Source organism: Aeromicrobium sp. REDSEA-S38_B2 (assembly GCF_001628525.1).
Taxonomy (GTDB): domain Bacteria; phylum Actinomycetota; class Actinomycetes; order Propionibacteriales; family Nocardioidaceae; genus Aeromicrobium; species Aeromicrobium erythreum.
This window is the reverse complement of the sequence record NZ_LUNH01000038.1, coordinates 1-55,788: the sequence shown is the minus strand read 5'-3', so window position 1 is coordinate 55,788 and position 55,788 is coordinate 1. Positions and strand designations below refer to the sequence as shown.

Sequence of the window (55,788 nt, the reverse complement as noted above, 5' to 3'; positions counted from 1 at the left end):
GCAGGTCGAGCTCGGCCCGCGGCAGGGTGCGCTCGCGGTCACGCTCGGCCGCGCCCGCGGCGATGGCGGGAAGGTGCTCGACGACCGACCCGACGAGCTCGGACGGCAGGGTGGCGCTCACGCGGCGAGCGGCTTCCGGGTCCAGCTGGAGCGGAAGTCCAGTCCGCTGCGCTGGAACAGCTGCGTGACGGGGCAGCGACGCTCCAGCTCGCTCACGAAGCGGTCGAACGTGGCCTCGTCGGCGTCGGTCTCGACCGTCGCCACGACGCTGACCGCGCTGAAGTTCGCGTTGCCCTCGGCGCCGCCGACGAAGACCGACGGGTCGAGGTCGCCCTGGGCGTGGAACGTGAACGTGCCGAGCGCGATGTCGAGGTCCTTCGCGACCAGCGTGGCGGTGATCTGGTTGCACGACGTCAGGGCGCCGAGCGTGTACGCCAGCGGGCTCGGCGCGGCGTCGGCGCCGCCGAACGCCGGGTAGGTGTCGGCGTGGAAGACGTGGCCGTCCTCTCCGCCGACGGTCACCTTCTGCGCCACGCCGGTGCCGGTGCTGTCGACGACGAACGGGACGAGGGTGGTGGTGCTCATGGGAGGTCCTCTCGGTGGGTGGACCTCCACGATGCGCCGTGGAGGACCGCCGTGGGGGGCGTGTCGGTGGTCGGGCAGGTCTGCAGGGTGCCGCGAGTCGTGCTAGCCGGCTCCGGTTCCCGAGGAGGTGTGAAGAGGGCGGGCAGCCGGTGCGTGACCGGCCACCCGCCCTCGGCTCATCGGCCGCCGACGTGCTGCGTCGGGCGGTTCACGTGTACCAGCTGGGCTCGGGGATCTTGCCGAGCAGCGCGTACTCGCCGACCTCGCGACGCTTGTAGGCGACGGGGTCGTGGAGGGTGTGGGTGCGGGCGTTGCGCCAGTACAGGTCGAGCCCGACCTTGTTGCTCGACGCCCGCGCGCCCGTCAGCTCGTAGATCTTCGTGCCGACCTCGAGGGCGATGTCGGTGGCGAGCTGCTTGACGGCCGCCACCCGCACGGCGACCTTGCCGCGCGCCTCGGGCGTCAGGTCCTCGCGGGGGGCGTGGAGCAGCGCCGAGATCTCGCGGCCGACGTCGTCGGCGAGCGCCTCGGCCGCCCACAGCTGCGACTGCAGCCGTCCATACCCCTCGAGGATGTACCACTCCTCGGACGCACTGGCCTTGTCGTCGCCGCCGTAGGGCCAGGGTCGCGTGGTGGAGCGGGTGTAGGCGGTACCGGCCTTCAGACCGCCGCGGGCGATGCCGAGGTAGAAGTTGCTGAAGACGAGCTGGATCGTCGGCAGGTTGAGCGTGCCGTAGACGAGCTCCACCTGCTCCTTGTCGACGTAGCCGGCCGCGGCCGACCACGGCACGCGCACGTCGGTGATGGTGACGCCGCCGGACTCGGTGAGCCGCTGACCGAGGTTGTCCCAGTCGTCGTGGAACACGATGCCGGGCTGCTGGCTCGGGACGATGGCGAAGATGTGCTTGTCGGTGCCCTCCAGCACGCCCTCGAGGACGGTGAGGTCGCTGACCTTCGAGCCGGTGGAGAACGACTTGCGACCGGTGAAGACGATCTCGTCGCCCTCGTCGCGGATGGTGAGGTCGTTGTCGCGGGGGTTGACCGCGCCGCCGAAGAACAGGTTGCCGGTCGTGTACAGCTCCTCGACGGCGGTGATCTGCTCGGGCGTGCCGACCAGGCGCACGGCCCAGGCCCACAGGTAGTGGTAGGCGAGGAGCTGGCCGATCGAGCCGTCGCCGGACGCGACCTCGCGCACGACCTGGTAGGCCAGGTCCCAGGTCTGGCCGGCGCCGCCGTGCTCGACGGGACCGAGCAGGGTGACGAGGCCGGCGTCCTTGAGCAGCTGGACCTCGGCGGTGGGCACGGCCTGGGCGCGGTCGCGCTCGACGGCGTCGGCGGCCAGGATGCCGGCGACGTCGGAGGCGCGCTCGAGCCAGCCGGCGGGGGTGGACGGTCGGGGCTCGTCGGCCCAGGGGGACGACTGGACGGCGTCCCGGACGGTCAGGTGGTCGGTGATGGACATAGGGTTGCTCCGTTCCTTGCGCTAGTGGGGAATGCCGCCCGCCGGGGTCTCGCCACCCCGGCGGGCACTCCCGACGCGCGCCCCGGGTGGGCGCTGTCGGGGGGATCTGGTGTCAGGCGGTCGTCAGGGCGTCCTCGCCGAGCTGGCCGGACTCGACCGCCTGCGTCTCGAGCTCGCGGACGATCGGCAGCACCTTCTCGCCGAAGTACGCGATGTCCTCGAGGTAGTGCAGGAAGCCGAGCAGGAAGAGGTCGACGCCGCGCTTCTTGAACTCGACGATGCGGGTGGCCACCTGCTCGGGCGTGCCGATGAGGCCGGTGCGGAACCCGTCGTTGTACTGGACGAGGTCGCGGAAGGTCGAGTCCGCCCACATGCCCTTGCCGTCGCCGGTGCTGCTGCCGGCCTGCTGGACGGCCTGGCGGAAGCCCTCGACGGCCTCGGGGTTGGCCTTGGCGATGATCTCCTCGAGCACGTCGCGCGCCTCGGACTCGGTGTCGCGGGCGACGACGAAGCCGTTGAGGCCGAAGCGCACCTGGCCCTCGCGGCCCACGAGCGCCGCGTTCTGGTTGACCTCGAGGTACTGCTCGGTGAAGCCGTCGAGGTCCTTGCCGTTGGAGAAGTACCAGTCGGCGACGGTGCCGCCGTTGCGGCGGGCCGCGGTGGAGTTGCCGCCCTGGAAGATCTCGGGGTGCGGGCGCCCGGGCACGTCGACCGGTCCGGGCTTCAGCGTGAAGTCGTGGATGCGGTAGAAGTCGCCGCGGTGCTCGAAGCCCTCCTCGGTCCAGAGGCCGCGGAGCACGCGGATGAACTCCTCGCTGCGGCGGTAGCGCTCGTCGTGCTCGAGCCACGGCTCGCCGAGGCCCGTGAACTCGTCCTTGAACCAGCCCGACACGACGTTGACGGCGGCGCGGCCCCCGGAGATGTGGTCGGCGGTGATGATCCACTTCGCGAGCACGGCCGGGTGCCAGAGGCCGGGGTGGACGGCGGCGATGACCTTCAGCTTCTCGGTCTGGGTGAGCAGGCCGAGGCTGAAGCTCGTCGACTCGTGCTGCTGGTCGGCGCCGTAGGAGGCGGTGTAGCGGACCTGGCTGAGCGCGTACTCGAAGCCGACCTGCTCGGCGAGCTGCGCGACCTTCACGTTGAAGTCGTAGCTCCAGTCGGTGCGCTGCTCGATGGTGCTGGTGACGAGTCCGCCGGAGACGTTGGGGACCCAGTAGGCGAACTTGAGGGGATCGGTGCTGATGGGCATGACGATGCAGCCCCTTCCTGGTGTGGGAGTGACGGAGTCAGGAGGTGGACGGTGTGGGTGGAGGTGTCAGGTGGTCGTCAGGCGCGACATCGGCGGGCGACGCGTGACGTGGTCATCAGAACGCCTGGTGGGTGCCGAAGCTGCGCTGCCAGTAGACGAGCGGGCGCTGGGTGCCCGTCTCGGCGCGCACGACCGTGCCCAGCACGAGGACGTGGTCGCCGGCCGGCACGGTGCTGGTGACGTCGGCGAGGACCCACGCGTGCACGTCGTCGAGGCGAGGTGCGCCGTCGTCGCTCCAGCCGAGGTCGGCGAAGCGGTCGTGGAGCTTGGTGGAGAAGCGCAGCGCCACCTGGTCCTGGTGGGCGGCAAGCACGTTGATGCCGAACCGGCCGCCGCGCTGCAGACGGGCGAGCAGGCTCGAGGTGCGTGCCAGCGAGATGGCGACCATCGGCGGGTCCATCGAGAGCGACATGACACCGCTCAGGGTCGTGCCGTGCGGTCGGCCGCCGTCGGACGTGGTCACCACCGTCAGTCCGGTGGCGAAGTTCGCCATGGCGCCGCGCAGCGCGGCCTCGAGGGTGGTGTCGTCGACGGACACGGCCATCTGGTCCTCCCGATCGGTGGTGGTGATGAGTCCACGGTGGACCCCAGGGCGTCCTTTGCGGGGCCTGCTCACGACGTGGGACGACCAGCGCGCGGAAGTCTGCCCGTGGTAGGACGGACCACCGCTCGACGACCGGCGCCGCCTGCGGGGTCGGGCTAGCGTGACGGCATGGCTGAGCTGACGATCGACGGTCCCGACGGCCCCATCGAGGCATGGGTGGCGACGCCCCCGGACGGGGGACCCGCCCCGGGCGTCCTCCTCGTGATGGACGCGATCGGGCTGCGCCCGCAGATCCGCGCGATGGCCGACCGGTTCGCGTCGTGGGGCTACGTGGTGCTCGCGCCGAACGTCTTCCACCGCTCGGGGACCGCTGCCGAGACGTCGCCGACCACCGACCTGCGCGAGCCCGGTGCGCGGGAGGCGTTCTTCGAGTCGGTCGGTCCGCGGATGGCTGCCCTGACGGGGCGGGTTCCACGGGGGCGGCCTCGTGACCGACCAGCCCGACAGCCCGCACCTCGGCCTGACGACGGCGACCGCGCGGGTGCTGCTGCGCCACGCCGACGGCGACGCGTCGATGCCGCCGGAGCACCAGCAGGTGATCGCGGAGACGGCCGCCGAGCATGGCGTCGCGCTCGACCAGGGCGTCTACCCGGGCGCACCGCACGGCTACTCGATGGCCGACACGTCGATGTACGACGAGCAGGCCGCCGAGCGGCACGCGACCGAGCTGCGCGAGCTGCTCGACTCCACCCTCCGCTGACCCCCTTCCCGCCCACTCTTTCCGCCCACCCTCCCCGCTGAGCGTGACGTCTGCGGGCCATCCCGGCCCCGAACAGCCCGCGAACGTCACGCTCAGCGGGGGGAGGGGAGGGATGGTCGCGGACGTAACGTCCGCGACATCGGCGCGCACTAGCGTCTGCCCCGACGTCGGCGGTGCCGGCGCACCGACGGAGGAGGTTCGACGTGGCACGCCCGTTCACCGGTGGACCCCGTCGTCGCTCGGCGTTCACGGCGCGGCTCGAGAACACGTCGGTCGAGGGGGCGCAGCCGCGCGTCCTCGACGACATGCGCGCCGCGATCCTGGCCGGTGTCGAGCCGCCCGGCACGCTGATCCCGATCGACGCGGTCGCGGCGTTCTTCGGCGTCAGCCAGATCCCCGTGCGCGAGGCACTCAAGATCCTCCTGGGCGAGGGGCTCGTCGAGCACGTGCCGCACGTCGGCTACAGCGTCGCGAAGCTCAGCTACCGGGAGTTCCGCGAGCTGTACGAGGTGCGGCTCGCGCTCGAGAAGGCCGCGCTGGTCGCCGCCGTCGACCGGGCCGGACCCGACGACGTCGAGGCGGCCCGGGCAGCGCTGCTGGAGACGAGCACCGCGCTCGACGCCGGCGACGACCGCGGCTACCACGAGGCGACGCGCCGGTTCCACCTCAGCCTGATCGCGCCGTCGGGCATGCAGCGTCTGCTGCGGATGTACGAGTCGGCGTGGAACCTGACCGAGCCGGTGCGACCCATGACGCACGTCGGGCCCGCGCAGCGCTCGGCGTTCGCGCACGACCACGACGCGATGCTCGAGGCGTTCGAGTCCCGTGACGCCACCGCCCTCGTCGCGCTCTCGGTGGAGCACTACGACCACCTCCTCGACGGCATCGAGGTGCTGAGCGACGACCACGACGTCTTCCGCGAGGCCTGAGCGCCGCGTCCTATAGGACTCCCGTGACGCAAGGTTCACCCGCGGAGTCGAGGGGTCGAAACACCGCGTTCCTAACGTCGGGTGCAGTCCGAGCCCGACGAGGAGACACCCCCATGCCACAGCCCCACGGCGCCCTGCCGAACGACATCGTGGAAGCCGCCGGCTACCCACCCGGAGCCGGTCGACCGCGCCGCGCGTACGACCCTCGCCTCACGAACGAGGACCTCGCTCCGCTGGAGAAGCAGACCTGGACGTCGTACAACATCTTCGCCTTCTGGATGTCCGACGTGCACAGCGTCGGCGGCTACGTGACGGCCGGCAGCCTGTTCATGCTCGGCCTGACGACGTGGCAGGTGTTCGTGGCGCTCATCGTCGGCATCTGCATCGTGCAGGTGCTCGCGAACCTGGTCGCGAAGCCCAGCCAGATCGCCGGCGTGCCCTACCCGGTGATCAGCCGCGCCTCGTTCGGCGTGCTGGGCGCGAACATCCCCGCGATCATCCGCGGACTCATCGCGGTGGCCTGGTACGGCGTGCAGACGTTCCTGGCGGCCGGGTCGCTGTCGATCGTGCTGCTGAAGGTGTGGCCCGGGCTCGCGAACATCGCGACCGACGACACGTCGTTCCTCGGCCTGAGCTACCTCGGCTACATCTCCTTCGCGATCCTGTGGGTGGCCCAGGCCGCCGTGTTCTGGCGGGGCATGGAGTCGATCCGCAAGTTCATCGACTTCTGCGGCCCGGCCGTCTACGTCGTCATGGTCGTGCTGTGCGGCTACATGCTGTGGCGGGCCGGCTTCGACATCGACCTGAACCTCGCCGACCACGCCGTGTCCGGCTGGGCCGCCGTCGGGGCGATGTGCTCGGCGATCGCGCTCGTCGTGTCCTATTTCTCCGGACCGACGCTGAACTTCGGCGACTTCTCGCGCTACGGCAGCAGTTACGAGGCCGTGAAGCGCGGCAACTTCCTCGGCCTGCCGGTGAACTTCACGTTCTTCGCGCTGCTGGTGGTGCTGACCGCCGCCGCGACGGTGCCCGTGTTCGGCGAGCTGATCACCGACCCGGTGCACACGGTCGAGCGCATCGACACCTGGACCGCGGTGCTGCTCGGCGGGCTGACGTTCGTGATCGCGACGGTCGGCATCAACATCGTCGCGAACTTCATCTCCCCGGCGTTCGACTTCTCCAACGTCGCGCCGCAGCGGATCAGCTGGCGGATGGGCGGCATGATCGCCGCGGCCGGCTCGGTGCTGCTGACGCCGTGGAACTGGTACGACAACCCCGAGGCGATCTTCTGGACGCTGGGCATGCTGGGCGCCCTGATCGGCCCGCTCTACGGCATCCTCATCGCCGACTACTACGTGGTGCGCCAGCAGAAGATCGTGGTCGACGACCTGTTCACGATGGAGGAGGACGGCGCGTACCACTACGTCCGCGGCTACAACCCGGCCGCCGTGCAGACGGTGGTGGTGACCGGTGTCGTCGCCGTGCTGAGCGTCGTGGTCCCGAAGCTGTCGGGCGTGCTGCCCGCGCTTCCCGACTACTCGTTCTTCGTCGGCGCGATCCTTTCCGCAGCGCTCTACGTGGTGCTGGCTCGCCGGCAGGGGATCGGGCCGAGCACGAGCGCGGCGGAGTCGACGCCGATCGGTGCGGGGGCCGCCTGAGCATGCACATCCGTGTCATCAACCCGAACACCACCGCGTCGATGACCACGGCGATCGGGGCCTGCGCCAGTGCCGTCGCAGGCCCCGACGTCGTCGTGGAGGCGGTCAGCCCGGTCTTCGGCCCGGAGTCGATCGAGTCGCACGTGGACGAGGCGTTGGCCGTGCCGGGTGTGCTGGCCCGGGTGGCCGAGGGCGAGGAGGCCGGCGTCGACGGCTACGTCGTCGCCTGCTTCGGCGACCCGGGCGTGCAGGCGGCGCGCGAGCTGGCGCGAGGGCCGGTGGTCGGGATCGCCGAGGCCGGGATGCGCGCCGCGACCTACCTCGGGCGTCGGTTCAGCGTCGTGACCACGCTGCAGCGCACGGTGCCGGGCATCGAGGCGCTCACCAGGTCGTACGGCCTCGCCAACCACTGCGGCGGGGTGCACGCCACCGAGATCGGCGTGGTCGACCTCGAGCGCGACCCGCACGCCCGCGAGCGCACGCTCGAGCTCGCCCGCGTCGCCCTGACGGCCGACGGGTCGGACGTGCTGGTCCTCGGCTGTGCCGGGATGACGGACTTCGCGGCGTGGCTCGGCGACGAGCTGGGCGTCCCGGTCGTCGACGGGGTCGCCGCCGCCACGACCACCGTGGTCGGGCTGGTGGCGATGGGCCTCGGCACGAGCAAGGCGGGCGAGTTCGCAGCGCCCCGCGCGAAGCGGGTGAGCGGATCGTGGGCCGACGTCGACCTCAGGCTGCCTGCGCCCTGAGCGCGGCGACGGTGTCGTCGGTGCAGGTGTCCCAGAACCCGCCGACGGCGTCCTCGACGTGCGCGAAGGAGTCGGCGGCGAAGAGTCGGTCCTGGTAGTGGGTGATGTCGTAGTCGGTGGTGCCCATGGTGACGACGTCGAGCGGCTCGATGGTCATGGCACGGAACTCCTCGATCTCGCCGGGGCTCGACAGGATGCCCGCGCCGTAGGCCTTGAGTCCGTCGGGCTCGTGCACGACGCCGAACTCGAGGGTGAACCAGAAGACGCGGCTGACGAACTCGAGCGCCTCGGTGGTCTCGACGCGGCGCGCGGCCCTGCCGGCGGCCTCGTAGAGGCGGGTGAAGCGGCGGTCGGCGAGCGTGTTGCCGTGGCCGACGACCTCGTGGAGCACGTCGGGCTCGGGCGTGTAGAGGGGCACGGAGTGGTGGCGCACGTACTGGGTGGCCCAGAAGCCGTGGTCGGCGAGCGCGCCGTAGAACTCGCGCAGCGGGACGAGGCCGGCGGCGGGCCGGTAGCGGAACCCGGTGAGCGGCTCGAGCCGGTCCGACAGATCCTCCAGCTGCGGCACGCGGTCGAGGGGGAGGTCGAGCGCGGCCTTGCCGTCGAGGAACTCGCGGCAGGCGTACGTCTCGTGCTTGGTCTGCAGGTCCTCGCTGACGACGCGCCAGACCTCGTGCTCCGCGTCGGTGTACGGCGCCTCGGGTGCGGGCTCGCCCGGCTCCCACCGGTGCGCGAGGGTGGCGAGCAGGTCGCGTCGCGCGCGGTACTCGGGGTCGTGCAGACCGGGGTGGTCGGCGCCCAGCTCGACGGTGACGGCACCGTCGGCCGTCGTCGTGACGGGGGCGTAGGACTGGCCTTCCTCGAACACGGGTCCTCCTGTCCGCGGCCGACCGGGTGGGGTCGCCCGCCGTGGGTGGGGTCGCGCCGGGTGGGGCGCGGCGTCGACCGGGGTGTGGTGTGTTGCCGGTCACATCCATCCAACCACGCACCGAAGAGCTGCGAACGGCGTGTGTCGTGTTCCGCCCATGCCGACCCGTTGCGTGAGCTGGCAAGACTTGGGAACCACTGCGCGGCCCCCAGCCTGAGCAGACGGGTATTGACCCCGCCCCCTATGTAGACGGGCAGCTCCTGGATCTCTACGTCTTCCCACGGAGCATGGGCAAAGGCTCAGGCGTGGGACGCCTGTCCCAGCGCATGCCGCAAGCACAGTGGAACTGAGAGAGCTCAACTGGCCCGCGTGTATTTGCGAAGCGCGAGCACACCGACGATAAGCGGTACAGCAACAATCGCTCGGACCAAGTACACCCAGGCGCTGTCACTGGCCGTGGACCCGGTGCGAAGCAACGACCCAATGGGGCTCACCGCGTCCGACGACCACGCGTTCAAGAAGTTGCCGATGCCTTCGTGATCGAGCTGGAAACCTTGATTGATGCCCAGGACAGCAGTGAGAAGCAGCGACGCGGCGAGCCACGTGAGGAACGCCGGTCCGGGACGTTCGCCGTACCCGAGAAGCCTGTAACCCCAAAGCGCCGTCTGCTCCCAGAAGCCGGCGGTGACCTGGTGCCGGAGTCGCTGAGCGCACCAGCCCACTTTCGTGCTCGCGGATCCCGAAGCGCCCTTGTCGCGCACGATCTCTGCGTAGCGGCGCATGAGATCGGCGTCGTACACCAGAGCCAGCCGATCGTCTCGATTGACAGGGGGGCGTGTTCTGAGCGTCCACCGGAGTTCCCAGCCAGGAAGGTTTCTAGTATCCGGTTCGACCCGGCGTGCATGCGCTGTCGGGTTCAGACTATTGAAACCGCTAGGACCGCGTTCGAAACGGATATTCTCGAGTTGGGCTCCTAGTAAGGGTTGGTCGATCTCTCTGAGGGGCATCACGCCCGTGACGAGGAAGCCGTGGTCAGGATCCCCCAGAAGCGTGCCTCCGCTCAGATTTCCTAGTGTCACCTCGCCTTTCAGTCCTGCTACAACCGCTTTCTCGTCTGTGAGCTCGAGCCGTGCTTCATCTTCAAAGTGAAGATTCTCGCCGCGGCTGCTCACGGAGAGTGCTATCCCCTGCCCCTGAACCCGTACGAGCGATGCTGTGCCGACGACAAGATGCGCTGTTCCCTCTATCGAAAGACTGTTGCATGTCTGAATGCGAACAGACTTGAGTGTTTGAGCTTTGGCTTCCAGCGGTCTCACGACAAGGGTGCTGCTCATGTTCGTCTCGCGTGCGTGACCAACGAGAGTTTCGATGCTGGTGACGTCGCCGACCGCGAGATGCGACGCACCAGCTGCGACGGACAGTGTTCCCACGTGCGCTCCGTCTAGTTCAAGGCTCTGGCCGCTGAGTCGAACAGAGGCGAACTTCCCACTGAGGCGGCAACCTTGCTCGATGCCCGAACCGTGAATGTCAACATCAAAAACTGGGGATTCGCGCTGGGCTCGGATTCTGCTGTTCCGCAGCCCGATCTTCGCGGATTCGCTAAAACATGCAACAGTGAGCCCGTCTGTGTCCTTGATGAGGAGCGATCCTCGAACGGTGGAATCGACCACAAGCCCCCATAACGCGGTTCTCGCAGCGCGCGATGCCTTAAATTCGATCTTGGCCTCAGTGTGAAGTTCCGACATGATTACCGCTTCAATGAAACGTGCCTCGATAGCGACAGGACTCTCAGATTCCCTTGTTGGAGAGATAGCGCTGAGATTCAGAGTCATGTGACTATCGCGTCGGTGGGCCTCGGAGATGTGGATGAAGGGCGAACCGTCCTCCTCGGCGTCGAGACCGAAACGGGCCCAGCGGTTGGCGTTTCGGAGTTCGTCGAGAAGAGAGTTGAGGCGTTCTTCAGTCATCTGAACGTCCTTGCTTCGCCGATACCGAAACTGGTGGCGCCGCCGAACGCCTCGCCGAAGGCGTCCTCCAGGGCGGCGTAAGCTGCGTCTTCGCCCGTGAGGGTGGCGTCCAGTGTGCGGTTCATGGGACGCGGCTGATGTCGACGGCGGTGGAGCGGGTCCCGTCGTTCCGGAGGTCTGCTGAAATGGCGACCTCGCCGTAGACCACCATCGTGGTGCCTCTGTTGCGCCGACGTGCCTCGCGGCGTGTGCTGAGCTGAACGCGCTTGCCGGCGGCGGTGTCCGCCCACGCCTGGTAGCTGCTGGCGAGGGCGTCGGCGGCTGCGGCCCTCGTGTTCGGTCCTCCGCGGTTCGTGGAGCCGTGCATGGCGCGCACGATACCAGCGGGACTGGTGTTGTCCCGCGGCTTGCGAAGCGCAGCCCATACGGCCCGCAGGAACTCTGCGCTCGCTAGGATTTAGCCCTTCCCTATCCGTTCGAGGTGGTCGAGGACGTCCCCTACAACAGTGGCGGCCAGGGCGAGATTCGTGCCGAACGTGTGGGCGTCGGGGCGGTCGTGAAAGAGCAACTTCGTTCTCCCGTCGAGGGTGCACGGGTCGGCGCGTCGCTGAAGAGACGACCCTGTCCGCTACTCCCCGACACTCCCGTCGAGCGCCTGGCGCAGGAGGTCGGCGTGGCCGTTGTGGCGGCAGTACTCCTCGACCATGTGGACGACGATCCAGCGCAGCGAGACCGGCTCGCCGGTGCGGCGGTCGGGGCGGGCGGGGCGGGCGGCGAGGGTGTCGAGGCCGTCCGGCGCGGCGTCGAGGAGGGCGTCGGAGCGGGCGACCGCCGACTCCCACAGGTCGCGGAGGTCGGCGGGCTCGTCGTCGACGGCCGAGTGCCAGTCCCAGTCGGGGTCGTCGGCCCAGGGCGCGTCGTCCCACGGGGCGGTGGGTTCCGCGCCGGAGAGGACCACGCCGAACCACCAGTCCTCGACGTAGGCCAGGTGCTTGGTCATGCCGCCGAGCGTCATCGTCGACGGGGGGAGCGGGGTGTGCAGCTGGGCGTGGTCGAGGCCGTTCGTCTTCAGCGCGAACGTGCGCCGGTGGAAGTCGAGGAACCCGCGCAGCGTGTCGACCTCGCTGCCGGCCAACGGCGGCTCGGTGCGGCCGTGCTCGTCCGTCGTCATGCCCCACCCCAGCACGACGTCACGTGAAGGGGCAAGCCCGACCTCACCGTCGGAGAAGGCGTCGTAGCAACCCGGCGGGTCGGTCGGTCTCCGACGGGACCTCGTGGCCGGCGCACCACTGGTCGGCGGGGACCATGGCGCGCACCTGCGCCACGTGCTGGCCGCAGCCCGCCCAGGTGGTCTTCGAGCAAGTGGAGCAGGTGACAGGACGACACATCGGGGGTTCTCCTTCGGATCAGACGGCGGGGTCGGTGCTGGCGTCGTCGGGCGCGAACTCGCAGAACGCGGCATACGCGCGAGGGCCGTGGATCGTGGCGGGTCCGCCGTGCATGAGGAACGTGACGCCGATGGCCTCGGCGGCTTGCTGGCGAGTGGCGCCGGCACGTGCAGCCGCCTGGGCGTGGGAGGCGATGCAACCGTCGCAGCCCTCGACCACGCCGATCGCGAGAGCGATGAGCTCCTTGGTGCGGACGTCGAGCGCTCCCTCGGTGAACGCCGCGCGGTGCAGCTCACCGAAGCCCGCGTAGATGTCGGGAACGGCGCGCTTCAGGGCGCGGTGCAGTGGCGAGAGCTCGTCGAGCACGGTCTTTCCGTGGGACATGTCAAACCTCCTCATCTCATCCCCCCTGGGGGATACGGAAACCGTAGCATATCCCCCTGGGGGGTTATGCTGTCCACATGCATCTCAAGCCCGAGGAGACCAAGGCCGTCGCTCTGCGCATGAAGCGCGCGCACGGCCATCTGGCCAGCGTCATCCGCATGCTGGAGGAGGGCGCTGAGTGCGAGGACGTCGTCACGCAGCTGGCTGCGGTCAGCAAGGCCATCAGTCGCAGCGGGTTCGCTCTCGTGAGCACCGGCATGCAGAAGTGCGTCACCGAGGGCGAGGACGTGGACGTCGCCCGGCTCGAGAAGGTCTTCCTGTCGCTTGCCTGAGCCTCAGCCGAGCACGCGGTCGAGGTAGGGGTTGCTGAACACGCGCTGCGGGTCGAGCTCGTCGCGCACCGCCACGAAGTCGTCGAACCGGCTGTACCGCTGGCGGAGGTAGTCGGCGTCGAGCGTGTGCATCTTGCCCCAGTGCGGGCGACCCTCGTGGGCCGTGAACACGTCCTGCGCGGCGCGGAAGTACGCGGTCGGGTCGAGCCGGTGGTACTGGTGCACGGCCACGTAGCAGTTGTCGCGCTCGTGACCGGTCGACATCCACACGTCGTCGGCCGCGGTGAAGCGCACCTCGATCGGGAACGCGACCGTCTCGTGACCTGCCGCGAACCAGCGCTGCAGCCCGGCGATCACGTCGTGCAGCGCACCCCGAGGCACGGCGAACTCCGACTCGCAGAACCGCACCCGGCGCGGCGACACGAACACCTCGTGGGACTGGTCCACGTACTCGCGCGCCGAGAGCGCCGAGCCGCTCACCTGGTTCACGCGCGGCACCGCCGACCGGAAGCGAGCGCCCACCCGGTTGACGACCTCGAACAGTCCGTTGCTCAGCAGCTCGTCGTCGACGAGGTGCCGCAGCCGGCCGACCGGCGCGCGCTCCGTCCCCTCCGGCACGCGGTTGTTGCGCTTGACCAGCGCCTTCTCCGTGTGCGGGAACCAGTAGAACTCGAAGTGGTCGTTCTCCTCGACCAGCTCGGGCAGCCGCTCCAGCACCTCCGGCAGCCGTATCGGCTCCTCCCGGGCGTGCAGCAGGAAGGCCGGCACGCACTGCAGCGTCAGCTCCGTGACGACCCCGAGCGCACCGAGCCCCACCCGGGCGGCCCCGAACCAGGGGTGCGTCTCGTCGATCTCGACGACGTCGCCGTCGGCGGTCACCAGCTGCACGCCGACGACGGCCGCCGCGATGCCCTGCAGCCTCGCGCCGGTCCCGTGCGTGCCGGTGGACACCGCACCCGCGACGGACTGCGGGTCGACGTCGCCCAGGTTCGGCAGCGCCAGGCCGAGCGACTGCAGCAGCGGGTTCAGCCGGTGCAGCGACATTCCCGCCTGCACGCGCACGCGCCTCGTCGCCGCGTCGTGCCAGACGAGCGTGTCCATGCGGTCGAGGCGCAGCAGCACGCCCTCGGTGGCCGCGATCGGCGTGAACGAGTGACCGGCGCCGTAGGCCTTGACCGGCAGGCCTTCGGCCCGGGCCGCGTGCACGGCCTCGACCACCTCGGCCGTCGACGTCGGGTGCAGCACCCGCCGCGGGTGCGAGCGCACGTTGCCCGCCCAGTTGCGCCAGAGCACGCTCATCGCGTCGTCCTCGTCATCCGAAGTTCTTCCCCTCGCCTCGGTAGGTCGGCACGGTCTCGGCGCGGCCGGCGTCGTCGACGAGCGTCACGGTGTCGAACCGCTCGCACATCTCGCCGGCCTTCGCGTGCCGGAACACGACGCGCTCGCCGATGCGCAGGTGCCGGGCGGCCTTGCCGCGCACGGGCGTCTGCACCTCGCCCACGCCCTCGGTGCCGACCAGCGACAGACCCTCCGGCCAGACCGGCGTGGGCATGCGGTTGGCCTGCGCGGGCCCCGACGCGGTGTACCCGCCGGCGAAGCAGGTGGCCACGTCCTTGGCCGGTCGACGCACGACGTCGAGGACGATGTATGCGGCGGGTCGCGCCTCGAAGGCGTCGTAGCGGTCGAAGAGCGTCGGCGTGAACAGGCCCGAGCCGGCGGTCAGCTCGGTGACGGTCGGGTCGGCCCCGGTCACCTCGAGGCTGCCGGTGCCACCGGCGTTCACGAGCTGGAGGTCCGCGTGCTGCGACACCGCCTCGACCACGGCGCGACGTCGGTGGGCGAGCTCCGTCGTCGACAGTCGCTTGACGACGCGCACGGCGGCGGAGGTGTCGGGCAGGCCGGCCACCTGCGCGTCGTAGAACATGACGCCGACGAGCTGGAACCCGGGCCGTGCGGCGAGTCGTCGGGCGACGCCCGCCGCCTGGCGCGCGGTGTGCACGGGGGAGCGGCGCACACCCAGGTGCACGGGGTGGATCCCGAGGGCCCCTGGGCGCAGCGAGGCGTCGACGTCGAGGCAGATCCGCAGGGTCGGGTGCGACCCGCCGACCACGCGCTGAATCGCGTCGAGCCCCTCCTCGGAGTCGACCATGAGCGTGATGGCCGCCCGACGTCGCTCGCCGGCCTCCCCGGGCTCCGTGAGCGCGAGCAGCCCGGCGCGGTCGACGGTGGGGTACGCGAGGAGGACGTCGTCGGTGACGTCCTCGTCGACGAGCCAGCAGCTCTCCGCGAGCGAGTAGGTCATGACGCCCGCGAACCCGGGGCGGGCGAGCGTGCGCTCCAGCACCGACCGCACGCGCACCGACTTGCTCGCCACCCGCACGGGTACCCCGCCCGCCCGGCGGACGAGGTCGTCGGCGTTCGCCCAGAGCGCCGGCTCGTCGAGCACTGCGAGCGGCGCGGACCGGTCGGCGGTGGCCGACAGCAGACGCGGGAATGGTGCGCTCACGAACCCCAGCATGGCACGGAGGTGGGGGTCAGCCGCCAGGTCGAGACGCCGGGCCGAGGTCGAACCACTCGGGCGCCGCGGCGACGAACTCCGCCCGCGGCAGCGCACCCACTCCCTCGGGCACGACGGCCAGGAGCGGCACCCCCGTCACCCGGGGAAGGTCGTCACGGTTGCACGTCTCGGCGAGGCCAGGGCGCTCGGGCCACGCGCCCACGACCACGCCCAGTGGCTCCACGCCGCGTGCCCGCAGCGCCTCGACGGTGAGCGCCGTGTGGTTCAGCGTGCCGAGACCGGCCCTCGCCACGACGACCACGTCCACGGTGACGTCGGGCGGCGCGGCCTCGGCCAGCCCGACCGCGAGGTCGAGCAGCGTCCCGCCGTCGGTGTCGAGGCGGACGAGCAGCCCGCCCGCGCCCTCGACGAGCACGACGTCGTGGCCCGTCGCCAGCTCCAGCACGGCGCCCACGTGCTCCGACACCGGTGGGAGCGCGACACCCTGACGGCGGGCAGCGGTGTCGGGGGCGAGCGGGTCGTCGAGCGCCACCAGCTCACGGCACTCGACCCCGGTGAGCTGTTCGACGGTGCGCGCGTCGCGCGGCTCCGGGTCGGCGCCGCCGATGCCGGTCTGCACGGGCTTGACCACCACCACGCGACCGCGGGCGGTGGCCGCGAGGGCGGCGACGGCCACCGTCTTGCCGACCCCGGTGTCGGTACCGGTGACGACCACGACGCGGCTCATCGGAACGTCCCCATCATGCCGACCAGCACGTCCAGGGCACGCGACCAGTCGTCGTCGGCGACACCTGCGCTCGCCGTCACCCGCAGGCGCGAGACGCCGTCGGGCACCGACGGCGGACGGAAGCACCCGACCCGCACCCCGGCATCGAGCGCGGCGGCCTGGGCGGCGACCGCCGCGTGCGGCGACGGCATCGGCACCGACAGCACGGCCCCCGCAGGCGCGGCGACGTCGAGAGCGGTGGCGAGCTCGCCGACGCGACGGTGCACCGTCGCGGCCAGGTCGGGCCGGCGGCGCACCTCGTGCAGGGCGGCGAGTGCCCCGGCTGCCGACGCGGGTGCCAGGCCGGTGTCGAACACGAAGGCCCGTCCGCGGTTCACCAGGTGCTCGCGCAGAGCCGCGGGTCCGAGCACGGCGCCGCCCTGGCTGCCGAGCGCCTTCGACAGCGTGGCCGTGACCACCACGTGGTCGAGGCCGGCGAGCCCGAGCCGCGCCACCAGGCCCGGCCCGTGCACCCCGAGCCCGTGCGCCTCGTCGACGACGAGCAGCCCGCCGTGCCGCTCGCACAGCCCGGCCAGCTCGACCAGGGGCGCCGCGTCGCCGAGCACGGAGTACACCGACTCCACGAGCACCAGCGCCCGCTCCTCGGCACGCTCGGCGTCACGCAGGGCGCAGGCCACCGCGTCGACATCGCCGTGGGGGACGATCGTCAGCCGAGCGCGCGACAGGCGCACGCCGTCGACCAGCGACGCGTGCACGTGGGCGTCGGAGACCACCCGCGTGCCTCGGTCGGCGAGGGCGGCGACGACGGCCAGGTTCGCGTGGTAGCCCGTCGACGTCACGAGCGCCGCGGGCTGGCCGAGGTCGCGGGCGAGGGTCTGCTCGAGCTCCTCGTGCACGGCGAGCGTGCCCGTGACGAGCCGGGACGCCCCGGCGCCCGCGCCCCATTGCAGCGCTGCCGTGGCGGCGGCGCGCGTGACGGCAGGGTCGCGCGCGAGACCGAGGTAGTCGTTGCCCGCGAGGTCGATCGTCGGGTCGTCGACGCCGCGCGGTCGCAGCCTGCGCACCAGCCCGGCCTCCTCGCGCGAGGCGTGCTCCTGCGCCCACCAGTCCGTCCAGACGCTCATGCCGCCCGCGCCGCCTCGCCGACCCCGGCCACCAGCTGCGCCAGCGCGGCGTCGTCGCAGACGTAGGGCGGCATCGTGTAGACGAGGTCGCGGAACGGTCGCAGCCACACGCCCGCCGCGAGGGCGGCGTCGGTGGCCGCCGCGATGTCGACGGCGTGGTCGAGCTGCACCACGCCGACCGCCCCGAGCGTGCGGACGTCGACGACGCCCTCGACGGCGCGCAGTGGCGCGAGACCACGGGCCAGCGCCTCCCCGACGCGCTGCACGTCGGCCTGCCAGCCGCGCTCGAGGAGGAGGTCGATGCTGGCCGACGCGACGGCGCACGCCAGCGGGTTGCCCATGAACGTCGGGCCGTGCATGAGAGCGCCGGACTCGCTGGCCGTCACGCCCCGCGCCACCTCGTCGGTGCACAGCACCGCGGCGAGCGAGACGTAGCCCCCGGTGAGCGCCTTGCCGACGCAGAGGACGTCGGGCGCGACCAGCTCGCTGACGAAGAGGTGACCGGTGCGACCGAAGCCCGTGGCGATCTCGTCGTGCACGAGCAGCAGACCGTGCTCGTCGGCCACCTCGCGCAGCACGCGCAGGCACGCGACTGGGTACGGGTGCATGCCGCCCGCCCCCTGCAGGAGCGGCTCCACGACGACGCCCGCCAGCTCGTGGGCGTGCCGGGCGGCGAGGTCGCGCACGCCGTCGGCCCACGCCGTCACCTCGGCGTCCGACGCGTCGTGGCGCGGCGGCCGGTCGGCGAACACCTGCTGCGGGAGGAGGTCGCGCCACATGGTGTGCATGCCGCCGACCGGGTCGGTCACGCTCATGCAGTCGAACGTGTCGCCGTGGTAGCCACCGCGCACCGTGAGCATGCGGGTGCGCTCGGGGTGCCCCGTCCCGCGCTGGTGCTGCAGCACCATCTTGAGCGCCACCTCCACGGCCACCGAGCCGGAGTCGGCGAGGAACACGCGCTCCAGGGGGGCGGGCGTCAGGTCGACGAGCCGTCGCGCCAGCTCGACGGCCGGTGCGTGCGTGAGCCCGCCGAACATCACGTGGCTGAACGACGCGACCTGATCGACCACCGCACGGTCGAGGACGGGGTGGCGGTACCCGTGCACCGCGGCCCACCACGACGACATCCCGTCGACCACCCAGTCGCCGTCGACCTCCAGTCGGCACCCGTCGGCGCCTGTGACGACCCTGGTGGGCGAGGGCTGCGTCATCGACGCGTAGGGATGCCAGACGTGCGCGCGGTCGAAGTCGCGCAGGTCGGCGAGGGTCGCGGTCACGGGAGGGCGGTGGTCAGGCGTTGGCGGGGACGTCGGTGCCCGCGCCGCGCTGCCGGATCGCGAGACCGGCCGTGCCGTCGTGGGAGGCGCAGCCGCTGCAGGCGGTGCCGCACCCGGTCGACGCGGTGCCGCACGGCGAGGCCGCGGGCGCCGCTGCCGTCGGCTCGGCAGGCTCGTGCCCGTGGAGGTCGTCCGCGCCGAGGATGGTGAAGCCGTGATCGCGGATCAGCTCGACGTCGGCCTTGGCGTCCTGGCCCTCCGACGTCAGGTAGTCGCCGAGGAAGATCGAGTTGGCCACGTGCAGCGCGAGGCCCTGCAGCGAGCGCAGGTGCATCTCGCGTCCGCCGGCGATGCGCACCTCGCGGTCGGGGCAGACGAAGCGCGCCATCGCCAGGATCTTCACGCAGCGGGCCGGGGAGAGCTCCCACGTGTTCTCGAACGGCGTGCCGTCGAACGGCATGAGGAAGTTGACGGGGATCGAGTCGGAGCCGAGCTCCTTCAGCGCGAACAGCGCCTCCACGAGCTGCTCGTCGGTCTCGCCGAGCCCGGCGATGAGCCCCGAGCAGGGCGACAGGCCGGCGGTGCGCGCCTTGGAGATCGTGTCGACGCGGTCGTCGTAGGTGTGGGTGGTGACGATCTCATCGTGGTGCGACGCCGCGGTGTTGATGTTGTGGTTGTAGGCGTCGACGCCGGCCTGTTTGAGCCGCTCGGCCTGGCCGTCCTTGAGCAGCCCCAGGCAGGCGCACACCTCGACGTCGGGGTAGCTGTCCTTCAGTGCCTCGGTCATCTCGGCGACCTTCTCGACGTCGCGGTTCGAGGGGCCGCGTCCCGACGAGACCAGGCACACGCGCGACGCGCCGCCTCGTAGTCCGGCGCCCGCCTGGCGCAGCGTCTCGTCGGTGGAGAGCCACGAGTACTTCAGGATCGGCGCCTCGGACCCGACGGCCTGCGAGCAGTAGCTGCAGTTCTCGGGGCACAGCCCGGACTTCAGGTTCACGAGGTAGTTGACCTTGACCGTGGCGCCGAAGTGCGCGCGGCGCAGACGTCCGGCGGCCGCGACGACGTCGAGCAGGGCGGCGTCGTCGGCGCGCAGCACCGCGAGCGCGTCCGCCTCGGTGGCGCTGCCCCCGTCGAGGATGCGGGTGGCGAGCTGGTCGAACGATGCGGTCATGACGGTCCTCGACTTCGGTGGCGGCCCCTGAACACCGTTCAGGTGAACGGTGTTCAGGCGACGATAGCCGATCCGCGCGGGCGCGTCACGGGGTCGTCGAGGCGGCCCGCCTCACCGTCCTCACCGTCGCCGTCCGCGCCCTCGCGGGCGTCGTAGGCGTCAGCGGCCCATGATCGGATCGAGCAGTCCGTCGAGCATCCCGGGGGAGGGGCTCGAGGACGGCGACGGCGACGGGCTGGGTTGCTGGGTCGGGGACGTCGGCCGCGGGCTGGGCGTCGTCGGCCCGGTGGGGGTGGCCCCGGGCGTGGTGGGCCGGGGCGTCGTCGGCGTGGTGGCACCTCGGTCGGGGGTGCGTCCGCTCGACGCGGCGGCGTCGCGGTCGGAGTCGCCGTCGGAGTCGGAGTCGGGGTCGGGCTCGCGCTCGTCGCGGGAGTCGTCGTCCTTCGCGTCGCGCTCGCTGCCAGGGTCGGTGCTGCGCGGGGTGGGGGTCGGGCTGCTGGTCGAGGGCCGGGGCTCGGCGGCCGCCGACGGGTCGCCTCCGTCGCCGAGGGAGGTGAGCGCGACCGCGCCGACGGCGAGCATGAGCACGACGGCGCAGGCGGCGGCCGTGCTGAGGGTGCGGATGCGCACGGGACCTCCCGGGTGGACGACCTTCCACGGTAGACAACGACGCAACCGCCCGCCGGTGACGTCCGCGGCCCTACGATGGGTCCGCACGCCTCCGTAGCTCAGTCGGTAGAGCGCCTTACTTGTAATAAGGATGTCGCGGGTTCGATTCCTGTCGGAGGCTCCGAGCGCCAGCGAGGAGACTCCGACAGGAATCGGGAGGACCCTCCACGGCGCAGCCGTCCCTCAGGGACGGCTCCTGTCCTGCGCTCCGAGCGCCAGCGAGGAGACTCCGACAGGAATCGGGAGGACCCTCCACGGCGCAGCCGTCCTTCCGTGACGGCTCCCATCGCAGGTGCACGTTTACGTGGGGCCCCAAGCAAACGTGCGCTGGGGGCGTCAGCTTGCGTGGGGGAGAGCGTGTTCACGTGGGGCCCCACCCGAACGTGCGCTGCGGGCGTCGGTTCACGTGGGGCCCACGTCAACGTGCGCTGGGGGCGTCACTTTGCGTGGGGGCGAGCTTGTTTACGTGGGGCCCCACGCAAACAGGCCCGGGCGGTGGGGGTGGGGCGGGACGCAAATCGGCCCCGGACCGGGGTCCGGGGCCGACGCGTGGGGGTCAGGCGAGGTCGTAGGCGCGCTCGCGGTGGAGGGCGGAGTCGAGGCCGCCCTCCTCGTGGTCGGGGTCGACGCGCAGGCCGATCGTCTTCTTCAGCGCCAGCGCGATGACGAGGGTCAGCACGAAGGAGTAGGCCAGCACCGCGCCGGCGGCGGTGGCCTGCACACCGAGCAGGCGCAGCCCGCCGCCGTGGAGCAGGCCGGCTTGGCCGCTGGGGGCGTCGGCGGTGGCGATCAGGCCGACCATGAGCGTGCCGACCACGCCGCCGACGAGGTGCACGCCGACGACGTCGAGGGAGTCGTCGTAGCCGAAACGCTCCTTCAGGCCGAGGGCGAGCGGGCACACGATGCCGCCCGCGACGCCGACCAGGATCGCGCCCATGGGGCTCACCGCGCCGCACGACGGGGTGATGGCGACGAGGCCCGCGATCGCGCCCGACGCCGCACCCATGGTCGTGGCGTGGCCGTCGCGGACGATCTCGACGCCGAGCCAGGCGAGCATCGCGGCGCACGTGGCGACGAAGGTCGTGAGCATGACGACCGACGCGTTGTGGCCGGCGGCGAGGGCGGAGCCGCCGTTGAACGCGTACCAGCCGGCCCACAGCAGACCGGCGCCCAGCAGGGTCAGCGGCAGGTTGTGCGGACGCGGCGCGGTGCCCCATGTGCGCCGCTTGCCGAGGACGATGGCGATCGCGAGCGCTGCCGCGCCGGAGTTGATGTGCACGGCCGTGCCACCGGCGTAGTCGACCGCCTTCAGCTTGTTCGCGATCCAGCCGCCGACCGTCGAGCCGTCCGTCGCGTCGAAGGCGAACACCCAGTGCGCGACGGGGAAGTAGACCAGCACCGCCCAGACGGCGGCGAAGACCATCCAGCTGCTGAACTTCATGCGGTCGGCCGCCGCGCCGGAGATGATCGCGACCGTGATCGCCGCGAACAGCGCCTGGAAGACGGCGAAGAGCGCGAGCGGCAGCGCGGTGTCCTTCTCGGTGAGCACCCCGCCGAGCCCGGCGTACTCGGTGACGTTGCCGAGCAGCCCGGCGCCCCCGTACGAGTCGCCGAACACCATCGAGTAGCCGAAGAGCACCCAGAGGATGCCGACGACGGCGACGGCGCCGAACGTCATCACCATCATGTTGAGGCTGCTCTTGACGCTGACCATGCCCCCGTAGAAGAGCGCCAGTCCCGGCACCATCATCGTCAGACCGATGATGCAGCTCAGGATGAAGGCGGTGGTGCCTGTGTCCATGTCCATGTCTCCTGCTGTGGCCCGCACTCCCGCGGGCGTCTCAGCACAGTGGACTCTGTCTACTTTGCGTTGACATGACGTCGACGTAACAACGTTGCGTCGCACCACCTGGACCGCCTTCCCGGTCCCGCGGCGACTCGACGCGCCCTCGTCCGGCGCGCCCCGGCGGCCGCTTCGAGGCCGCGTCTCGTCACGGACTTCTCACGCTCGGGAAACACGACCGTCATCTGCGTTCTGTCTACTCAAAGTAGACAAAGATTCACGCCAGTGGATAGGCTCGCGACGAGGGCCTCGCACCGGCGCGGCACCCCCGAGGAGCAGCATGACCAGCACCGCATCCCCCCTGGCGACCCTGGCCAAGGAGAGCGGGACGACGTTCATCCTGGCCCTGTTCGTCGACCTCACCGGCAAGCCCTGCGCCAAGCTCGTGCCCGTCGAGGCGGTGGAGGAGCTCGCCCGCGAGGGCGTCGGCTTCGCCGGCTACGCGGCGGGAGCGATGGGTCAGGAGCCCAAGGACCCCGACATCATGGCGATCCCCGACCCGGCCTCGTTCACGCCGGTGCCGTTCGTCAAGGAGGGCCTCGCCCTCGTGCACTGCGACCCCCACGTGGAGGGCGAGCCGTGGCGCTTCGCCCCGCGCGTCATCCTGCGCCGCATGATCGAGCGTGCCGCCGAGCGCGACCTGTCGGTCTACCTCGGCGCCGAGATCGAGTACTTCCTCGTGGCCAAGGACGAGCGCGGTGCGCTCGTCACCGCCGACCCCTCCGACTCCGCCGCGCGCCCCTGCTACGACGCGCGCGGCGTGACCCGCATGTTCGACCACCTCGCGTCGGTCTCGACGGCGATGAACCAGCTCGGCTGGGGCAACTACGCCAACGACCACGAGGACGGCAACGGCCAGTTCGAGCAGAACTTCGACTACGCCGACGTCCTCACCACCGCCGACCGCGTCATCACCGCGCGCTACCTGATCTCGATGCTCGCCGAGCAGCGCGGCATGACCGCGACGTTCATGCCGAAGCCGTTCGGCGACCGCACCGGCAGCGGGCTGCACATGCACCTGTCGCTGTGGAAGGACGACGAGCCGCTCTTCCCCGCGGCCGACGACCCGCGCGGCCTCGGCCTCTCGGAGCTGGCCTACCAGGCGATCGCCGGCGTCCTCGAGCACGCGAGCGCCCTGCAGGCGCTGGTCGCGCCGACGGTGAACTCCTACAAGCGCACCGGCGCGGTCGCGACGACCTCGGGTGCGTCGTGGGCGCCGCGCGTGCCCACCTACGGCGGCAACGACCGCACCCACCTGGTGCGCGTGCCCGACGGCAACCGCATCGAGCTGCGCGGCGGCGACGGCTCCGCCAACCCGTACCTGGCGGCTGCCGGCGCGATCGGCGCGGTGCTCGACGGCGTCGAGCGTCGCCTCGACCCCGGCGCGCCCGGCGGCAGCGACGACGCCGACCGCGCGCCCCTGCCGCTCACCCTCCTGCACGCCGTGGAGGCCCTCGAGGCCGATCCCGCCGTGTCGGGCGTGCTCGACAGCGTCGGCCCCGACGTGGCCCGCTACTTCGCCGACCTCAAGCGCGAGGAGTTCTTCACCTGGCACAGCCAGGTGAGCGCCTGGGAGGTCGACCACTACCTGACGGCCTTCTGAGCCGCCCCACCCCTGACGCACCTCGAAGGAGACACCCCATGTGCGGCATCGTCGGACTCCACCTCCGCAACCCCGACCTGTATCCCCGACTCGGTGAGCTGCTCACCGGCATGCTCTGCGAGATGGAGGACCGCGGTGCGGACTCCGCGGGGGTCGCCGTCTACGGCGACCCCACCTGGGCCCCGCCCGGCGTGGCCACCGTGTCGGTGCTCGCCGACGGCGTCGACGCCACGACGCTCGCCGAGCAGCTGACGGCGGCGGTGGGCAGCGACGTCGACGTCACGACCGCCGGCCCGACGCTGCTCGTGCACGGGCCGGTGGAGGCGTCGACGCTCGCCGCCGCGGTGCGCGCGACGGCGCCGGACGCGCTGGTCATCGGCTTCGGCGAGGACCTCGCCGTGCTCAAGGGTGTCGGACGTCCGCGCGACCTCGCCGCGACCTTCGGGCTCCCGTCCGCGCAGGGCTGGCAGGGCGTCGGGCACACGCGCATGGCCACCGAGTCGGCCGTGACCCCCGCGGGCAGCCACCCCTACGCCGTCGGGCCCGACCAGTGCATGGTGCACAACGGCTCGTTCCACAACTACCCGACGATCCGCCGCGAGCTGGAGGCGCGCGGCGTCCGGTTCGACAGCGGCAACGACACCGAGGTCGGCGCCCGCTTCGTCGCCCAGTGCCTCGAGGACGGGCTCGACGTGGAGACCGCGCTCAAGGAGCTGTGCCGTACGTTCGACGGCTTCTACACGCTGCTCGTCTCGAACCGCGACTCCTTCGCCGTCGTGCGCGACGCCATCGCCTGCAAGCCGGCCGTGGTCGCCGAGACCGACGACTGGGTCGCGATGGCGTCGGAGTACCGCGCGCTCGTGGGGCTGCCCGGCATCGAGTCGGCCCGCCTGTTCGAGCCGGAGCCGGAGCGGATCTACGCATGGACCCGCTGACCGCGACGCCCACCCCGACCTCCCACCGGAAGGACCCCACCATGGCCGCCACGCTCGAGCTCGACCTCGCCGTCAGCACCCTCCGCGAGGTCAACGCGCGCCTGCACGACCCCGACCTCGGCGCCGACGACGTCGTCGTCACGCACCCGGCGGGTCGGCACAGCGTCGCGGTCGGGCTGAACCGTCCGATGACCGTGACGGTCAAGGGCCACGTCGGCTACTACGCGGCGGGCATGAACCAGTCGGCCGACGTCGTCGTCGAGGGCAACGTGGGCGTCGGGGTGGCCGAGAACATGATGAGCGGCTCGGTGTGGGTGAAGGGCAGCGCGTCGCAGTCGGCGGGCGCCACCGCCCACGGCGGGCTGCTGGTCGTCGAGGGCGACGCCGCCGCCCGCTGCGGGATCTCGATGAAGGGCGTCGACATCGTCGTCGGCGGGAGCATCGGCCACATGAGCGCCTTCATGGCGCAGGCCGGCCGGCTCGTCGTCCGTGGCGACGCGGGCGACGCGCTCGGCGACTCCATCTACGAGGCCCGCATCTACGTGCGCGGCACGGTCGCGTCGCTGGGCGCCGACTGCGTGGCCAAGGAGATGCGACCCGAGCACCACGAGGAGCTCGCGACGCTGCTCAAGAGCGCCGGCTACGAGGACGACGACACCCACGCCTACACGCGCTACGGCTCCGCGCGCAGCCTCTACCACTTCCACGTCGACAACACGTCGGCCTACTGACACCGAGGGCAGCCACCATGACCCAGTACCGCACGCAGCCGCGCACGTCGGCGACCTTCGACCCGGCCACCATCGCGGAGATCCAGCGCGCCGCCGACACCGGCATCTACGACATCCGCGGCTGGGGCGCCAAGCGTGCCCTGCCGCACTTCGACGACCTGCTGTTCCTGGGCGCGAGCATGTCGCGCTACCCGCTCGAGGGCTACCGGGAGCGGTGCGGCACCGACGTCGTGCTCGGCGACCGGCACGCGAAGTACCCCCTGCACCTCGAGACGCCAGTAACGATCGCCGGCATGAGCTTCGGTGCGCTGTCGGGCCGGGCCAAGGAGGCGCTGGGCCGTGGCGCGAGCGAGGTGGGCACGTCGACGACGACCGGCGACGGCGGCATGACGCCGGAGGAGCGCAGCCAGAGCAAGCACCTCGTCTACCAGTACCTGCCGTCGCGCTACGGCATGAACCCCGACCACCTGCGCCAGGCCGACGCGATCGAGGTCGTGCTGGGCCAGGGCGCCAAGCCGGGCGGCGGCGGCATGCTGCTCGGGCAGAAGATCACCGAGCGGGTCGCCCAGATGCGCACGCTGCCGCAGGGCGTCGACCAGCGCAGCGCGTCGCGCCACCCCGACTGGACCGGCCCGGACGACCTGACGATCAAGATCGGCGAGCTCCGCGAGATCACCGAGTGGGAGAAGCCCGTCTACGTGAAGGTCGGCGCCACGCGCACCTACTACGACGTGAAGCTGGCGGTGCACGCCGGCGCCGACGTCGTCGTGGTCGACGGCATGCAGGGCGGGACGGCCGCCACGCAGGAGGTGTTCATCGAGCACGTCGGCATCCCCACGCTCGCGGCGATCCCGCAGGCCGTCCAGGCCCTGCAGGAGCTCGGCGTCCACCGCAAGGTCCAGCTGATCGTCTCCGGCGGCATCCGCACCGGCGCCGACGTGGCGAAGGCGATGGCCCTCGGGGCCGACGCGGTCGCGATCGGCACGGCCGCCCTGGTCGCGCTCGGCGACAACGACCCGCGGTGGCAGGCCGACTACGAGGCGCTCGGCACGAGCGCCGGGGCCTACGACGACTTCCAGGAGGGCAAGGACCCGGCCGGCATCACGACGCAGGACCCCGAGCTGCAGCAGCGGCTCGACCCGGTCGAGGGCGGTCGGCGGCTCGCGAACTACCTGCGCGTGCTGACGATGGAGGCGCAGACCATCGCACGCGCGTGCGGCAAGGCGCACCTGCAGCACCTCGAGCCCGAGGACCTCGTCGCCATCACCATCGAGGCTGCCGCGATGGCGAGGGTGCCGCTCGCGGGCACGTCGTGGATCCCGGGCCAGACCGCGGGCGGGTCCTGGTGAGCGCGTCGCGTGCCGTCGTCGTCGGCGGTGGGCTGATCGGGCTGTCCATCGCGCGGGCGCTCACGGAGCGGGGGCTCACCGACGTGCTCGTGCTGGAGCGCGGGCTCCTCGCGAGCGGCGGCACCGGCAAGTCCAGCGGCATCGTGCGGGCGCACTACGGGGTGCCGTCGATCGCCGCGATGGCCTGGCGCAGCCTGCCTGTGTTCGAGGCGCTCGGCGCCGAGGTCGGCTTCCGCCAGGTCGGCTACACGGTGGTGGTCGGCGAGGAGAACGCCGGACCGTTGAAGGACAACACCGCCATGCACCAGGGCCTCGGCATCGAGGTCGACCTCGTCGACCCCGACCAGGTCGCGGCGCTGTGGCCGATGATGAACGTCGACGACGTGGCGCTCGGCGGCTACGAGCCGCGCGGCGGGTTCGCGGACGCCACCCAGCTGGCGCTGCACTACGGCCAGCGGGCCCGTGCCCACGGTGCGCGGGTGCGCCAGAACGCGCCGGTCGCGCGGGTCGTCACGTCGGGCAGCCGGGTGACGGGGGTCGAGCTGGCTGACGGCGAGGTGGTGGAGGCCGACCTGGTCGTGGTCGCCGCGGGCTGGTGGTCCGCGCGGCTGCTCGCCGACCTGGGCGTGGACTTCCCGGTCGAGGCCTACCGTTCGGAGCTGCTCGTCGTCGACACCGGTGCGCCCCTGCCCGACCTGCCCGTCGTCTCGGACCTCGTGAGCCTGCAGTACTGCCGTCTCGAGGGGTCCGGGCAGTTCCTCGTGGGCAACAGCGACCACGCCGACTTCGGCCGCAAGCTCGTCGACCCCGACCACTACTCCAACCACGCGAGCGACGCGAGCCTCGAGGCGTACGCCGAGAAGCTGCTCCACCGGTTCCCCGGCTTCCCCGACCCCTCCGTCACGCACACCTACGCGGGTGTCTACGACGTCCCGCCCGACTGGAACCCGGTCATCGGACCCGTCGGCGACGTCGACGGCCTCGTGCTCGCCGCGGGCTTCGCCGGGCACGGCTTCAAGATCAGCCCGGCCGTCGGCGACCTCGTGGCCGACCTCGTGCTCGAGGGCGACAGCACCGACCCCGACGTGCCCGCGTCGGACTTCCGCCTGTCGCGCTTCGCCGAGGGTGACCTCCTGACCAGCCTGCACCCGTACGTCGGGGCGGGGGAGATGCGGTGACCGGCGCCGCGCCGTCGCCGACGCGGTCCCGCCGGCCCGCCAGCGTCGCGTCGCTCCTGGCCGACGTCCGCGACGTCGGTCGCGACCCGCGGCGCGGCGGCTACTCGAGGTTCGCGTACGCGCCCGCCGAGCTCGAGCTGCGCACGTGGTTCGAGGCAGAGGCGGCGCGGCGCTCGCTCGACGTCGTCACCGACCGCAACGGCATCCTCTGGGCGTGGCGGCCCGGGCCGGGCGGGTCGCTCGACGACGCCGTCGTGACCGGCAGCCACCTCGACTCGGTGCCCGGTGGTGGCGAGTTCGACGGACCGCTCGGCGTCGCGTCCGCCTTCGCGGCGCTGGACCTCCTCGACGCCCGCGACGTCGGCGGCGAGCGCCCGCTGGCGATCGTCGCGTTCCCGGAGGAGGAGGGCGGCCGCTTCGGGCGCGCCTGCCTCGGCTCGCAGCTGATGACCGGCGAGCAGGACCCCGACCGGGTGCTCGGCCTGCTGGACGCCGACGGCACGTCGCTCGCGGACGCGCTCACTGGCGCCGGCCTCGACCCCGTGCACCTCGGCCGCGACGACGAGGCGCTGCGGCGCATCGGCGTGTTCGTCGAGCTGCACGTCGAGCAGGGGCGCGGTCTCGTCGACCTCGACCAGCCCGTCGCCGTCGCCTCCTCGATCCTCGGGCACGGTCGGTGGCGGCTCACCGTCACGGGCGAGGGCAACCACGCCGGCGCGACGCTCATGGCCGACCGGCGCGACCCCATGGTCGCCGCGGCGCAGGTGGTCGTCGCGGTCCGCGACCTCGCCCGCAGCCGCCACGATGCTCGGGCGACGGTTGGGCGCCTGCAGCCCGTGCCGGGAGGCACCAACGTCATCGCGTCGCGCGTCGACCTCTGGCTCGACGTGCGCCACCCCGACGACGACGTCACGCGCGCGCTCGTCGCGCAGGTGCTCGAGTCGGCGCACGCCGTGTGCGCGGCGGAGGGCTGCACCGTGGAGCTGGTCGAGGAGTCCTACAGCGGGCAGGTCCGCTTCGACGCGGGTCTGCGCGACCGGCTGCGTGGCGTGCTGCCCGACGCGCCGGTGCTGGCGACGGGCGCGGGGCACGACGCCGGCGTCCTGGCGGCGCACGTGCCGTCGGCGATGCTCTTCACGCGCAACCCCACCGGGGTCTCCCACTCCCCGGAGGAGCACGTCGACGACGCGGACGCCGAGGCCGGTGCGGCCGCCCTCGCCGACGTGCTGCAGGACCTGCTCGTGCCGCGGGAGCCCCGCTAGGATCGCCCGCATGACCGACGACGCGCCGCTGCTGCGCAACGCCGCCGGCAGTGCCCGCGACCGCGATCCGGCGGAGCCGGTCGAGGCGATGGCGCTGGAGCAGGCCATCGCGGTCAACGTCCGGCACCACCGCACGGCGGCCGGGCTGTCGGTCGCCGACATGGCGCAGCGTCTGGGGCTGTCGAAGGCGATGCTGTCGAAGATCGAGAACGCGCAGACGTCGTGCAGCCTCGCCACGCTGCAACGTCTGGCGACCGGGCTCGACGTGCCGGTCACGTCGCTCGTGCGCGGCGCCGACGAGGAGCGTCAGGCCGTGTTCACGCCGGCGGGCCAGGGTCCGCGCATCGCCCGGCACGGCACCAAGGAAGGGCACGAGTACGAGCTGCTCGGTGCGCTGCGGGGTCAGCACAAGCGGCTGGAGTCGCTCATGGTGACCCTGACGGAAGACAGCCAGACGTACCCGCTGTTCCAGCACCCGGGCACCGAGTTCCTGCACGTCCTCGAGGGCCGCATGGTCTACGGCCACGGTGGTTTGCGTGGGGCCCCACGCAACCCGGCTCGCCCCCACGCAACCGTGCGCCGGATCTGCGCGTTTGCGTGGGGCCCCACGCAAACGCGCACGGGAGAGCGGGCCGCGGGGGGCGCAAGGATCTGCGTTCGCGGTCGGGCTCGGACGCGCGGAGGGCAGGGTCAGAGGGCGACCTCGAAGAGTCCTGCGGCGCCCATCCCACCTCCGACGCACATCGTCACCACGACCCAGCGGGCACCCAGCCGGCGCCCCGCGAGCAGCGCGTGGCCGACGGCGCGCGATCCGGTCATGCCGTAGGGGTGTCCCAGGGCGATGGCGCCGCCGTCGACGTTCATCCGCTCGGGATCGATGCCGAGCACGTCGCGACAGTGCACCGCCTGGGAGGCGAACGCCTCGTTGAGCTCCCACACGCCGACGTCGCCGACCGTCAGGCCGTGCTGGTCGAGGAGCCGGGGGATCGCCGCGACCGGACCGATGCCCATCTCGTCGGGCTCGCACCCGGTGACCGCGATGCCGACGTAGTAGCCGAGCGGGTCGATGCCCCGGGAGGCCGCGAGGTCGGCGTCCATCAGGACGTTGGCCGACGCGCCGTCGCTGAGCTGGGAGGCGTTGCCGGCGGTGACCGTCGGGTGCGCGGTCACGTCGCCGGGCTCCAGCACGGTGCGGAGCCCGGCCAGACCCTCCGCCGTCGTGCCGGCGCGCACGCCCTCGTCGGCCGAGACGGTCACCTCGACCCGTGACGTCTCACCGGTGGTCCTGTCGGTGCGGAGCGTGTGCACCGTGATGGGGGCGATCTCCTCGGCGAGGTGGCCGGCCTCCTGGGCGGCTGCCGCGCGCAGCTGCGACTGCAGCCCCATCTCGTCCTGGCGCTCGCGGCTGACGCCGTAGCGCGAGGCCACGTTCTCGGCGGTGTGCAGCATCGGAAGGTACAGACCCGGCACCCGCTCGCGCAGCCAGGGGTCGCCGGCGCGGTGGGTGTTCAGGTGCTCGTTCTGCACCAACGAGATCGACTCGACCCCGCCCCCGACCGCGACCCTCTGCCCGTCCACCAGGATCTGCTTGGCCGCGATCGCGACGGCCATCAGTCCCGACGAGCACTGACGATCGACGGTCGAGCCGGGTACCGACACCGGCAGCCCGGCGCGCAGTGCGGCCTGCCGGGCGACGTTGAACCCCGAGGCGCCCTCGGGCATCGCGCAGCCCATGACCACGTCCTCCACCTCGGCCGGGTCGACGCCGGCGCGCTCCACCGCGTGGCGGACGGCGTGGCCCGCGAGCTCCACGGCGGGCGTGTCGTTGAAGGCGCCGCGGTACGCCTTGCCGATCGGGGTGCGGGCGGTGGCGACGATCGCTGCTCTGGGCACGGGGACTCCTGTCGAAGGATTCTCGGAAGTTTTCTCGGCAACGTACTTGAACCTGAACCCGGGTTCAAGTACGTTGCTCGACGTGAGCCAGGTCACGTGAGACCGGTCACATCGAAGGTGAGGAGACGAGGACGCATGGTGAACGTGGCAGCGACGGTCTGGTCCAACGCGGAACGCGACCCGCAGCGGATGGCGGTGCGCTCCGGGCGGGGCGACCTGACCTACGGCGAGCTCCGGGAGGCGAGCGCCCGCGTCGGCGGCGCCGTGGCCGCAGCGGGTCTGCGCCCCGGGGACCGCGTGGTCCTGATCGCGCCCAGCATCGTGGAGTTCCCCGTGCTCTACCTGGGCCTGCACGCCGTCGGCGTCAGCGTCATCACGATGAACACGATGGCCACGGCCGCCGAGATCGGCTACGTGCTCGACGACGCGGAGGCGTCGCTGGTGCTGGCCTGGCACGAGTGCGACGCTGCTGCGTCCGCCGCCGCTGCCGAGCGGGGCACCACCTTCTGGCGCGTCGAGGACGGCGCGCGCTTCGACACCGATCCGCTGCCGGCCGCGCACGACCACGCCCCCGACGACACCGCGATCATCCTCTACACCTCCGGCACCACCGGCCGGCCCAAGGGCGTCGAGCTCACCGCGGCCAACCTGATCGACACCACCGACTCGTTCCTGCCCGTGCTCAACCTGACGGCGGAGGACCGCTTCGGCACCGGCCTCCCGCTCTTCCACGTGTACGGCCAGGCGGTCGTCATGAACACGGTGCTGGTCACCGGAGCGTCGCTCTCGCTGCTCGCGCCCTTCGAGCCGACCGCGATGCTGGAGATGGTCCGCCGCGACCGCCTGACGGTCCTCGCCGGCGTGCCGACGATGTGGAACGCGATGCTGCACGCCGCGACCGACGCGTTCGGTCCGTCGGACTTCGAGCAGCTCCGACTGGCCACGTCCGGCGGCGCGTCGCTGCCGGTGGAGGTCATGCGCGCCTTCCGCGACCGATTCGGCTGCACGATCCTGGAGGGCTACGGCCTCACCGAGTCGACCGGTGCGGCCACCTTCAACGACATCAACCGGCCCCAGAAGGCGGGCACGGTCGGACCGGCCCTGCCAGGCACCGCGATCGAGGTCCGCGACCCGCTCGGCGCGGTCGTCGGGCCCGACGTCGTCGGCGAGGTCTTCCTCAAGGGCCCGACGATCATGAAGGGCTACCGCAACCGTCCCGACGCCACGGCCGCCGACCTGCAGGACGGCTGGCTCAAGACCGGCGACCTCGGCCGGCTCGACGCCGAGGGCTACCTCAGCATCGTCGACCGCGCGAAGGACCTGATCATCCGCGGCGGCTACAACGTGTACCCCCGCGAGGTCGAGGAGGTGCTGTACGAGCACCCCGACGTCGTCGAGGTGGCCGTGGTCGGCGTGCCCGACGCCCACTTCGGCGAGGAGGTCGCCGCGGTCGTCGCCCTGCGCGAGGGCGCGGAGCTGACCGGTGAGGAGCTGCGCTCCTGGGCCAAGGTGCAGCTGTCGGCCTACAAGGTGCCCCGGCTCTACCAGTTCGTCACCACGCTGCCGAAGGGCGCGACGGGCAAGATCCTGAAGCGCGAGATCGACCGCGACGCGATCCGCACGGCGGAGGTCGGCGCATGAAGGTCGAGGGGAGCGTCGCGGTCGTCACCGGCGCGGCAGGCGGCATCGGCCTGGCCGTCGCGCAGCGGCTGCTGGAGCACGGGGCCCACGTGGTCGTCACCGACCTCGACGCCGCGCGCACCAGCGCGGCGGTCGCGTCGCTCGAGCCGCACGGCGCCGACCGCGTCGCCGGGCTGGCGGGCGACTGCTCGCTCGAGGCCGACGTGCAGGCCGTGCTCGACCTCGCCGTCGAGCGCTTCGGGCCCGTCGACCTCTACGTCGCGAACGCCGGGGTCGGCCTCGGGCAGGGCCTGGAGTCCTCGGAGGAGGACTGGAGCACCTCGCTCGACGTCAACGTCATGGCGCACGTCCGCGCGGCCCGTCTCCTGGTGCCGGGCTGGCTCGAGCGGGGCCGGGGCTACTTCCTGAGCACCGCGTCGGCCGCCGGTCTCCTGACGCAGATCGGCTCGCCGACGTACTCGGTCACCAAGCACGCTGCCGTGGCCTTCGCCGAGTGGCTGTCGGTCACCTACGGAACCCGAGGCATCGCCGTCAGCTGCCTGTGCCCGATGGGGGTCAACACCGCCATGCTCAACGGGGGAGCCGACTCCGACGACCCGACCGCGCGCCAAGGTGCGAGAGCGGTCACCGAGGCGGGCGGCGTCCTCGAGCCGCTCGACGTGGCCGACGTCGTCCTCGACGCGATCGACGACGAGCGCTTCCTCGTGCTCCCGCACCCGGAGGTGCTGGAGTTCTACCGCCGCAAGGCCTCCGACTACGACCGCTGGCTGGCCGGCATGCGTCGCTACCAGGACACGCTCGCATGAGCGCCGCGACGACGCCGCGCTGCCGGGCGGCCCTGTTCGACTTCGGCGGGGTGCTCACGACGAGCGTGCTCGACGCGTTCGGCGACCACAGCGAGCGGATCAGCGGCGACCGCGGGCTGCTGCTGCGCCTGTTCGGTGGCCGTGACGCGAAGGCCAAGCAGCTCCTCGTCGACCACGAGGAGGGTCGTCTCGACCACGACGGCTTCGAGGCCGGGCTCGCCGAGCGGCTGCGCGCCCACGGCGTCGAGGTCGAGGCGGAGGGACTCGTCGCGGGGCTGCAGTCGGGCCTGCGGCCCGACACGGCCATGCTCGACGTCGTCGCCGACCTGCGGGCCGCGGGCGTGCCCGTCGGGCTCGTCTCGAACTCGCTCGGCCGCGACTGCTACGCCGGGTACGACCTGCCGGCCCTCTTCGACGCCGTGACCATCTCCGGTCAGGAGGGCGTCCGCAAGCCGTCGCGGCGGCTCTACGAGATCGGCTGCGAGCGCCTCGGCGTCGCGCCGCACGAGGTCGTCATGGTCGACGACCTCGCCCAGAACATCGTCGCTGCCGAGCGTCTCGGGATGGCTGGCGTCGTGCACCGCGAGGCGGAGGAGACCGCGGAGCAGCTCTCGCAGCTGCTCGGGGTCGACGTGAGGAGGACCGCCGCACTGCGGTGATCGAGGGGGAACAGCACCACCCCGGAACGGCCACCCGGCCGGTCCACCCAGCACAGGTCCGCCCGCCCGGGCGACCACTCTCAGGAGGACACATGAACGTTCGACGCTTCGGCCTCGGCCTGGTGGCAACGGCGGCGCTGGTCGTCACCGCCGCCTGCGGCAGCGGGGACACCGGTGGCAGCGGTGGTGGCGGAGGGGACGACACCTACACGATCGGCATCGTCAAGTTCGCCTCGAGCGAGGAGACCTCGGAGGCGGCCATCGCGGCGTTCCGTGAGGAGGCCGAGGCCAAGGGCTGGAAGACCACGGCGGTCGACCCCCAGGGCGCGGTCGAGAAGGCCAACGGCGCCATGCAGGACTTCGTGCAGAAGAAGGTCGACCTCATCGTGACCGCCGTCTTCGACAGCAAGACGCTGACGGCCGGTGCGCAGGCCGCGAAGGCCGCAGGCATCCCCGTCGTCTCGATCTCCGGCGGCACCACGGACGGCATCACCGCGAACCTCGACTCCGGCGTCGCGGTCGGCGCGCCCGTCGCGAAGCAGCTCGTGGAGGACATGGGCGGCAAGGGCGAGCTCTTGGTGATGGGCTACAAGAGCGGTCTGCCGTGCATCGGTCGCGAGGAGGCGCTCGACGACGCGCTGAAGGGCACCGACATCAAGGTCACCCGCAACGAGGTGCCGATCCCCGGCCAGGTCGAGGGCGGGACGCAGTTCGCGCAGGCCTGGCTGGCCAAGCACCCGAAGGGGTCGACGCCGCTCGCGATCTGGGGCTGCTTCGACGACCCGGCGCTCGGCGCGGTCTCCGCGGCGAAGTCCGCCGGGCGCGACGACGTGAAGATCTACGGCATCAACGGCACCCCGGCCGCCATCAAGGCGGTCGAGGCGGGCGACATGCGCGCCACCGTCTTCCTGCAGGTGCCCGAGGCCGGCAAGAAGTTCGCCGACATGGTGCCGGAGTTCATCAAGGGCGGCGTCGACGCGGAGCCGCAGGAGGTCGAGCTGCCGAACATCCTCGTCACGACCGACTCGGTCACGCAGTTCCTGGCCGACAACCCCGACGCGACGAAGTAGTCCGATGACCGACACGTCCTCGAGGGTCCGGCCCGCCGGCCCGACCCCGACCGAGCACCCCCAGGAGTCCCTCATGGTCGAGACGACCCCGCTCGACGGTCCGACGGCGCCGACGGTGACCGAGCCGCCGTGCCTGGAGATGTCCGGCATCTCCAAGCAGTTCGGCGGTCACCAGGCCCTCAAGGACGTGTCCATCGCCCTGCACCCGGGCCAGGTGCTGGCCCTGTGCGGCGCCAACGGCGCGGGCAAGTCGACGCTCGTGCGCATCCTCGCGGGGGTGGAGAGCGCCGACAGCGGCACCATCCGCGTCCGTGGCCAGGAGGAGAGCATCGCCACCCCGGGCGACGCGACCCGGCTCGGCCTCAGCTTCATCCACCAGGAGCTCAACCTGGTGCCCAAGTTCACCGCGCTGCAGAACATCGCGATGGGGGCCGACCACACCCGACGTTCCGGCGTGCTCGACCTGCGCGGTCTGCGTCGCAAGGCCCTCGCCGTCATGGACCGCATCGGCTACGCCGTGCCCCTCGACGCCAAGGTCGAGCAGCTCTCGGTCTCCGACCGCTGGATGGTCTCGCTCGCCCGGTCGCTGATGCGCGACGCGCGCATCGTCGCGATGGACGAGCCGACTGCCTCCTTCACGCAGGAGGAGGCCGACCGGCTCTACGGCATCGTCGACGAGCTCACCGCCGACGGCGTCGGGATCCTGTACATCTCGCACCGGCTCGAGGAGGTGCTGCACGTCAGCGACGACGTGACGGTGCTGCGCAACGGTCGCCTCGTGGGCAGCTACGCGGCTCGCGACCTCGACGTCGCGAGCCTCACGCGGCACATCGTCGGCCGCGACGTCGACGACCTGACCCACCGCGTCACCGACACCGACCCGACGACCGCGCCCGTGCTCCTGCAGACGTCGGGCCTGACCCGGGAGCCCCGGGTGCGCGACGTCGACCTGACGATCCACGAGGGGGAGATCCTCGGCGTCGCCGGCCTCGTGGGCGCCGGCCGCACCGAGCTGGCCCGGCTGCTGATCGGCGCCGACCCCGCGCAGTCGGGCAGCATGACGCTCGACGGGACGCCGTACCGGCCTCGCTCGCCGTTCGACGGCATCAAGGCCGGGGTCGCGCTGGTGCCGGAGGAGCGACGCTCCCAGGGGCTCGTGCTGCGCAGCTCGGTCGCCTCGAACATCACCATGGCCTCGATGCGGGATCCTCGCCGCCGGCTCGGCACCTTCAGCCCCCGCCGGGCGGCCGCGACGGCGCGCGACGCGGTCACGCGCTTCGGCGTGAAGACGTCGTCGGTGCACGACGCCGTGGGCCACCTCAGCGGCGGCAACCAGCAGAAGGTCGTGGTCAGCAAGTGCGTGCTGACCGGACCGCGGCTGCTGATCCTCGACGAGCCCACCGTCGGTGTCGACGTCGGCGCCCGTGGAGAGATCTACGACATCATCCGCGACCTCGCCGCGTCCGGGACGTCGATCCTCATGATCTCCAGCGACTTCGACGAGCTCGCCATCTGCGACCGCGTCGTCGTCATGCGCGAAGGGGCGCTGACCCACTCGGTGCCCGCCTCGCGCGCCACGAAGGACCACCTCACCTCGCTGTGCTTCGGGACCACCGAGCACCTCGGCACGACAGAACAGGACCCGTCATGACCGCTGCACTCGTCGACGTCCCCGTCCTCCAGGCACCGCCGCGCAGCGCGCGCGTGTGGCGCTGGTTCGGCCGCTACGGCGCGCTCCTCGTGCTCGCGCTGCTCGTGGTCGGCACGAGCGCGCTGGAGCCCGAGACCTTCGCCACCTGGGACAACTTCATCAACATCCTCAACCAGAGCGCCCTCTCGGCGATCATCGCGATGGGCCTCACGTTCGCCCTCGTGACGGGGGAGTTCGACCTCAGCATCGGCAACGTCGCGAGCCTGTCGGGCGTGCTGGCGTGCACCGCGATGGTCAGCCACGACGTCTCGATCCCGGTCGCGTTCCTGCTGGCCGTCGCCATCGGTGCCGCGGTGGGACTGGCGAACGGTCTCGTGGTCACGCTGCTCAACGTCAACGCGCTCGTCGCGACGTTGGGCATCGGCACGGTCGCCGTCGGCATCAACTACGCGGTGGCCGGCGGCCTGCCGGTCAGCCTGACCGATCCCGGGCCGTTCATCCAGATCACGCTCGGGCGCTTCCTGGGCATCCCGTACCCCGTGTTCATCATGCTCGGCCTCGCGGCGGCGCTGTGGTTCGTGCTCAACCGCACCGTGCTGGGCCAGTCCATGCAGGCCGTCGGCGGCAACCCGGTGGCGGCCCAGCTGTCGGGCATCCGCGTCGACCGGGTCCGCGTCGTCGCGTTCGTCATCTGCGGCATCTGCGCCGCCCTGACGGGTCTGCTGCTCGCCTCGCGCACCGGCAGCGCGGCGGTCTCCGGCGGCGACACCTACCTGCTCGCAGCCTTCGCGGCGGCCTTCTTCGGCTCGGCGGTGCTGCGCGACGGCGAGTTCCACATCATCGGCACGCTCGTGGGCGTCATCACGGTCTCGGTGGGCTTCAACGCCATCGCCCTGATCGGCCTGGAGACGTACTGGCAGTACCTGTTCCAGGGCCTGCTGCTCATCCTCGGCGTCGGGGTCGGCTCGCTCGCCCGGCACCGTGCCGCGGCAGCACACTGACTGCACAGTTTCTGAACCTGAACTCGGATTCATGTTAGGATGACGACCATGACGGACCGGCCCGCAGCCCAGCACGAGGAGCTCGTGCTCGCGGAGCGCCTCGGCGGGGTGCTGCTGCTGACGCTGCACCGCCCCGAGCGGCTCAACGCCTGGACGAACGCGCTCGAGGACGCCTACTACGGCGCCCTGCTGGAGGCCGACGCCGACCCCGACGTCCGCGCGATCGTGGTCACCGGTGCCGGCCGCGGCTTCTGCGCCGGCGCGGACATGGAGGACCTCGCCGGGGTGGGCGACGCCACTGACGAGCAGATCGACCGCCCGCACCCGAGGCACCTCCCGCTCACGCTGCACACCCCGCTGGTCGCCGCGGTGAACGGCGCCGCCGCCGGCCTCGGGATGGTCGAGGCGCTCTACGCCGACGTGCGGTTCGCCTCGCCCCGTGCCGTCTTCCTCACCGCCTTCGCGCAGCGCGGGCTGGTGGCCGAGTACGGCATGGCGTGGCTGCTGCCGCGGCTCGTCGGGCACGGCCGTGCCAGCGACCTGCTGCTCTCCGGCCGTCGGGTCGACGGCGAGGAGGCCGCCCGCATCGGCCTCGTCGAGCACCTCGTGCCCGCCGACGAGCTCGTCGAGCGCGCCGTGGCGTACGCCCAAGGCCTCGCGACGTCCTGCTCCCCGTGGTCGATGGCCACGATCAAGTCCCAGCTGCTGCTCGACGCCGAGCGCAGCTTCGCCGAGTCGGTGCGGTCGGCCGACGCCCTGATGCGCGAGTCCTTCCGGGGCTCCGACATCGCCGAGGGCGTCGCCAGCTTCACCGAGCGGCGCCCCCCGGTGTTCGCACCGCTGACGAAGGAGATCTGATGGAGTTCGCACCGAGCCAGAGGTCCGTGGAGTACCAGGAGAAGCTCCTGGAGTTCATGGACGACTACATCTACCCCGCCGAGTCGATCTACGCGGCGCAGATGGCGGAGTCGGGCAACCCGAACTTCCACCCGCCGATCCTCGAGGAGCTCAAGACCGAGGCGCGCAAGCGTGGGCTCTGGAACCTCTTCCACCCGCACGAGCGCGAGGACTGGGGCTCGCCCGGCCTGAGCAACCTCGACTACGCCCCGCTGGCCGAGATCACCGGCCGCAGCCCGTACATCGCGCCCGAGGCGATCAACTGCAACGCTCCCGACACCGGCAACATGGAGGTGCTCGAGCTCTTCGGCACCGAGGAGCACAAGGAGAAGTGGCTCAAGCCGCTGCTCGCCGGCGAGATCAACTCGGCCTTCTGCATGACCGAGCCGGAGGTCGCCAGCTCCGACGCCACGAACGTGCAGCTGCGGATGGACGCCGACGGCGACGAGTACGTGCTGAACGGCCGCAAGTGGTTCGCCTCGAACGCGCTGCACGCCAACTGCAAGGTGCTCATCGTCATGGGCAAGACGAACGTCGAGGCTGCGACGCACCGCCAGCAGTCGATGATGGTCGTCCCGCTCGACACCCCCGGCATCACGATCGTCCGCGGCCTGCCGGTCTTCGGCTACATGGACCGCGAGGGCCACGCCGAGATCCTGTTCGAGGACGTGCGGGTGCCCAAGACGGCACTGCTGGCCGGCGAGGGCGACGGCTTCATGATCAGCCAGGCCCGTCTCGGACCCGGTCGCATCCACCACTGCATGCGCTCGATCGGCATGGCCGAGCGTGCGCTCGACCTCATGATCCAGCGCGCGCAGAGCCGCGTCACGTTCGGCGAGCCGGTCGCGAACCGCTCCAACATCCAGGACTGGATCGCCGAGGCGCGCATCGAGATCGAGATGATCCGCCTGCTGACGCTCAAGACCGCGTGGCTGATGGACACGGTCGGCAACCAGAAGGCCCGCGTCGAGATCGCGGCCATCAAGGTGGCGGCCCCGCAGGTCGCGCTGAAGATCATCGACCGCGCCATCCAGGTGCACGGGGGCGGCGGCATCACCGACGACTTCCCGCTCGCCAGCTTCTACGCCCACCAGCGCACGCTGCGCCTGGCGGACGGTCCGGACGAGGTGCACAAGCGCACGCTGGCGCAGGTCGAGCTGCGCCGCATCGACGCGGACTGGAACAAGAAGAAGTGACCGGGTCGCTCGACGGGCGCACCGCGATCGTCACCGGGGCGTCGCGGGGCATCGGCCTCGCGGCCGCCGCGGCTCTCCACGACGCCGGTGCGAACGTCGTGCTCACGGCGCGGACGGAGGAGGCGGCCGCCGAGGCCGCCGCCTCCGTCGGCCCGCGGGCGGTGGGCGTCGGCGCGCACGTGACCGACGAGGACCTCGCCCGCGCCTGCGTGGAGCGGACGATGGAGCGCTTCGGCAGCGTCGACGTGCTCGTCAACAACGCGGGCACGAACCCGGCCTACGGGCCGGTGCTGCAGCAGGACCACGGCCGGTTCGCCAAGACGCTCGACGTCAACCTCTGGGGCCCGATCCTCTGGTCGCGGCTCGTGGTCGACGCCTGGATGGGCGAGCACGGCGGGTCGATCGTCAACACCGCCTCCATCGGAGGCCTGTCGGTGGGCCCCGACCTCGGCGTCTACCACGTGTCGAAGGCGGCGCTGATCCACCTGACCAAGCAGCTCGCGATCGAGCTGGGCCCGGGCATCCGGGTCAACGCCGTGGCCCCCGGAGTCGTGCGCACCCGTCTCGCCGAGGCGCTCTGGAAGGAGCACGAGGCGGCGGTCGACGACCGCACCCCGCTCGGGCGCATCGGCGAGCCCACCGACGTCGGTGCGGCCATCGCGTTCCTGGCGTCACCGGCCGCGTCATGGATCACCGGCGAGACGCTGGTGATCGACGGCGGCCAGATGATCGGCGCCGGCGCGGCGCTCGACCGGCTCGCGACCCAGGGCGGCTGAGGTGACCACGACCGAGCAGGGCGCGGCCACGCAGGGCCCGGTGACCGACGCCCCGGCTCTCGACCTGGCCGTGCTGGCAGGCCTGCTCCGGGCCGACGGACTCGAGGTGGACGGCACGCTCGACGCCGTCCGCGTCGGTCGCGGGCAGTCCAACCTCACGTACCTCGTGTCCGACGACGCGGGGCACCGGTGGATCGTGCGTCGCCCGCCCCGCGGCGAGCTGCTCGCGTCGGCCCACGACGTGCTCCGCGAGCACCGGATCCTCGCGGCGCTGGGCGCCACGTCGGTGCCGGTGCCGCAGGTGCTCGGCCGCTACGTCGACGCTGCGCTCGCCGAGACGCCGGTGGTCGTGATGGAGCACGTCGACGGCCTCGTCGTCGATCGCGAGGAGACCGCGCACGATCTCGGCATGTCGCTGCGGGCGGCGATCGGGCCCTCTCTCGCCCGCACGCTCGCCGCGGTGCACGAGGTCGACGTCGACGAGGTGGGCCTGGGTGACCTCGCGTCACGTGCGCCCTACGCGCAGCGCCAGCTGAAGCGCTGGTCGCGCCAGTGGGAGGCCTCGCGCACGCGCGACCTCCCCCGCCTGGACGCGATGACCGACCTGCTGCGACGTCGCGCGCCGGGGCCGTCAGCGCACGAGGGCCGCACCGTGGCGCTCGTGCACGGCGACTTCCACATGCGCAACGTCATCCTCGACCCGGACCTCGGTGACGTCGCGGCGGTGCTCGACTGGGAGCTGAGCACGTTGGGCGACCCGCTCGCCGACATCGGCAGCCTGCTGGCCTACTGGCCGGAGGCCGGGGACGGCCCCACGCTGATGTTCGCGGCGTCGGCACTGCCCGGCTTCGCCACGCGCGAGCAGCTGGCCACCACCTACCTCGAGGCGTCGGGCCGTGACCGCGCCGACCTCGACTACTGGCACGCCCTCGGGCTCTGGAAGATCGCCGTCATCGCCGAGGGCGTCCTGCGCCGTGCGCTCGACGACCCGCGCAACGCCGCCGACGGCGGACCCCCCACCCCCCAGGCCGTCGAGCAGCTCGTCGAGCGCGCCTGGGCGGTCGTCGAGACCGCCGGCCTCGACCACTGACCACACCCCCGCACCCACCCGTTCGTACCGAAGGAGCAGACATGACCGAGACGCCGTACGTGGGCGACTTCCTGAAGGACTCGCCGAGGAACTGGGGCAAGTGGGGCCCGGACGACGAGGTGGGCTCGCTCAACTACCTGACCAGTGCCGAGGTGCTCCGCGGCGTCGCGGAGGTCCGCTCCGGCGAGGTCTTCACGCTCCAGGTCCGCATGGGTGACCCGTCCGGCGATCCCGTGTGGCCCGGTCGCGAGGGCATCCAGCGCAGCAACGTCATGGACGAGGGCTTCTTCCAGCGTGGTGAGGGCGTCGAGACGCCCGGCGGCGCGCACTACTCCGACGACGTCGCGACGATGTACCTGCAGGCCTCGACGCAGTACGACTCCCTCGGCCACGTCTGGTACGACGGGCAGATCTGGAACGGCTACGACGCGGCCACGACGGACGGCGCGATGCAGAAGGCGTCGGTGCTGCCGATCGCCGAGCGCGGCGTCGTCGGGCGTGGCGTGCTGCTCGACGTCGCCCGGCACCGCGGCAAGGCGGCGCTCGACAAGGGGGAGACGTTCACGCACGAGGACCTGCTCGACGTCGCCCGGGCGCAGGGCTGCACGATCGAGAAGCACGACGTGCTGGTCATCCGGACCGGCTTCATCGGCTCCTTCTACCGCCAGTCCGCCGAGGAGTTCTACGACGGCTTCCTCGAGCCCGGCCTCACCTACAGCCCCGAGCTCGTGCAGTGGTTCCAGGACATGGAGATCCCGAACCTCGTCACCGACACCATCGCCAACGAGGTGACGGTGGAGCCGTCGTCGGGCGTGACCCTGCCGCTGCACAGCGCGCTCATGCGCAACCTCGGCGTGGCGTTCACCGAGATCGCCTGGCTCGAGGACCTCGCGGCAGCCTGCGCCGCCGACGAGCGCTGGACGTTCCTCTACACCGCCGCGCCGCTCAAGATCGTGAGCGGCACCGGCGCCCCCGTGAACCCGGTGGTCGTGCGATGAGCGCGCTCGACGTCGTCGCGACCCTCGAGGCGCAGGAGGGCCGCGGCGACGAGCTCGTCGCCGTGCTGCAGGCCTCGCTCGCGACGGTCCGGGCCGAGGACGGGTGCCTGCGCTACGACCTGCACCGGGTCAGGCGCCGGCCCGACGAGGTCGTCATGGTCGAGCGGTGGGCCTCGGTCGACGCGCTGAAGGCGCACGGCGCCGCCGAGCACTTCCAGCGGACCTCGGCCCAGCTCGCCGACCTGCTCGCTGCGCCGCCGGTGGTGCGTGTGCTCGAGGCGGTCGACGTCGCGGACCCCGCATGAGCGTGGAGGCGGCCCGGCCCGGCCGGGCCGCCTTGCACCTCGGACCCTCGTTCGTTAGAACAGCACCATGACCGACAGATCCGCGACGGAGCGCCTCGACGAGGTGCCGGCGCTCGCGGACACCTCGGGCATGAAGGAGCCACCCACCACGGCGCGTGGCGTGCGCACGCGCGCCGCCCTGGTGGCCGCGGCGCGCACCGTCTTCGAGCGCGACGGGTTCCTGGCCTCGCGGCTGACCGACATCACCGCCGAGGCGAAGTGCTCCATCGGCACCTTCTACACCTACTTCACCTCCAAGGAGGAGGTGTTCACGGCGGTGCTCGAGGCGGCCCAGGACGACATGCTGCACCCGGGGATGCCCCGCGTCGACGACGCCGACGACCCGGTCGCCGTCATCGAGGCCAGCAACCGCGCCTACTTCGAGACCTACCAGCGCAACGGTCGGCTGATGCGGCTGCAGGAGCAGGTGGCGACGATCGACGAGGACTTCCGTCGGCGCCGACTCGAACGCGGCGAGGCGTTCGCGCGGCGCAACGCGAAGAGCATCGAGAAGCTCCAGCAGGACGGCCGCGTCGACGCCACCCTCGACCCGATGATGACCTCGCGCGCCCTCTCGGGCATGGTGAGCCGGCTGGCCTACTCGAGCTTCGCGCTGGGCGAGGACTGGCCCGTCGACGACCTCGTCGAGACGTCGACCCGGCTGTGGGCCAACGCCCTCGGACTCACGACTCCCCGCTGAGTCAGAGCTCGAGCACCAGCTTGCCGGTGTTCCCGCCGTCGAACAGCATCAGCAACGTGTCCCCGAAGGCGTCCACGCCGCCGCGCACCACGGTCTCGCGCGCGACGAGCGAGCCGTCGCGCAGCCGTGCCGAGAGGTCGGCGATCGCCTCCGGGTAGCGGTCCTCGTAGTCGAAGACCACGAAGCCGGTCATCGAGGCCCGGTTGACGAGCAGCGACATGTAGTGCGCCGGGCCGGGCGCCGGCTCCGTGGCGTTGTACGTGGAGATCGCGCCGCAGAGCGCGATGCGTGCGCCGCGGCGCAACGTGCGCAGGGCGCTGTCGAGCACCTCGCCGCCGACGTTGTCGAAGTACACGTCGACGCCCTCCGGAGCGATCGCGCGCACGGCGCGGTGCACGGCACCCTCGCGGTAGTCGATCGCGGCGTCGAACCCCAGCTCCTCGGTGAGCCAGCGCGTCTTCTCCGGGCCGCCGGCGACGCCGATGACGCGGCAGCCGTGCGCCTTGGCGAGCTGGCCGACCACGCTGCCGACGGCTCCGGCTGCCCCGGAGACGAGCACGGTCTCCCCGGGCTGCGCGCGGGCGACGTCGAACAGGCCGAACCAGGCCGTGAGGCCGGGCATGCTGAGCGCGCCGAGCCACGTCGGCGCCGAGGCGACGTCGAGGTCGACGGGGGAGAGGTCGCTGCCACGCAGCACGGCATGATCGGCCACCCCGGTGATGCCGCTGACGGCGTCGCCGACCGCGTGCTCGGGCGAGCGGGACGCAAGGACCGTGCCGACGCCGAACGCGCGCATGACCTCGCCGACGCCGACGGGCGGCACGTAGGAGCGGACGTCGTTCAGCCAGCCGCGCATGGCGGGGTCGAGGGACAGGTGCGTCACGCGGACCAGGACCTCGCCGTCGCCGAGCGCGGGGAGCTCGGTGTCGACCACGTCCCAGGTGCCGGCGTCGGGCAGCCCGACGGGACGGGCGCGCAGGCGGACCTGCCGTGCGACGGTCATCGGCCGCTGCCCTCGGGGTACTCGGTGAAGCGACCGACCGAGTGCGCGACGCAGATCGGCTTGTCCGACCCCTCGCGCTCGAACGTCTGGCGCGTGACGATGTGGGCCGACCCGCCACCGACGTCGTCGACCGAGACGACCGTGGCGTGCATCCGGATGCGAGAGCCCACGGGCAGGGGTGCGGGGAAGCGGACCTTCTCGTACCCGTAGTTGAGGCTGTGGGCGAACCCGTCGAAGGCCATCAGGTCCTCCATGAACCGCGGTCCGAGCGAGAGGCTGTACAGCCCGTGGGCGATGGTGCCGCCGAACGCGCTGTCGGCGGCGCGCGCCGGGTCGACGTGGATCCACTGGTGGTCGCCGGTCAGCTCCGCGAACGCGTCGATGCGCTCCTGCGTGATGTCGTGCCACGCGGTGGGGCCCAGGTCGGAGCCGACGAGGTCCTGCAGCTCCTGGATCGACGTGGGACGGGGGACGGCGGGGGTCGTGGTCATGACCGGGTGCTCCTCGGGTCGGGTGCTCGCAGCCTAGATGAACCTGAATCCGGATTCAAGTACGCGACGTCGGGATCGCTCCTTGACGGTGACCTGTGACCTGGGACACGCTGTACTCCAGCTTGGACCTGAACCTGAGTTCAACTCCGAAGGGATCCCGATGACCACCGTCCAGACCGTGACCGGCCCGATCGACTCCAGCGAGCTGGGCCGGACGCTCGTCCACGAGCACGTGTTCGTGCTGAACACCGAGTACAACCAGAACTACCAGGACGACTGGGACGAGGAGGAGCGGATCCGCGACGCGGTGGAGAAGCTCACCGAGCTCAAGGGCCTCGGCATCGACTCGATCATGGACCCGACCGTGCTCGGGCTCGGTCGCTACATCCCCCGCATCCAGCGCATCGCCGCCCAGGTCGACCTGCAGATCGTCGTGGCCACCGGGCTCTACACCTACAACGACGTGCCCCACCAGTTCGAGCACCGTGGACCGGGCCTCCTGGTCGACATGCCCGAGCCGCTCACCGAGATGTTCGTGAAGGACGTCCAGGAGGGCATCGCCGGCACCGGCGTGCGCGCGGGCATCCTCAAGTGCGCCATCGAGCTCGCCGGCCTCACGCCGGGCGTCGAGCGCGTCATGCGCGCCGTCGGTCAGGCCCACGTGCAGACGGGCGCCCCGATCACGGTGCACACCAACCCGGCCAACGAGTCGGGGCTCGTCGCCCAGCGGGTGCTCGAGGAGGAGGGCGTCGACCTGTCGAAGGTGATCATCGGCCACTCGGGCGACACCAACGACGTCGACTACCTGTGTCGGCTGGCCGACGCCGGGTCGATGCTCGGCATGGACCGGTTCGGCCTGGACCTGTTCAACCCGATGCAGGAGCGCGTCGGCACGATCATCGAGCTCGTCCGGCGAGGCTACGTCGAGCACGTGACCCTCGCCCACGACGCCAACTGCTTCATCGACTACTTCAGCGCCGACGCCAAGGCCCACGCCGCCCCGAACTGGCACTTCCGGCACATCAGTGAGGACGTCATCCCAGCGCTGCTCGAGGGCGGTCTGACGGAGGCCGACGTCGAGACGATCCTCGTCGACAACCCCCGCCGGCACTTCGAGTAGATCGCCAGCGCGGGCCCGTTTGCGTGGGGCCCCACGCAAACGGGCCCGGGGGAGCGGGGACGCCACGGGCCGGCGGCGTCGAGGACGCTCGCCGGCCCGGTGGGGGTGCTGCGGGGCGGGTCAGCCCATGCGGCGGACCTTGTACGAGCTCGTCCAGATGCGCTCGCGCTTGACCGACTGGCCGGTGCGCGGCGAGTGCCAGATCGTGTTGTCGCCCGCGTAGATGCCGACGTGGTAGGCGCCGTTGCCGCCGTAGAAGACGATCAGGTCGCCGACACGCTTGCGGTACTTCGAGATCTTGATGCCCTGCTTCGCCTGCTGGCCCGCGGTGCGGCCGAGCGTGGTGACGTGGGCCTTGCGGAAGACGTAGCGGGTGTAGCCCGTGCAGTCGAAGCCCGAGCGCGACGTGCCGCCCCACTTGTAGGGCGTGCCCCGCAGGGACTTCGCGATCTTCATGACCTTCTTGTTCTCCTGCGGCGTGAGCGCGGAGGCGCTGCCGGCAGCGAGCGTGGTGCCGAAGGAGAGGGACAGCAGGAGCATGGCGACGCCGAGGGCGCGCGTGACGTGACGCATGTGGTTCCTTCACGACGCTTGCGGAACGTGACCTGTCGGGCTCGTGCTGGAAGGTGCACGCCACACGTGGTGGTAAGCCCCGAGCGCCTCGGGGGAGGCGCGGACTGCTCGGCGGTCCCGCTCCACCCTGGATGTGTTCAGCGGATCGCACGGGAGAGGGTGGACTCAGCGCACCCGTGCGCGGGCCTCCCTTGTCTGAGGCCTCGGCGAGCATAGGTGCTCGCCGGGCCGGACGGGGGCCGAATGGCCGTTCCGGTGTCTCTGGAGGAACCTCCAGGAACACCGTTCTCGCCTTGCTTTGCAGCCCAGAACGCCCTCCCCCCGATCTGGCCCCCGCAGCGCCGGTGCGGCGAAGGTCACGGCGTGCGACGGGCCGGGGGGACGCGATACCCGTCCCTCGGACCCGCTTCCGTGAAAGGATCGACGCAGTTTCGTCGTACCGTCCAGGGGCCAGCATGCTCGACGTCGTCTCGTTGCGCGTCTCCTTCGCCGTCGTGGCGGTCACGCTGCTCGCGCTGTTCTACTTCGTGGCCTACCGCTCGACCCGGTCCGCCTACGCGGGCTGGTGGTGCGTGGCCCTCGGCGCGTTCCTCGCGGGTTCGGCTGCCTACCTCCTCGACGGCACGTCGCAGCAGTGGTGGGGCAACCCGCTCGGCAACGTCTGCATCGTGGCCGGGGCCGCCTCCGTCTGGGCCGGTGCACGGGCGGTCAGCGGGCTGCGCGTCAGCTGGCTGGCGGTCGCAGCGTCGCTGGTCGTGCTGCTGGTCGCGTCGGCCCTCGACCACCCGGGCCGCAACGACTGGTCCGGCGGCCCGTTCTTCCTCGGGCTGATGACCGTCTACCTGGCGCTCGCGGCGACGGAGCTGCACCGCGCCTGGAGACGGCTGCCCGCCCCGGGGCCACGCGCCCGCGTGTACCGACCGATCCTGCGCTCGCTCACGCTCATGTGCACCGGCGTCGCGGCCTTCTACCTGGCGCGCTTCGTCGCCTTCCTCGCCGTCGGCCAGGACGGCCGCCTGTTCGACGTGTTCCTCGGCAGCCAGGTCACCACCCTCGTCACCACCGTCATGCTGGCGACCGTGTCGTTCAGCATGACGGCACTCAGCTACGCCGACGACACGATCGACCTGCGCGCCCGCGCGACCCGCGACGGTCTGACCGGCCTGCTCAACCGCGACGAGCTGATGCAGCAGCTGGCCCAGCGGTGGAACGCGCACCGGCGACGCGCGGTGCACGGCGTCGTCGTGATGGCCGACCTCGACCACTTCAAGCGGGTCAACGACGTGCACGGGCACGCGGCCGGCGACTTCGCGCTGCAGATGTTCGCCGCCGCCTGTCGCTCGGCGCTCGGGCCGGAGGACCTCGCCGGTCGCGTCGGGGGCGAGGAGTTCGTGCTCTACCTCGACCGGGCCGACCTCGACGACGCCCGCCAGGCGGTCGAGCAGGTCAGCTCGATGCTGCAGCACGGGTCGCTGCCCGACGGCACCGTCCTGCCGACGGTGAGCTACGGGCTCACCGTCGCGCGCCGCGGCGACGACCCCGACGTGGCGATCGGTCGCGCCGACCGCGCGCTCTACGTCGCCAAGAGCGAGGGCCGGGACCGGGTGGCCGTGGCCGACGGCGACGAGAAGGCCCCCGCGGCCCCGCGACCGCCTACGATCGCGCCATGAGCGACTGGCGTGCCGATCGGGTGCAGCAGGTGCGCGACCTCGTGCGGGCGGCGGCGCCCGACGCGGTCGAGGAGGTCAAGTGGCGCAAGCCGTCGAACCCCGACGGGGTGCCGACATTCTCGTGCGACGGGCTGCTCTGCACCGTGGAGACCTACAAGGACAAGGTGAAGGTGACGTTCGCGCGCGGGGCGTCGCTCGACGACCCGGCCCACGTGTTCAACGCCAGCCTCGACGCGGGCACCCGCCGGGCGGTCGACCTGCGCGAGGACGACACGCTCGACGCCGACGCGTTCACCGCCCTGGTGAGCGCGGCCGTGGCCCACAACCGCGCCTGACCGGCTCGGGGGCTGGCCCCGTCGCCGCTCGTCCCTAGACTGGCCGACGTGGACCATCCTCCGAGTACCAGCCGCGACCTCCCCCCGTCCGTCGACGGGAGGTCGTGATGGACACCGGCACCCTGCTCAACCTGGCGCTCGTCATGGTCTTCGTCCTCGTGGGCGGCGTGTTCGCGGCCACCGAGCTGGCCTTGGTCTCGCTGCGCGAGAGCCAGCTCGGCCAGATGGAGCGCAGCGGCTCGCGCGGTCGCAAGGTCGCGGAGCTCGCCCGTGATCCCAACACCTTCCTCGCGGCCGTCCAGATCGGGGTGACCGTCGCGGGCTTCCTGTCCGCCGCCTACGGCGCCTCGACCCTCGCCCCCGACGTCGCACCGTCGCTGGAGGCGCTGGGGCTGAGCCCGGGCGCGGCCTCGAGCCTCGCCCTCGTCGGCATGACGCTGCTCATCGCCTACCTGTCGCTCGTCTTCGGCGAGCTCGTGCCCAAGCGGTTCGCGCTGCAGAAGTCGGGCACCATCGCCCTGCTCGTGGCGCCGCCGCTGTCGCGCTTCGCGACGCTCATGCGCCCGGTCATCTGGCTGCTGTCGTTGTCGACGAACGTCGTCGTGCGGCTGCTCGGCGGCAACCCGCACGCGACGAGCGAGGAGATGACCGAGGACGAGCTGCGCGACCTGGTGGGTGCGCACGAGAGCCTCGAGGACGACGAGCGCCAGATCCTGCAGGACGTGTTCACGGCGACCGACCGGACGCTGCGCGAGGTGATGCGACCGCGGGGCGCCGTCGACTTCCTCGACGGCGGCATGAGCCTGGCCGAGGCCGCGGGTGCCGCCCTCGCCATGCCGCACTCGCGCTACCCGGTCACCCGGCGGCGCTCCAGCGACGACGTCCTCGGCTTCGTGCACGTGCGCGACCTGCTGGCCGTGCCGACCGACTCCGACGCGAAGGTCGTCGCCGACATCGTGCGCGAGATCCCGGTGCTGCCGAGCACGAACCGGATCCTGCCCGCCATGGCGCAGATGCGCAGCGAGGGCGTGCACATCGCGCTCGTGGTCGACGAGTACGGCGGCACCGACGGGATCGTCACCCTCGAGGACATCATCGAGGAGCTCGTGGGCGAGATCCGCGACGAGTACGACCTGGCCGAGAAGGCCGAGCTGCTGCACTCGCCGGAGGGCGACGACCTCGACGCCGGCATGCACCTCGACGACCTCGAGGAGCTGACCGGGCTGGAGCTGCTCCACGAGTCCGGCCACTACTCGACGGTCGCGGGTCTGGTGCTCGAGCGGCTCGGGCACATCCCGCAGGTGGGCGAGACGGTCGACATCGGTCCGTACCGCCTGACGGTGACCGCGGTCGACGGCCGCCGCATCGACCGCGTCACGCTGACGACGCGCCCGAGCGACGAGCCGTCCGCGGACGGTGCCGACGTCGAGGCGGAGCGGCCGGACGGCGACGAGCGACGCTGACCGCTCCGCGCCGCCCTCAGAGGAGGTCGACCAGGCCGCGCAGCTCCGAGCGCCGGGTCACGCCCAGCTTCTTCATGGCGCGGTGCAGGTGCGACTCGACGGTGCGCACGCTCACGAACTGCTCGCGGGCGACCTCGGCGTTCGACCGTCCCTGCAGCACCGCCATCACGACCTCGCGCTCGCGCGCCGTCAGCGACGGCCCGGTCGTCGTCCGCTCCGCCACGAACACCGCCTCGGGATGGAGGCGACGGAGCTCGCCGAGCTCCGCCGCGAGCGCGCGGGCTGAAGCGCCGGGCGGTGCCAGCCGAGAGGCGGCGAGCGTCAGGCGATAGGCGCCGACGACGGCGCCGTGCTCGAGCATGTCGTGCCGCAGGCTCGTCATCGCCTCGACGTCGCACGCATCCCGGGCGGCGATGGCGCGGAAGTAGAGCGCCGTGAGCGGGCTGTCCACCGTGCCGGAGCACGTCTCGGCAAGCTCTCGTGAGCGCGGCGTCGAGCAGATGTCCCTGGCGTGGATCGCCAGGATGGCCGCGGTGCTCAGCCACCCTCGACGGCGGGCGTCCTCGGCGTGGTCGAGGAGTGTCTCCGAGGCCGCCTCGGGCCGCCCTGACGACCGGAGGACGGCCGTGTGCCGCCAGGCGGCAGTGTCGTACGGATCAGGGCCCAGCTCAGGACCGTCGGGCGCCCAGGTGTGGAGCGCCGAGGCGAGCGCGGGGTCGTCGTCCCACAGGGAGAGGACGGCGGCCAGCTGCGGCGTGGAGACGCTGTCCTGGGCCGCGCCCTCCCAGGGGAGCGCCAGCGCCGTCTCGACGTACCGCCGGGCGAGACCGAGCTGTCCGCCGACGAGCATGAGCACGCCCACGCTCGACCCGACGTAGGCCACCTGGTCGAGCCTGCCGCTGGCGACCGCGTCGTCCACGGTCTGCGTCACCAGGGCGCGGGTCGTCCGCAGGTCGCCGCGGAACGCGGTCACCAGGCTCTGCAGGCCGCGCAGGCGCGGGACGAGGCGCACGACGTCGCCGGACTCGTCGGCCAGCGTCGACGCGAGGGCGAGGTCGTCGTCGGTCGCCGTGAACCGCCCGGTGGCGAGGGCGTCGTAGAGACGCGCCTCGCAGGCCTTCGCCCGGGCCAGGGCATGGGCGCCCGGGTCGTCGGCCGGGGGCTCGTGGCGGTGGGCGACACCGGCCACGACCTCCAGGACGGTGGTGGCTGCGGCCAGGGCCAGCCGCACGTCGTCGGACCCGTCGTCGAGCCGCGCCAGGTGCTCGCGCGCCGACGTGAGCAGGGACAGGTCGGACGTGAGTCGTGTCGACCGCTCCGCGAGGCCGAGGACCCGGGCGAGGGTCGGCGCCTCCGCCGTGCCGCCGGAGACGAGCTGGGTCGAGAGGTCGTGCGGGTCGGGCGCTGCTGCCTGGCGGACGAGCTGGGCACGCCACCCGAGCTCGCGCGGAACGGGACCGACCACGCAGCCCGGCGCCGGTCCGTCGACCTCGACCGGTGGCACCCACATCGGCGGCGACGCGGAGCGGGCGACGGCGTCGGACGTCCGGCGGACGTGCTCGGCGAGCAGGGCCGACACGAGGACGGCACGGCCGTCGCCGCGTCGGACCGTCCGCACGTGCCCGAGGCTCTCGAGGCGTTCGACGGCGTCCAGCGCCGCGGGGGGCAGCGTGCCGAGCGTCGAGCGCCCGGCGGTGGCGAGCGTGGTGAGCCAGTGGCAGTCAGCGGGCGGCAGCTCGCGCAGAAAGGCCTGCCACAGACCGTCGAGCGAGCGCGAGACGAGGGGGCCACGCAGGTCCCACGCGCCGTCCACCTGCGTGATCGAGCCGTCGAACACACCGTCGTCCACGAGGTGCTCGGCGACGCCGACGACGCCACCGGACAGGGCGAACACCTCGCTCAGCAGCCTCGCGCTGACCGCCCCGCCGAGCCTCTCGCGCAGCGTCGACAGCAGGGAGGAGGGTGCGAGGCTCGGGGCGTCGACCACCACCGGGGCCCCGCTGACGACCCGGGGGGCCGCCCTGCCCGCGAGGTCGGTGCGGTACGCCGCCGCCACCACGAGACCACGTCGCTCCAGGTGGCGCAGGACGGCGACGGACTGGGCGTCGAGGTGGTCGGCGTCGTCGACCAGCAACGCCGCAGGCCCGCTGCTCGGCAGCCGGCGTCGGACGGCCTCGACCGCCGCGCGCAACGGGTTGGGCCCCGCCAGCGTGGCGGACTCGAGCAGACCGCTGATGAGCAGCGCGCCGAACGGGTGGTCGCGCAGCGGCTCGCTGCCCTCGACCCGTCGGTGGGGGACGCGGCGCGACGTCGAGAGCTCGCCCAGACGGTCGAGGAGCGTGGTCCGTCCGCTGAGTCGCCGACCGCGGATCTCGATGCTGCGGCCCTCCTCCAGCGCCGTCGTCATGCTCTGCTGTTGTCGCCCTGCCACGTCCACGTCGCAGTCCCCCTGTCTCCTGTGACTCGTCGGCAAGCATGCTCCCCCGGCAGACGCAGGACCAAGCGCGCGACTACGCAAATGGATGGACGGCCTACGCAACTTCGCGCCTCGCTGTGGACCGGCGCGGCGCGGGCGCACCAGGGTCTCCCGGGAGAGCAGCACCGCGTCACCGGCACCCGCGTCGTGGACCGGCGACGGGTGCCCACAGGCGGAGCAGGACGGAACGAGGTCACCGTGGGAATGACAGCACGCATGGTGCGCATGGCGGTCTCTGTTGCCGTCGTCGCCGCGCTCGCGGTCGGGGTCGCGACGCCACCTGCGTCGGCCGACGTCGCGGGTGCCGTCGCGTCGGAGCGGGGAGACGCCACGAGCGTCTACGCCGACGGTCCGGGCCCGTACGAGGTGGCGTCCACCGCCGCGCTCGGCGACTGCCGTCTCGTCCAGCGCTGGATCCTGCAGCTCGCGATCGGCGACGCGGACCCTCGCTGCAGCGACGCGTTCCCCTACGGCTTCGACCAGCCGATCAGCTCGGTCGTCTACTACCCGCAGGGCGTCCCCGGTGACGGTCGGCTGCCTGTCGTCGACTTCGTCGGCGGGATCTTCTCCGACGTCGGCAACTACGACACGCTCGCGCGGCACTGGGCCAGCCACGGGTTCGTCGTGACCGTCTCGTCGGACTTCGTGAACTCCGGCCCGGAGATGCACCTGCTGGGGCTGGCGACCGCCCGGCGGCTCGACGCCGATCCGACGTCGCCGTTGCACGACCGGGTCGACCTCGGCCGGGTCGTGCTCGCGGGTCACTCCGCGGGTGGTGCCGCCGCGCTGCAGGCCGCGAGCGTGCCGGCCGACCTGCTGACGCGGCTCGACCCGCGGCTGCGGGTCAGCGGGACCCTGGCGGTCGAGCCGGGTCCCGGCGCCCTCGGCTCGACCGTGCGGACGCCGGTCCTCGTCCTCGCCGGCGCCCGGGACACGACCGTCCCGGCCGGCTCGTGGCCGCTGCTCACCCAGAGCGGACTCGTGCGGTCGGTGCCGGGCTGGTTCGCGACCGCACGGACCGCCGACCACTTCAGCCCGGTACGCACGAACCTGGCCGATGACGAGTTCGCCGGCATCACCACCGCGTACCTGCTCTACCGCGGCACCGGTGACGCGGAGGCGAGCACGTTCTTCGAGGGCCCCGACTACCGGCTGGCCCGCGACACGACGTTCATCACCCATCCGCTGAACCCGCTGCGCGTGCGTCGCAACGCCGCGGCCGGTGCGCTGTGACCGACATGCACCGCGGTCGCGGACGAGCGAGGTCGCCGGACCCCGACCCGCCCGACGGGAGCCGATCCCGGACGCCCTCGGAGTGCGACAGACGCCGCCCTCCAGCCCACGAGCACGACGTCTTGAAAGGACGACACCGATGACGCAGGACCTGAGACGACAACGACGACAGCGGCGCAGGCGGACGACCATCGCCGGCACCGCCCTCATGGGCCTGGGCCTGACGATGGCGGCGCAGTCCGCGATGGCCGGCGACGAGCCCGGCGGCTTCAGCGGGGCGGTCCGCAACTACGGCGTGTTCGCGGGCGCGTCGCTGCTCGACAACCGCATCAACCTGCGCGCCAACGTCGCGGAGGGCGTCGCGGTGGCCGACAGCGCGGGCCTGAGCCCGTACCAGGGCACCGGCGTCGGCTCCTACGCCGTCCCGTCGTCGATCGCGAACGACCCGGAGTCGCGCTCCTACGCCCGGGCCTCGCCCATCGGCGCCGGTGCCGTCGGGCTGAACCTGCAGATCGTGAAGGCCGAGTCGGCGGCGACCACCGTCGTCGACGGCCAGCGCGACGACCAGGACTTCGGCAACCTCACCATCCCGACCCTCGGGTCGCTCGAGGCGCTGACCGGTGCCGCGGAGGCGCGCTGGAACGCGCAGACCGTCGCCCAGGGCGGACGCCTCTCCTACGCCGAGACGAACACGGGCAAGCTGACCCTCATCGACCCGACCCTGGGGTTCCCGCTGCCGGGCTCGATCTTCCCGGTCGGCGAGGCGGACCTCGGGCAGAACACGAGCGAGGTCAGCCTCGTGCCCGACAGCGCCGTCTGCCCCGACGGGTTGGCGCTCCAGAGCGAGGCGACGTGGAACTTCGCCGACGTGCAGCTGTTCGACGGGCTGGTGGCCGTGTCGTGGGGCGGTGACGCGGGTGGACCCGACGACATCGCGCGGATCGTCGCGAAGGCGAACGGCAAGCCGGCGGGCGCCACGCTGGAGGTCCCGGAGCTGCCGGACATGCAGATCAAGATCGGCGACGCCGCGCTGAAGCTCGAGCCCGGTCTGTCGATCGAGCTCAGCCAGGTCTTCAACGGCTCGCCGGTGGGCGAGTCGCTCAGCCGGCTCGTCGACGGCGAGCTCAACTACGGCGGCATCACGAACGTGGTGGAGGCGTCCGACGGCACGCACGCCGCGGGCTCCATGAACGGTCTCACGGCCGACCTCACGATCGCGCCGATCCCGGGCGTCGCACCGAACGGCCTGGGCTCCGCGGAGCTCGGGTTCGAGCGGGTCGACGTCGACGCCAAGGCCGCGTCGGGCGGCATCAACTGCACGGGCGGCACGGACAACTCGGGCACGGACAACTCGGGCACGGACAACTCGGGCACGGACAACTC

The 55,788-nt window shown here is 71.9% G+C and carries 55 protein-coding genes, 1 tRNA gene and 2 pseudogenes (1 of these 58 only partly in view); 33 read left to right on the top strand and 25 right to left on the bottom strand.

Translation table 11 applies throughout. The features are described 5' to 3' along the window. The 5 genes from A6Q81_RS09455 to A6Q81_RS09435 all read right to left on the bottom strand — a co-directional run. Positions 1-121, bottom strand: the start of a protein-coding gene (locus tag A6Q81_RS09455) for an SfnB family sulfur acquisition oxidoreductase (RefSeq protein WP_286690307.1). It extends 1,064 nt beyond the left edge of the window; only the first 121 of its 1,185 coding nucleotides appear in the window; the start codon lies at positions 119-121; its stop codon lies off the left edge, out of view. Continuing rightward, positions 118-585 (bottom strand): OsmC family protein, encoded by a 468-nt coding sequence (locus A6Q81_RS09450; protein ID WP_286690306.1) that lies wholly within the window; start codon positions 583-585, stop codon positions 118-120. Before A6Q81_RS09450 ends, A6Q81_RS09455 begins: the two co-directional genes overlap by 4 nt. A 208-nt stretch (positions 586-793) precedes the next feature. Continuing rightward, positions 794-2,047 (bottom strand): acyl-CoA dehydrogenase family protein, encoded by a 1,254-nt coding sequence (locus tag A6Q81_RS09445; protein ID WP_286690305.1) that lies wholly within the window; start codon positions 2,045-2,047, stop codon positions 794-796. A 112-nt stretch (positions 2,048-2,159) separates the two neighbouring features. After that, positions 2,160-3,296, bottom strand: a complete 1,137-nt coding sequence (gene sfnG, locus A6Q81_RS09440) for a dimethylsulfone monooxygenase SfnG (protein ID WP_286690304.1) — start codon at positions 3,294-3,296, stop codon at positions 2,160-2,162. Positions 3,297-3,411: 115 nt separating this feature from the next. Continuing rightward, entirely contained in the window at positions 3,412-3,900 is a 489-nt protein-coding gene (locus A6Q81_RS09435) for a flavin reductase family protein (RefSeq protein ID WP_083516181.1), read from the bottom strand. 168 nt (positions 3,901-4,068) lie between these two features. Here A6Q81_RS09435 and A6Q81_RS17225 point away from each other — a divergent pair. From A6Q81_RS17225 to A6Q81_RS09410, 5 genes and pseudogenes are all read left to right on the top strand, one after another. Beyond that, positions 4,069-4,296, top strand: a pseudogene (locus A6Q81_RS17225) (dienelactone hydrolase family protein); the annotation flags it as partial. 91 nt (positions 4,297-4,387) lie between these two features. Then, a complete protein-coding gene (locus A6Q81_RS09425; protein ID WP_286690303.1) occupies positions 4,388-4,660 on the top strand; it encodes a dienelactone hydrolase family protein in 273 nt (90 codons plus the stop codon). A 203-nt stretch (positions 4,661-4,863) separates the two neighbouring features. Next, positions 4,864-5,589, top strand: a complete 726-nt coding sequence (locus A6Q81_RS09420) for a GntR family transcriptional regulator (RefSeq protein ID WP_286690302.1) — start codon at positions 4,864-4,866, stop codon at positions 5,587-5,589. A 113-nt stretch (positions 5,590-5,702) separates the two neighbouring features. Beyond that, on the top strand, positions 5,703-7,247 hold the full coding sequence (locus A6Q81_RS09415) for an NCS1 family nucleobase:cation symporter-1 (RefSeq protein WP_286690301.1): 1,545 nt from the start codon (positions 5,703-5,705) through the stop codon (positions 7,245-7,247). A gap of 2 nt (positions 7,248-7,249) precedes the next feature. Beyond that, positions 7,250-7,993 carry an aspartate/glutamate racemase family protein gene (locus A6Q81_RS09410; protein WP_286690300.1) on the top strand — a complete coding sequence of 248 codons (744 nt, stop codon included), beginning with the start codon at positions 7,250-7,252 and terminating at the stop codon, positions 7,991-7,993. On the opposite strand, the gene A6Q81_RS09405 is transcribed toward A6Q81_RS09410, so the two are convergent. From A6Q81_RS09405 to A6Q81_RS09380, 7 genes are all read right to left on the bottom strand, one after another. Next, on the bottom strand, positions 7,974-8,861 hold the full coding sequence (locus A6Q81_RS09405; protein ID WP_286690299.1) for a phenylalanine 4-monooxygenase: 888 nt from the start codon (positions 8,859-8,861) through the stop codon (positions 7,974-7,976). The genes A6Q81_RS09410 and A6Q81_RS09405 overlap by 20 nt on opposite strands. Positions 8,862-9,217: 356 nt before the next feature. Continuing rightward, a complete protein-coding gene (locus A6Q81_RS09400; protein WP_286690298.1) occupies positions 9,218-10,828 on the bottom strand; it encodes a hypothetical protein in 1,611 nt (536 codons plus the stop codon). Further along, the gene (locus tag A6Q81_RS09395; RefSeq protein WP_286690297.1) at positions 10,825-10,953 is read right to left on the bottom strand and encodes a hypothetical protein; all 129 of its coding nucleotides are present in this window, start codon (positions 10,951-10,953) and stop codon (positions 10,825-10,827) included. Before A6Q81_RS09395 ends, A6Q81_RS09400 begins: the two co-directional genes overlap by 4 nt. Beyond that, on the bottom strand, positions 10,950-11,195 hold the full coding sequence (locus A6Q81_RS09390) for a hypothetical protein (RefSeq protein WP_286690296.1): 246 nt from the start codon (positions 11,193-11,195) through the stop codon (positions 10,950-10,952). The genes A6Q81_RS09395 and A6Q81_RS09390 overlap by 4 nt, the downstream gene beginning before the upstream one ends. Positions 11,196-11,456: 261 nt before the next feature. Beyond that, a complete protein-coding gene (locus A6Q81_RS09385; RefSeq protein ID WP_286690295.1) occupies positions 11,457-11,999 on the bottom strand; it encodes a DinB family protein in 543 nt (180 codons plus the stop codon). Between the two features lie 43 nt (positions 12,000-12,042). Beyond that, a complete protein-coding gene (locus tag A6Q81_RS17365) occupies positions 12,043-12,216 on the bottom strand; it encodes a DUF8730 family Cys-rich protein (protein WP_502692811.1) in 174 nt (57 codons plus the stop codon). An 18-nt stretch (positions 12,217-12,234) separates the two neighbouring features. Further along, on the bottom strand, positions 12,235-12,600 hold the full coding sequence (locus A6Q81_RS09380; RefSeq protein ID WP_286690294.1) for a carboxymuconolactone decarboxylase family protein: 366 nt from the start codon (positions 12,598-12,600) through the stop codon (positions 12,235-12,237). A gap of 77 nt (positions 12,601-12,677) precedes the next feature. On the opposite strand from A6Q81_RS09380, the gene A6Q81_RS09375 reads away from it, so the two are divergent. After that, on the top strand, positions 12,678-12,932 hold the full coding sequence (locus A6Q81_RS09375; protein ID WP_067853923.1) for a metal-sensitive transcriptional regulator: 255 nt from the start codon (positions 12,678-12,680) through the stop codon (positions 12,930-12,932). Positions 12,933-12,935: 3 nt separating this feature from the next. Here the strand turns inward: A6Q81_RS09375 and A6Q81_RS09370 are convergent, their stop codons facing one another. The 7 genes from A6Q81_RS09370 to A6Q81_RS09340 all read right to left on the bottom strand — a co-directional run bounded on the left by A6Q81_RS09370 (position 12,936) and on the right by A6Q81_RS09340 (position 20,379). Further along, on the bottom strand, positions 12,936-14,231 hold the full coding sequence (locus A6Q81_RS09370) for a D-arabinono-1,4-lactone oxidase (protein ID WP_067853926.1): 1,296 nt from the start codon (positions 14,229-14,231) through the stop codon (positions 12,936-12,938). Between the two features lie 13 nt (positions 14,232-14,244). Continuing rightward, entirely contained in the window at positions 14,245-15,438 is a 1,194-nt protein-coding gene (locus tag A6Q81_RS09365) for an alanine racemase (protein WP_286690293.1), read from the bottom strand. Positions 15,439-15,466: 28 nt separating this feature from the next. After that, entirely contained in the window at positions 15,467-16,177 is a 711-nt protein-coding gene (bioD, locus tag A6Q81_RS09360) for a dethiobiotin synthase (RefSeq protein WP_286690292.1), read from the bottom strand. Next, positions 16,174-17,301, bottom strand: coding sequence for an 8-amino-7-oxononanoate synthase (locus A6Q81_RS09355; protein ID WP_286690291.1), 1,128 nt, complete (start codon positions 17,299-17,301; stop codon positions 16,174-16,176). Before A6Q81_RS09355 ends, bioD begins: the two co-directional genes overlap by 4 nt. Then, positions 17,298-18,578, bottom strand: a complete 1,281-nt coding sequence (locus A6Q81_RS09350) for an adenosylmethionine--8-amino-7-oxononanoate transaminase (protein ID WP_286690290.1) — start codon at positions 18,576-18,578, stop codon at positions 17,298-17,300. The genes A6Q81_RS09355 and A6Q81_RS09350 overlap by 4 nt, the downstream gene beginning before the upstream one ends. A 13-nt stretch (positions 18,579-18,591) precedes the next feature. Further along, positions 18,592-19,749: a biotin synthase BioB gene (gene bioB, locus A6Q81_RS09345; protein ID WP_286690289.1), complete on the bottom strand. Its 1,158-nt coding sequence runs from the start codon at positions 19,747-19,749 to the stop codon at positions 18,592-18,594. A gap of 159 nt (positions 19,750-19,908) precedes the next feature. Then, entirely contained in the window at positions 19,909-20,379 is a 471-nt protein-coding gene (locus tag A6Q81_RS09340) for a hypothetical protein (protein ID WP_286690288.1), read from the bottom strand. 87 nt (positions 20,380-20,466) lie between these two features. Between A6Q81_RS09340 and A6Q81_RS09335 the strand changes: the two genes are divergently transcribed. Then, positions 20,467-20,539: transfer RNA gene (locus A6Q81_RS09335), tRNA-Thr, on the top strand. 435 nt (positions 20,540-20,974) lie between these two features. Here A6Q81_RS09335 and A6Q81_RS09330 read toward each other — a convergent pair. Then, complete coding sequence (locus A6Q81_RS09330; RefSeq protein ID WP_286690287.1) at positions 20,975-22,219, bottom strand: ammonium transporter; 1,245 nt, start codon at positions 22,217-22,219, stop codon at positions 20,975-20,977. Positions 22,220-22,541: 322 nt separating this feature from the next. Here A6Q81_RS09330 and glnT point away from each other — a divergent pair, with 322 nt between their 5' ends. The 7 genes and pseudogenes from glnT to A6Q81_RS09295 all read left to right on the top strand — a co-directional run. Continuing rightward, positions 22,542-23,864: a type III glutamate--ammonia ligase gene (gene glnT, locus A6Q81_RS09325; RefSeq protein WP_286690286.1), complete on the top strand. Its 1,323-nt coding sequence runs from the start codon at positions 22,542-22,544 to the stop codon at positions 23,862-23,864. Between the two features lie 38 nt (positions 23,865-23,902). After that, a complete protein-coding gene (locus A6Q81_RS09320; protein ID WP_067853951.1) occupies positions 23,903-24,799 on the top strand; it encodes a class II glutamine amidotransferase domain-containing protein in 897 nt (298 codons plus the stop codon). Further along, on the top strand, positions 24,787-25,530 hold the full coding sequence (locus tag A6Q81_RS09315; RefSeq protein ID WP_083516184.1) for a protein glxC: 744 nt from the start codon (positions 24,787-24,789) through the stop codon (positions 25,528-25,530). Before A6Q81_RS09320 ends, A6Q81_RS09315 begins: the two co-directional genes overlap by 13 nt. 17 nt (positions 25,531-25,547) lie before the next feature. Further along, positions 25,548-26,879 (top strand): FMN-binding glutamate synthase family protein, encoded by a 1,332-nt coding sequence (locus A6Q81_RS09310; RefSeq protein ID WP_286690285.1) that lies wholly within the window; start codon positions 25,548-25,550, stop codon positions 26,877-26,879. Then, complete coding sequence (locus A6Q81_RS09305; protein ID WP_286690284.1) at positions 26,876-28,057, top strand: NAD(P)/FAD-dependent oxidoreductase; 1,182 nt, start codon at positions 26,876-26,878, stop codon at positions 28,055-28,057. The genes A6Q81_RS09310 and A6Q81_RS09305 overlap by 4 nt, the downstream gene beginning before the upstream one ends. Then, positions 28,054-29,319, top strand: a complete 1,266-nt coding sequence (locus A6Q81_RS09300; RefSeq protein WP_286690283.1) for an allantoate amidohydrolase — start codon at positions 28,054-28,056, stop codon at positions 29,317-29,319. The genes A6Q81_RS09305 and A6Q81_RS09300 overlap by 4 nt, the downstream gene beginning before the upstream one ends. Before the next feature lie 10 nt (positions 29,320-29,329). After that, positions 29,330-29,584 (top strand): annotated as a pseudogene (locus A6Q81_RS09295) (helix-turn-helix domain-containing protein); the annotation flags it as partial. A 425-nt stretch (positions 29,585-30,009) separates the two neighbouring features. On the opposite strand, the gene A6Q81_RS09290 reads toward A6Q81_RS09295, so the two are convergent. Further along, positions 30,010-31,212: an acetyl-CoA C-acyltransferase gene (locus A6Q81_RS09290; RefSeq protein ID WP_067853965.1), complete on the bottom strand. Its 1,203-nt coding sequence runs from the start codon at positions 31,210-31,212 to the stop codon at positions 30,010-30,012. Positions 31,213-31,347: 135 nt separating this feature from the next. Here A6Q81_RS09290 and A6Q81_RS09285 point away from each other — a divergent pair, with 135 nt between their 5' ends. The 13 genes from A6Q81_RS09285 (at position 31,348) to A6Q81_RS09225 (ending at position 44,041) form a co-directional block, all read left to right on the top strand. After that, entirely contained in the window at positions 31,348-32,853 is a 1,506-nt protein-coding gene (locus A6Q81_RS09285; protein WP_286690282.1) for an AMP-binding protein, read from the top strand. Further along, positions 32,850-33,659 carry an SDR family oxidoreductase gene (locus A6Q81_RS09280; RefSeq protein ID WP_286690281.1) on the top strand — a complete coding sequence of 270 codons (810 nt, stop codon included), beginning with the start codon at positions 32,850-32,852 and terminating at the stop codon, positions 33,657-33,659. Before A6Q81_RS09285 ends, A6Q81_RS09280 begins: the two co-directional genes overlap by 4 nt. Continuing rightward, complete coding sequence (locus A6Q81_RS09275; RefSeq protein WP_286690280.1) at positions 33,656-34,318, top strand: HAD family hydrolase; 663 nt, start codon at positions 33,656-33,658, stop codon at positions 34,316-34,318. The genes A6Q81_RS09280 and A6Q81_RS09275 overlap by 4 nt, the downstream gene beginning before the upstream one ends. A 92-nt stretch (positions 34,319-34,410) precedes the next feature. Further along, positions 34,411-35,388, top strand: a complete 978-nt coding sequence (locus A6Q81_RS09270) for a sugar ABC transporter substrate-binding protein (protein ID WP_286690279.1) — start codon at positions 34,411-34,413, stop codon at positions 35,386-35,388. Between the two features lie 4 nt (positions 35,389-35,392). Continuing rightward, positions 35,393-37,039 carry a sugar ABC transporter ATP-binding protein gene (locus A6Q81_RS09265; protein ID WP_286690278.1) on the top strand — a complete coding sequence of 549 codons (1,647 nt, stop codon included), beginning with the start codon at positions 35,393-35,395 and terminating at the stop codon, positions 37,037-37,039. Further along, positions 37,036-38,040: an ABC transporter permease gene (locus tag A6Q81_RS09260; protein ID WP_067853988.1), complete on the top strand. Its 1,005-nt coding sequence runs from the start codon at positions 37,036-37,038 to the stop codon at positions 38,038-38,040. The genes A6Q81_RS09265 and A6Q81_RS09260 overlap by 4 nt, the downstream gene beginning before the upstream one ends. Positions 38,041-38,088: 48 nt before the next feature. Then, positions 38,089-38,898 (top strand): enoyl-CoA hydratase-related protein, encoded by an 810-nt coding sequence (locus A6Q81_RS09255; RefSeq protein WP_067853993.1) that lies wholly within the window; start codon positions 38,089-38,091, stop codon positions 38,896-38,898. Further along, positions 38,898-40,133: an acyl-CoA dehydrogenase family protein gene (locus tag A6Q81_RS09250; protein ID WP_067853996.1), complete on the top strand. Its 1,236-nt coding sequence runs from the start codon at positions 38,898-38,900 to the stop codon at positions 40,131-40,133. Before A6Q81_RS09255 ends, A6Q81_RS09250 begins: the two co-directional genes overlap by 1 nt. After that, positions 40,130-40,909: an SDR family oxidoreductase gene (locus A6Q81_RS09245; RefSeq protein WP_286690277.1), complete on the top strand. Its 780-nt coding sequence runs from the start codon at positions 40,130-40,132 to the stop codon at positions 40,907-40,909. The genes A6Q81_RS09250 and A6Q81_RS09245 overlap by 4 nt, the downstream gene beginning before the upstream one ends. Position 40,910: 1 nt before the next feature. Beyond that, on the top strand, positions 40,911-41,999 hold the full coding sequence (locus tag A6Q81_RS09240) for a phosphotransferase family protein (RefSeq protein ID WP_286690276.1): 1,089 nt from the start codon (positions 40,911-40,913) through the stop codon (positions 41,997-41,999). Between the two features lie 41 nt (positions 42,000-42,040). Next, the gene (locus A6Q81_RS09235) at positions 42,041-42,997 is read left to right on the top strand and encodes a cyclase family protein (protein ID WP_286690275.1); all 957 of its coding nucleotides are present in this window, start codon (positions 42,041-42,043) and stop codon (positions 42,995-42,997) included. Then, positions 42,994-43,302 carry a putative quinol monooxygenase gene (locus A6Q81_RS09230; protein WP_067854002.1) on the top strand — a complete coding sequence of 103 codons (309 nt, stop codon included), beginning with the start codon at positions 42,994-42,996 and terminating at the stop codon, positions 43,300-43,302. Before A6Q81_RS09235 ends, A6Q81_RS09230 begins: the two co-directional genes overlap by 4 nt. A 67-nt stretch (positions 43,303-43,369) precedes the next feature. Next, complete coding sequence (locus A6Q81_RS09225; RefSeq protein WP_083516185.1) at positions 43,370-44,041, top strand: TetR/AcrR family transcriptional regulator; 672 nt, start codon at positions 43,370-43,372, stop codon at positions 44,039-44,041. Position 44,042: 1 nt separating this feature from the next. Here the strand turns inward: A6Q81_RS09225 and A6Q81_RS09220 are convergent, their stop codons facing one another. Further along, on the bottom strand, positions 44,043-45,044 hold the full coding sequence (locus A6Q81_RS09220; RefSeq protein WP_286690274.1) for an NADP-dependent oxidoreductase: 1,002 nt from the start codon (positions 45,042-45,044) through the stop codon (positions 44,043-44,045). Further along, positions 45,041-45,535 carry a MaoC family dehydratase gene (locus A6Q81_RS09215; RefSeq protein WP_067854008.1) on the bottom strand — a complete coding sequence of 165 codons (495 nt, stop codon included), beginning with the start codon at positions 45,533-45,535 and terminating at the stop codon, positions 45,041-45,043. The genes A6Q81_RS09220 and A6Q81_RS09215 overlap by 4 nt, the downstream gene beginning before the upstream one ends. A gap of 160 nt (positions 45,536-45,695) precedes the next feature. Between A6Q81_RS09215 and A6Q81_RS09210 the strand changes: the two genes are divergently transcribed. After that, entirely contained in the window at positions 45,696-46,655 is a 960-nt protein-coding gene (locus A6Q81_RS09210; protein ID WP_286690273.1) for a phosphotriesterase family protein, read from the top strand. A gap of 120 nt (positions 46,656-46,775) precedes the next feature. On the opposite strand, the gene A6Q81_RS09205 is transcribed toward A6Q81_RS09210, so the two are convergent. After that, positions 46,776-47,228, bottom strand: coding sequence for a C40 family peptidase (locus A6Q81_RS09205; protein ID WP_067854014.1), 453 nt, complete (start codon positions 47,226-47,228; stop codon positions 46,776-46,778). A 455-nt stretch (positions 47,229-47,683) separates the two neighbouring features. Here A6Q81_RS09205 and A6Q81_RS09200 point away from each other — a divergent pair, with 455 nt between their 5' ends. The 3 genes from A6Q81_RS09200 to A6Q81_RS09190 all read left to right on the top strand — a co-directional run bounded on the left by A6Q81_RS09200 (position 47,684) and on the right by A6Q81_RS09190 (position 50,696). Further along, entirely contained in the window at positions 47,684-48,898 is a 1,215-nt protein-coding gene (locus A6Q81_RS09200) for a GGDEF domain-containing protein (RefSeq protein WP_083516186.1), read from the top strand. Then, positions 48,895-49,233 (top strand): DUF1801 domain-containing protein, encoded by a 339-nt coding sequence (locus A6Q81_RS09195; RefSeq protein WP_067854017.1) that lies wholly within the window; start codon positions 48,895-48,897, stop codon positions 49,231-49,233. The genes A6Q81_RS09200 and A6Q81_RS09195 overlap by 4 nt, the downstream gene beginning before the upstream one ends. Positions 49,234-49,340: 107 nt before the next feature. Next, entirely contained in the window at positions 49,341-50,696 is a 1,356-nt protein-coding gene (locus A6Q81_RS09190; protein ID WP_286690272.1) for a hemolysin family protein, read from the top strand. A 16-nt stretch (positions 50,697-50,712) separates the two neighbouring features. Here the strand turns inward: A6Q81_RS09190 and A6Q81_RS09185 are convergent, their stop codons facing one another. Continuing rightward, a complete protein-coding gene (locus A6Q81_RS09185) occupies positions 50,713-53,103 on the bottom strand; it encodes a helix-turn-helix transcriptional regulator (protein ID WP_286690271.1) in 2,391 nt (796 codons plus the stop codon). A gap of 273 nt (positions 53,104-53,376) precedes the next feature. Here A6Q81_RS09185 and A6Q81_RS09180 point away from each other — a divergent pair, with 273 nt between their 5' ends. Then, on the top strand, positions 53,377-54,405 hold the full coding sequence (locus A6Q81_RS09180; protein WP_286690270.1) for an alpha/beta fold hydrolase: 1,029 nt from the start codon (positions 53,377-53,379) through the stop codon (positions 54,403-54,405). 139 nt (positions 54,406-54,544) lie between these two features. Continuing rightward, positions 54,545-55,788 (top strand): hypothetical protein (locus A6Q81_RS09175; protein WP_286690269.1); only part of this gene is annotated, 1,244 nt, incomplete at its 3' end.

Coding starts and splice junctions, on each gene's coding strand:
- A6Q81_RS09380 (WP_286690294.1), bottom strand. CDS start 12,600: ATGTCCCACGGAAAGACCGTGCTCGACGAGCTCTCGCCACTGCACCGC.
- A6Q81_RS09235 (WP_286690275.1), top strand. CDS start 42,041: ATGACCGAGACGCCGTACGTGGGCGACTTCCTGAAGGACTCGCCGAGG.
- A6Q81_RS09270 (WP_286690279.1), top strand. CDS start 34,411: ATGAACGTTCGACGCTTCGGCCTCGGCCTGGTGGCAACGGCGGCGCTG.
- A6Q81_RS09370 (WP_067853926.1), bottom strand. CDS start 14,231: ATGAGCGTGCTCTGGCGCAACTGGGCGGGCAACGTGCGCTCGCACCCG.
- A6Q81_RS09395 (WP_286690297.1), bottom strand. CDS start 10,953: ATGAACCGCACACTGGACGCCACCCTCACGGGCGAAGACGCAGCTTAC.
- bioD (WP_286690292.1), bottom strand. CDS start 16,177: ATGAGCCGCGTCGTGGTCGTCACCGGTACCGACACCGGGGTCGGCAAG.
- A6Q81_RS09180 (WP_286690270.1), top strand. CDS start 53,377: ATGACAGCACGCATGGTGCGCATGGCGGTCTCTGTTGCCGTCGTCGCC.
- A6Q81_RS09280 (WP_286690281.1), top strand. CDS start 32,850: ATGAAGGTCGAGGGGAGCGTCGCGGTCGTCACCGGCGCGGCAGGCGGC.
- A6Q81_RS09310 (WP_286690285.1), top strand. CDS start 25,548: ATGACCCAGTACCGCACGCAGCCGCGCACGTCGGCGACCTTCGACCCG.
- A6Q81_RS09390 (WP_286690296.1), bottom strand. CDS start 11,195: ATGCACGGCTCCACGAACCGCGGAGGACCGAACACGAGGGCCGCAGCC.
- A6Q81_RS09215 (WP_067854008.1), bottom strand. CDS start 45,535: ATGACCACGACCCCCGCCGTCCCCCGTCCCACGTCGATCCAGGAGCTG.
- A6Q81_RS09320 (WP_067853951.1), top strand. CDS start 23,903: ATGTGCGGCATCGTCGGACTCCACCTCCGCAACCCCGACCTGTATCCC.
- A6Q81_RS09230 (WP_067854002.1), top strand. CDS start 42,994: ATGAGCGCGCTCGACGTCGTCGCGACCCTCGAGGCGCAGGAGGGCCGC.
- bioB (WP_286690289.1), bottom strand. CDS start 19,749: ATGACCGCATCGTTCGACCAGCTCGCCACCCGCATCCTCGACGGGGGC.
- A6Q81_RS09225 (WP_083516185.1), top strand. CDS start 43,370: ATGACCGACAGATCCGCGACGGAGCGCCTCGACGAGGTGCCGGCGCTC.
- A6Q81_RS09190 (WP_286690272.1), top strand. CDS start 49,341: ATGGACACCGGCACCCTGCTCAACCTGGCGCTCGTCATGGTCTTCGTC.
- A6Q81_RS09355 (WP_286690291.1), bottom strand. CDS start 17,301: ATGAGCGTCTGGACGGACTGGTGGGCGCAGGAGCACGCCTCGCGCGAG.
- A6Q81_RS09250 (WP_067853996.1), top strand. CDS start 38,898: ATGGAGTTCGCACCGAGCCAGAGGTCCGTGGAGTACCAGGAGAAGCTC.
- A6Q81_RS09200 (WP_083516186.1), top strand. CDS start 47,684: ATGCTCGACGTCGTCTCGTTGCGCGTCTCCTTCGCCGTCGTGGCGGTC.
- A6Q81_RS09385 (WP_286690295.1), bottom strand. CDS start 11,999: ATGACGACGGACGAGCACGGCCGCACCGAGCCGCCGTTGGCCGGCAGC.
- A6Q81_RS17365 (WP_502692811.1), bottom strand. CDS start 12,216: ATGTGTCGTCCTGTCACCTGCTCCACTTGCTCGAAGACCACCTGGGCG.
- A6Q81_RS09410 (WP_286690300.1), top strand. CDS start 7,250: ATGCACATCCGTGTCATCAACCCGAACACCACCGCGTCGATGACCACG.
- A6Q81_RS09435 (WP_083516181.1), bottom strand. CDS start 3,900: ATGGCCGTGTCCGTCGACGACACCACCCTCGAGGCCGCGCTGCGCGGC.
- A6Q81_RS09275 (WP_286690280.1), top strand. CDS start 33,656: ATGAGCGCCGCGACGACGCCGCGCTGCCGGGCGGCCCTGTTCGACTTC.
- A6Q81_RS09220 (WP_286690274.1), bottom strand. CDS start 45,044: ATGACCGTCGCACGGCAGGTCCGCCTGCGCGCCCGTCCCGTCGGGCTG.
- A6Q81_RS09400 (WP_286690298.1), bottom strand. CDS start 10,828: ATGACTGAAGAACGCCTCAACTCTCTTCTCGACGAACTCCGAAACGCC.
- A6Q81_RS09265 (WP_286690278.1), top strand. CDS start 35,393: ATGACCGACACGTCCTCGAGGGTCCGGCCCGCCGGCCCGACCCCGACC.
- A6Q81_RS09375 (WP_067853923.1), top strand. CDS start 12,678: ATGCATCTCAAGCCCGAGGAGACCAAGGCCGTCGCTCTGCGCATGAAG.
- A6Q81_RS09210 (WP_286690273.1), top strand. CDS start 45,696: ATGACCACCGTCCAGACCGTGACCGGCCCGATCGACTCCAGCGAGCTG.
- sfnG (WP_286690304.1), bottom strand. CDS start 3,296: ATGCCCATCAGCACCGATCCCCTCAAGTTCGCCTACTGGGTCCCCAAC.
- A6Q81_RS09255 (WP_067853993.1), top strand. CDS start 38,089: ATGACGGACCGGCCCGCAGCCCAGCACGAGGAGCTCGTGCTCGCGGAG.
- A6Q81_RS09445 (WP_286690305.1), bottom strand. CDS start 2,047: ATGTCCATCACCGACCACCTGACCGTCCGGGACGCCGTCCAGTCGTCC.
- A6Q81_RS09185 (WP_286690271.1), bottom strand. CDS start 53,103: ATGACGACGGCGCTGGAGGAGGGCCGCAGCATCGAGATCCGCGGTCGG.
- A6Q81_RS09260 (WP_067853988.1), top strand. CDS start 37,036: ATGACCGCTGCACTCGTCGACGTCCCCGTCCTCCAGGCACCGCCGCGC.
- A6Q81_RS09450 (WP_286690306.1), bottom strand. CDS start 585: ATGAGCACCACCACCCTCGTCCCGTTCGTCGTCGACAGCACCGGCACC.
- glnT (WP_286690286.1), top strand. CDS start 22,542: ATGACCAGCACCGCATCCCCCCTGGCGACCCTGGCCAAGGAGAGCGGG.
- A6Q81_RS09415 (WP_286690301.1), top strand. CDS start 5,703: ATGCCACAGCCCCACGGCGCCCTGCCGAACGACATCGTGGAAGCCGCC.
- A6Q81_RS09315 (WP_083516184.1), top strand. CDS start 24,787: ATGGACCCGCTGACCGCGACGCCCACCCCGACCTCCCACCGGAAGGAC.
- A6Q81_RS09330 (WP_286690287.1), bottom strand. CDS start 22,219: ATGGACACAGGCACCACCGCCTTCATCCTGAGCTGCATCATCGGTCTG.
- A6Q81_RS09285 (WP_286690282.1), top strand. CDS start 31,348: ATGGTGAACGTGGCAGCGACGGTCTGGTCCAACGCGGAACGCGACCCG.
- A6Q81_RS09205 (WP_067854014.1), bottom strand. CDS start 47,228: ATGCGTCACGTCACGCGCGCCCTCGGCGTCGCCATGCTCCTGCTGTCC.
- A6Q81_RS09195 (WP_067854017.1), top strand. CDS start 48,895: ATGAGCGACTGGCGTGCCGATCGGGTGCAGCAGGTGCGCGACCTCGTG.